This window comes from Paraburkholderia dipogonis, assembly GCF_042680985.1.
GTDB lineage: Bacteria > Pseudomonadota > Gammaproteobacteria > Burkholderiales > Burkholderiaceae > Paraburkholderia > Paraburkholderia phytofirmans.
This window is the reverse complement of sequence record NZ_JBHUFR010000006.1, coordinates 115343-171866: the sequence shown is the minus strand read 5'-3', so window position 1 is coordinate 171866 and position 56524 is coordinate 115343. Positions and strand designations below refer to the sequence as shown.

The window sequence follows — 56524 nt, the reverse complement described above, 5'->3', positions numbered from 1 at the left end:
GGTCGCGCGTCTGGAGGAGCGCCTCGGCGTGCGATTGTTCGTGCGGACCACCCGGCAGATCCGGCTGACCGATGCAGGACGACGCTACTTCGAACAATGCCGTCTGGCGCTGGCCCAACTCGCCGAAGCCGAGCGCGAAGCGACCGGACAGCAAACCGCGCCGACCGGCGTGCTGCGCATCAGCATGCCCACGCCGTACGGGCACTACCGCGTGCTGCCCCTGCTGGCCGAGTTTCGCCAACGCTATCCGGGCGTAACCGTCGAAACGCATCTCAGCAATCGCAACATCGACTTTGGCGAAGAAGGCTTCGACCTGGCCATTCGCGGCGCGGCGCCGGGAGACTCCGGGCTGATCGCGCGCACGATCGAGGACGCGGAACTGGTGGTCGTCGCTTCGCCGGCTTATCTGCGCGGCGCCGCCAAACTGAAAACGCCCGACGACCTGGTCCATCACGACTGTGTCCAGTACGCATTGCCGAGCACCGGCCGCAATCTTCCGTGGCTGTTCAAAGTCGACGGCAAGGTAGTCGAGACGATGACGAGCGGCGGTTACACGTCGTCGGGCGACGTGCTTGCCGGGGCAACGCTCGCACGTCACGGGGCGGGTATTTTTCAGACCTATCGGTTCATCGTCGAGAAAGACATCGCGGCGGGAACGCTCAAGGAATTGCTCATTCCCTACGGCGGTTGTTCGCGGCCGTTCGTGCTGCTTTACCCGCATGCGCGGCATCTCTCGTCGCGCGTGCGCAGTTTCGTCGACTTCCTGATGGAAAAGCTGGGATCGTAAGCAGGCGGACGATCGCGCGACGCTCGTCATGGCGACCCGTCACACGCGCAGCGGAAAGATGAATTTCGCCGCCAGCAGGCCGACCGCCCCGCCGAGGAGCGTCTCCCACGCGCGCGCGCCAAGAAACGAAATGGAGTGCACGCCGCCGATCGCCAGCGTCACGATCAAGGTGAAGGCAAACGCCCCGCAAGCGATGTCGTAGCGCTCGGGCAAGGCCATCGCGTAGATGATCATGGCGGCCGCGACGGCGGCCCAGGCGAGCAGCGGCACGTGCTCGACGAGCGGCAGGCAGGCCAGGCCCAGCGGCACGCCCACCAGGGTGCCGATGATCCGCCGGCGCACCCGCTCCGCCGTGCCGCTCGCCGAGCCCGCCACCACGTAGGTGCTGGCCGTGATCGCCCAGGCGGATTCCTTGAGGCCGATCGTCTCGTTCAACACGACCACGACCAGCGCGCCGCTCGCCGCCTGCAGGCCCATGATGAGTTCGGCCGAAAGTTTCCAGCGATCCGGCATGTCGACGGGCGAAAGCACCGTCACGGCCGGACGCTCCGCCGGACCGCTGAGCAGACGCGGAACAATGGACGCGAGCGTGGCGATCAATCCCGCCACCACGACGGCCGGCATGTCGACCGGCGTCAGATGAACGTTGTAGGCGAGCAATTGGCCGATGAATATCTGCGAGCCCATTCCCGCGCCCAGAATGCCGAAGCGCTTCAGGTAGCCGACAAGAAAAGCGCCCGTGACGAGCGTCAGCTCGGGGCCCGCCGCGCCCAGGGTCTGCAGGATCGGGGCGAACGCGATGAACATGGCCGCGCCGAGCACGGCGGAGGCACACAGGAATGCCAGGTCGCGGCTTGATTCGGGCCGGGAGACACGCGCCTCCGAGACGCTGGCCCACAGCGCGAAATTGCCGGCCAGCGAACCGACCAGCGTCGCGCCGGGCAAACCGTGGGTGACGTCCTGCAAGGTTCCGAGCGCGGCGGCGATCCCGTACGCGGTGACGAGCCGCAGTCCCTTGATCCGGCGATGCGTGCCGGGATCGAGTTGCTCCAGCCATGTCGCCGCCTTCTGCAAGGCGCCACGTCCGCCCTCGCCTGCCTCACCGCGAATGCCGTCGCTCGCCGTGCGACTTTGCGCGTCGGCGTCGATCTTTCTGTCGTCGTCCTCCGGGATCGTCTTTCGCTTCACGGCGTAGTGCGCGTCGGATTGAGGTAACTCGTAGTCTAGTCAATCGCAACGGCGCGGACCGGCCGGAAATCCTCGTCAGCGGCTGTCCCAGTCAGGCAAGCGCGGCCTAGGCCGGCAAACGCGTGCCGCTTCTGACGAAATAAATCGTATGCGATTTAATCTTATGCGCTTGACAAGGCCGGACTTCTTCTCCATTATTCGACGTATGCGATTACATCGCATACGATTTAAAGCAATTTCACAGCTCTGACCATCAAGGAATTCATCATGACCAAGATCGAAAAAGTCCTGCTCACCGGCAAAACCCACACGACGTTCAGCGGCCGCGGCGGTCGCGTCGACCTGAATCTGTCGGCGGGCAAAGGCGCCGGCGCGGACATCTCGTTCCCGGCCGTAGAGGCCCATCCGACCGCGGAGCAGTTGTTCGCCGGCGCCTGGTCGGCCTGTTACATCTCGGCGATCGGCCTCGTGGCTCAGGCGAAGAAAGTGACGCTCCCGTCCGATCTGTCCGTGGATATCGAGGTGGATCTGGGCATGACCGGTGAAGCCTACTTGCTCCAGGCCCGCTTCAACGTCAGCGTGCCGGGCGTGGCGCGCGAAGTCGCCGAGGCCATCGCGCATGAAGCACACCAGATCTGCCCGTATTCGAAAGCCACGCGCGGGAACATCGACGTCCTCGTCAACGTCGCCTGATTTTTCGATCACTGAACTGGCACTTGTGGGTGCGATCCGGCAAGGCTCGCGCCCCTCATCGAACATTTTTTAGCGGAGTTTCACCATGAAAACCAAATTCGTCGCTGCACTGCTCCTCGCACTGTCTGCTTCCGCCGCCGCGCCCGCGTTCGCCGGCGGCTACGGCCCCGCTCCCTTCTACCGGCCTTCGGTCGGCGCCCCGGCGTCGCAACGCGGCCAGAGCGCGCAAACCGTCGCGGCGAGCAACGACGACGCAGCGGGCGCGCAAGCGGCGTACGGCGGCGTCGTCTCCGGTCAGTCGGAATCCGCAAGCCGGGTCGCCGTCGCGCCCCGCGACAGTCTTTACGCGCGCCATTGAGGCGCGCGGCCGGCCGCGGCAAGATCCCGGCCGGCTACGCATGCCAATGGCGGCATGATGGGCTTTGCCTGCCGGTCGGCTAGCCGAGCCGATCTCTGGCATGCTTGCGGGATCGCATCCGATAGACGGCGAGCCAACCACTGACGAAAAGGATTGGATTGACATGACGACGCAAACCGAAACCGCCATCCTGGCCGGCGGCTGCTTCTGGGGCATGCAAGACCTGCTGCGGCGCTACCCCGGCGTGCTGTCCACGCGCGTGGGCTACACCGGCGGCGACGTGCCCAACGCCACTTACCGCAACCACGGCACGCACGCCGAGGCGCTCGAGATCGTGTTCGACCCGAGTCAGATCAGCTATCGCAAGATCCTCGAGTTTTTCTTCCAGATTCACGATCCAACGACGCAGAACCGCCAGGGCAACGACATCGGCATGAGCTACCGCTCGGCCATCTTCTATCTCGACGATGAGCAAAAGCGAGTGGCCGAGAACACCATCGCCGACGTCGAGGCTTCCGATCTCTGGCCCGGCAAGGTCGTCACCGAAGTTGCTCCGGCCGGCCCGTTCTGGGAGGCTGAGCCGGAACATCAGGACTATCTGGAGCGCATTCCCAACGGCTACACGTGCCATTTCGTCCGGCCGAACTGGAAGCTGCCGGAGCGCGGCTAACGGTCAAATTGAGCGCTAACGGTCGAATTACCGCGGCGCAATAAACGAAGAAGCCCGCGGACAATGTCCGCGTGCTTCTTCGTTTTGCAAGGCGCCTGACGATACGCTCATGGATCGCGTGATCCGCAACTCATTCCCCGTTCTGCACCGCTTTGACGAGATTGTTGCGCAGCGTCACGATCGCCTTTTGCACTTTCGAGAACTCATCGGGTGCGAGGCCCGTTGCTTCGACGAGGTCCATGTTCAGACCTTTTTCGCGCAAGCGCCGGCCACTTTTCGTAAGCCCCACCCGCACCTGACGCTCGTCTTCCGGGTCCCGCTGTCTTTCCACATAACCCGCCGCCTCCAGCTTCTTCAGGATTGGCGTGAGTGTGTTGGACTCGAGAAACAGCTTCTCGCCCAGACTGCTGACAGTCTGGTTGTCCTCCTCCCACAGCGCAATGATCGTGATGTATTGCGTGTAGGTCAGCCCCAGTTCTTCGAGAATCGGCTTGTAGGCCTTGCCGAATGCCAGGTTCGCTGAATAGACCGCAAAGCACAAAAAGTCGGACAGCTTCACATCCGTGGAAGCGGGTTGGTCGGTCGATTTCATCTTCGTCCTCGTTCGGTAGAGGCTGACGCCTCGCTGGCGACATTATACATCGCATGCGATTATATCGCAGTCGCTCAAATCGCCGAACATGGCGGAGGAGCACTGACGATCGGCTTCAGCGTCCGCTTTGGCGCGAGTAAGCTACCAGCGCGGGCTATCATGCCCCTGAAATCGCCGCCGCTGCGCCGGCGCTTGAAGGTCCACACAGGGTTCCCATAGGAGAACGTCTTGAAGCGGATCGTGGTGATCGGCGCCGGCTTCGCCGGACTGTGGAGCGCCGTGGGCGCGGCGCGCAAACTCGACGAACTGCGCGTGCCCGCCGATCAGGTGGAAGTGGTCGTGATCAACGGCACGCCGTATCACAGCATCCGGGTGCGGAACTACGAACAGAATCTGGACGAGACGCGCGTGCCGCTCGCCGATGTGCTCGGGCCGATCGGCGTGCGGCTCGTCGAAGGCGAAGTATCCGGCATCGATTCGGCAAACGGTTGCATCACCGTTCAGACCCAAGGGCTGACGCAGACGCTCTCCTACGACCGGCTCGTCGTCGCGGCGGGCAGCCAGCTCGTCCACCCCGACATTCCCGGCTTGACCGAGCACGCGTTCGACGTCGATACCTTCTCAGGCGCAACGAAACTCGCGGCGCACTTGCGCGGCTTGCCGTCGCTTGCGAACGCGGCGAGTCCGTTTACAGCCGTGGTGGTCGGGGCCGGCTTGACGGGCATCGAACTGGCGGCCGAACTGCCGGCGCGGTTGCGCGGCATCGCGGGCGACGCGCATCGAGACGCCGTGCATGTCGTGCTGGCCGATCGCTCGGCGAAGATCGGCCAGGCGATGGGCGGCGCGCAGCCTGTGATCGAGCGCGCCATGGACGCTCTCGGCGTCGAGATGCTCGCCGGCGTCTCCCTGCAGTCGGTGGATGCCGACGGCGTCGAACTCACGAATGGCAGGCGCATCGACGCGGCCACGGTGATCTGGTGCGGCGGCATGCGCGCGAACGCGTTGACCGCGCAAATCCCCGTGACACTCGATCCTTTTGGACGCCTTCCGATAGACGCCTACATGCGCGTGGAAAACGTCCCGCATGTATTCGCTGCCGGTGACTGCGCGCGCGTGTTGATCGACGGCGCGCGGCCATCGGTCATGTCATGTCAGCACAGCCGGCCGATGGGACGCTACGCCGGTCACAATGTCGTCTGCGATCTGCTCGGCGGCGAGATGCTGCCGCTTCATATCGACTGGTACACGACCATTCTCGATCTCGGTCCGTGGGGCGCCGTGTACACGGAGGGCTGGGACCGGCATCTCGTGTCCGAAGGCGACGCCGCCAAAGCGACCAAGCAGACCATCAACTGCATACGCATCTATCCGCCGCGCACGGGCCTTCGGGACGACATTTTGCAAGCCGCCGCGCCTGTCGTGCAGACACCGCCGCCAACCGCAGCGGCTCGGTGAACCTGCACGGCCCGCAAAACTAACGGCTCGACGTTCAAGCAGCGCCAGTGGGTTCGAGCTGCGCTTCGATGGCGGCCTTATCGATCACCGACCACACCTGCTCGATCTTTCCATTACGGAATTGATAGAACACATTCTCAGTGAAGGACACGCGCTTGCCGTTGACGGCGAGGCCGAGGAACGTGCCCACTGGCGTACAAACGAAGCCGAGCCGGCTGGCTATATAAGGTGGATCCGAAATCAACAGCTGGATGTTGAAATAAAGGTCCGGAATTTCGCGGAAGTCTCTCTCCAGCATCTCGCGGTAGCCGGATAAGCCAATGCGCTGACCGTTGTAGTGCGCGTCGTCGTCGACGTACAGCCCGAGGTTCGGCCAGTCCTGTTTGTTCAGGCAGCCAATGTAATCCCGGTAGAGTTTGTAGAGGTCAGGCGTGTCCACGGCAATTGCTCCGTCCTTGTACAAGGTCCGTGCTGCGAGGCAGGAAGAATTGAAATTCTACCGCCGTGGATAAACGGCCCGGAAATCGCAGATAGTGCGACCTCAAGCTGCCGCGTCGACTTGCGCCCGTTGCTGCGTGGCGACCGCTTCAAGCACCGCTTGCACGACCCGTTCGATGCTCGGCCAGTTCCGCGCAGGTTCGCCCACAACATATTGCTCAGGCGACACACTGCGATACGGCGGCGGATAACCCCAGATGGCGTCATGCCTATCGGGTCGGGTGATGCTTCCGCCGATCACGGCAACGGCCGGACGGCGAAACGCGGCCGCGACGTGCATCAACATCGTCGAGTTCGTCAGCACGACGTTGGCCTCTTCAGCGAGAGCGAACATCACGCGCATCGGCACCTCGCCTGCCAGCGAGCGGATCGGCACGCCCGAGCCCGCCGCGTCGATCGCCTCGGCGGCGCGCGCCTGATCCGCTTTGCTGCCGACGATCACGATATCGCACGCGTCGCCGGCTTGTTCCAACGTCTGCGCGATCCTCGCGAGCGCGGCGCCGAGCTGGCGCGCGTCCCATGCCTTGGTCGGCACGCCGGCCCCAACGCCGGCGATCAACCGCACGGTGCGGTGCCCCGGCACGTTGCCCACAGTCCAGATTTGCGTTGCGGTGGCGCGCTCGTCGCCGGTCAGGAACAGTTGCGGGCGAGCTTCCGGCAGCGCCGTCGCGCCGAGCAGTTCGCCCTGCGCGAGCGCGGCGCGGCCGCATTGCCGGGCAGCGAATTCGATAAACGCCTGACAGCCGCTCCAGCCGCCGCGATAGCCGCGCACGCCAACGCGATACCGCACGCCCGTACGCATCATCAGCAGCGCGCCCATGTAGCTGCCGAGCACGTCGATACCCACATCGAAGCCGCCGCGCGCGCGCAGTGCGGCGACCTGTGGAGACTTCCACAGAAAACGCAGCACGTTGCCGTGCGAGCGGTCCTCGACGAGCTTGTTGTTCCATGGCGCGTCGATTTCCACGATCTCGTCGACGAAGGGATTGTTCTCGAGTATCGGACGCCCCCAACTGCCTACGCCGGCAATCAGGCGCGTCGTCGGAAATCGTTTGCGCAGCGCCTCGAAGAGCGGCGTGGTGGTGAGCAGTTCGCCGAAATCGTTCGGACGCAGCACGAGAATCTCGCGCGGCGTGTCGCGATCCGGATCGAACCGTGGCGGGCAGAAGCGGCCCATCAACCAGACCGGTGTTTCGATCAGCAGACTTTTCCAGCCCATTGCTTCTCCAATGCGGCGGGCGGTGGCCGCCGTCGCCGCGCATCGGTTCGCGCCGGCAAGCGGGCCGGGCGCGCCGGCACAGGTGCGCCGCAGGCGCCGCCCGGATATCACGCCGATTGTGCATGGTTGCGGCAATACGCTCTGTGGTCGCGCGTACAGAGCCGTGGACTGGGCATGCGTGCGCCACGTCGAAAGCCAGCCGGTCGATCTTGCCGCAGCAATTGAACACTGGTCTCGAGGCACGAATGACGATTCACGCCGGCGCCCGGGCACGTCACGTGCTTCCGCATACTGAGCTATGAAGCTGACAGCTAAACAAACAACAAGGAGCAGAAAATGAAAGCAAAAACACTGATCTGCGCGACCGCTCTCGCCGCGATCTGCGCCTCGCAAGGCGCCTATGCGCAAATTGCCGGACTGCAACCGCTCGGCGGCACTGTCGAGCAAACCAATGCGCTGCTAAAGGGCTGGAGCGTGCGTCGCGCCCTCGTCGACGAGCCGGTCTACAACGATCTGAACGACAAGATCGGCAGCATCTATGACGTGATCATTTCGCCGGACCGCAAGGCGACGTATGCGGTCGTGTCGGTGGGCGGCTTCCTCGGCATGGGTAAGCACTACGTGGCGATTCCGGTCGATCACTTCGAGATCCGCGACGGCAATCTGTTCCTCGCAGGCGCGACGAAAGATGCGTTGAAATCGGTGCCTGAGTTCGAATACAACAAGCTCGAAAAAGCCACCAAGCCGCGCAAGATCAAGGCGGAATAATCGACGTGACGTGCGCTGTTGCGAACGTGCGAGCGCTCGCGTTCGCAGCAGCCTTGCGACGGCTCGGGCTTTTTTAGTGATTCGCGGCCGTGACGAGCTGCAGCGGTGTTTCGATCACGCTCGACAATTCGCTCTGCTTCCTCTGTTCGGTCACCGCCTTCAAGGCCACATCGACACCGAATACAGCTTGCCGCGCGGCGAACTGATTGATCGTGGCGAGCACGCGGCCATCGGCGATCAACGGCTTGATCGCGTCGATATCGTTGTAGCCGGTGACGTACACGCCGCCGGTTCTGCCCGCATCGCGAATCGCGTCGACCGCGCCCATTGCCATATTGTCGTTGCCGCACATGAGCCCGCGGATCTGCGGATGCTCGCTGAGCATCTTCGAAGCGGCGTCGCGGCCCTTCCCATATTCCCAGTCGCCGGTCTGAACCGCGACGATGTTGATCCCCGCGGCGTTCATTGCATCCCGGCAACCGTCCGTGCGTTGCTGTGCATTGCGATCGGCCGAACTGCCTTCGATAACGCCCACCTGATCGCCCGTCTTGAGCCGCTCCGCCAGATAGTTGCTCACCTGCTGCGCGCCCTTGCGATTGTTCGGGCCGACGAACGGCACGGAAATGCCGGCCGCGTCCTGAAACGCCTCGTCGAGCGGATTGTCGATCGAAACCACGATGATGCCCGCCTTGATCGCGCGCGCGACCACCGCCGTCAGCGCCTTCGAATCGGTCGGGGCAATGACGATCGCGTTCATCTTCGCCTTGATCATCTCCTCGACCATGCGGATCTGCCCAGTCGTGTCGCTTTCAGTGGCCGTGCCGCGCACCGTCAGATCGAATTGCGAGCCGTAATGCTGCTGGTAGTTCTGCGCGGCGTTCGCCATCGCCACCGTGAACGGGTCGCCGAGCGACTTCAGCACGAGCGCGATCTTGAGCTTTCCGCCCGGCGTAGCCGCTGCATCGGCCGCGCCGCCGATGCCGGCCGCGGCCAGCGCGCCGGCAATCAGCACCCGGCGACGCATCCTCCAGGACGACATGCTTCGGGGCGTCTTGTGCATCATCGAATCTCTCCTTCTGGGGCGCGCTGACGATTCGCCGTATTGCAGTCGAACGAAAGACGGCCATGACGCGGCCCGCCGTTCATCGATAGCCCATCAGCGCCAGCAAACGCGCGACGATCTCATCGAACAACGGCCGGCTGCCGATCGCCTCGCTCAAACAATTGTCCTTCAACTCCACCAGGAGAGCGCGAATGTTCGCCGACGCCTCCGGCCAATCGCATCGTTCAAGCAACTCTTCGAGCAGACAACCGTAGGCTCTGACTTCGAGGCGCTGAAGCGCGAGGCCGATGCCCCGATCGCCCAAAGCATAGAACGACGCCGCGCCGAAATCGCCCAACAACGCGCGCCCCTGTCCGCCGTACAGGATATTGTGCGCGTACAGATCGCCGTGCATGATGCCTTGCTCGTGCAAATGACACGCCGCCGACGCGATACCGTACGCAATGCCCAACGCCGAAGCCATATCGAAACGTGTGTCGGCGCCATAAATATCGCGCGTGCACGATTCGAGACTCGGCGGACCGGCGAGGTTGGTGAAGTGCGGATCGATCAGTTCCATCACGAGACCGTGCGTGCCGGCGGGATGATCCTTCACTTTTCCCGCCACCGGGATCAGGTTCGTATGATCGCCCGCGCGAATGCAGGCTGCCATTTCACAGTCGGGCAACCCGTCGCTGGTCACCGCGCCCTTGAACAGTTTCACCGCGACAGAACGGGACGCGCCGTGCCGACCCGCAAGCTCCGCGCGATAGATGACACCCGAGGCGCCCTCGCCCAACGGCGCTTCGAGTTTCAAGTCGTGCCACGCTATCGCGGCGCTCGACGAGTCGATCAGCGCTGCCGCTTCGAGCGCCTCGCTGAACGGATTGCCGGCGTACGCCAGCCAGGACAGCCGCGGCAGACGCAGCAACCAGTCAGGCATTCCATCGAGCTGATTCGCGGCGAGCCGCAGCAATTCGAGCTTCGAACAGGCCGCCAGTTCTTCCGGAAGCGTTCGCAGACGGTTGCCCGCCAGCATCAGCTTTTGCAATTGGGAACAGCGGCCGATTTCGGCCGGCAACACTTTGATCTCGTTGTCTGTGAGGATCAACCAGCGCAATTGCGGGGGCAAGGCTTTACCGGATACATGTTTGATGCGGTTGGCCTTGAAGCCAACCATGCTCAATTGCGAACACTGTCCCAGCACTTCGGGCAACTCGGTGAACGGGTTGTCGGAGCCGAAGAGAATGCGCAGCTTGCGCAGACGTGGCAGATCGTCGGGCAGCGAGGTGAGCGCGTTGCCCGAGAGGTCGAGAACTTCCAGCGTATCGGCGAGGTCGAAAATCTCGCGCGGAAATTCAGTCAGGCCGCAAGCCAGTTTCAGCCGGCGCGTGCCCGCGAGCTGGCCGGCCCGCAATTGATCAAGTGTTGTCGTCACAGTCGTGGAAGAGAGATCCGGTTGCCGGTGTGCTTCAAATCGAAGGTATCAATTCTACTGAGTCACGAGCCTCGCGCGAAAACGGTTGAAAAGGGTTGTACAGTGATGCATCGTCCCGTCCAGAGTCACGCGCCGCCGACCGACATCGGCCGCGAAGAATTGGACAGCAAGATTCGGAGCGCAGTCAGAGAGAGCGAGGCTCACACTGTCGGATATTCGGCGCGCACGGTGCGCGTATTCGCAGACCCGCCTTGCGCGCATCTGTGCCTCCAACCAGTCAGGAGCAAGCAAAGTGACATACGCCTACAAGTTGATGGACTCGCCCGTCGGCCAGTTGAAACTCGTTGCAAACGGCGAGCGCCTCGCCGCCATTCTGTGGGAACACGACAAGCCGAACCGGGTGCGTCTCGGTGAGCTGATCGAAGCGAATGACCGGCCTGTGCTGATCGAAACCGAACGGCAGCTGAACGAGTATTTCGCCGGTACGCGGCATGAGTTCGACCTTCCGTTGACCTTCCAAGGAACGGAGTTTCAGAAGCAGGTGTGGGCCGCACTGTTGACCATACCGTTCGGCCAGACGCGCAGCTACTCGGAAATCGCGACGCAGATCGGCAACGTCAATGCGGTGCGGGCGGTCGGCGCGGCGAACGGCAAGAATCCGATTTCCATCGTGGCGCCGTGCCACCGGGTGATCGGCGCGTCCGGTGATTTGACCGGCTTTGCGGGGGGATTGGCGAACAAGATGCTGCTGCTTTCGCTCGAAGCCGGCCAGACTTCGTTCGAAGCGGAAGCGGACGGGCAAACAGACATGTTCGCGCTCGAAGAAAGCGTGACGGTCAACACTCAGGTCAAATCCGACGCTCAGACGAAACCCGCGCGCCACGCGCCGAGCCGCGGCACGCAAGCGTCATTGTTCGGAAATTGATCGGCTGCGTGGTCCGCGATGGCAGATGACTTTCCCTGCGTCGCGTTGAACGCTTCGTGATAGATCGTATTACCGTCCGCATAAAGCACCTATCCTTAAGAAGCCCTTTGGGCGTCAACAGGAGGATGACATGCGCATGCTTCTCAACATACGAATCCCGCACGAACCGTTCAACACCATGGTGCGCGAGGGCACCGTCGGGCAAGTGATCGGGAAAATACTGGAAGAGACAAAACCGGAGGCCGTCTACTTCACCGAGCAGAGTGGAGCGCGCGGAGCGGTCGTCGTGGTGGATATCGACAACGCGTCGGCGATTCCCGCGCTCGCGGAGCCGTGGTTTCTGAAATTCAACGCCGACTGCGAATTGCGCATTGCGATGTTGCCGGAAGACCTGCAGAAAGCCGGACTGGACAATCTCGGCTCGAAATGGAAATAGCGCTTGCCATCGGCGGTCCGCGACGTGGACCGCCGGTGCTTGCACAAACGAACAAACAAACAACCGGCAGCACCGCGCTGCAATCAGCCCAGTTCGAATGAAGTCACGCCGAACACGCGCTCAATAGATATGGCGGGCTGCTCCCGCGTATACATCCGCGCGGTTTCGAACACGCTCGTCATGCCATGCCGCTCGGCCAGCGCAATCGCATCCGCGTTGATCTCGGGCACATCGAAGAAAAACACTTCGCCCGCAATGCTCGACGTCAACGCAAAGAACAGGCGAGCGGCAATCTCGTTGCTATCGGCGAAGAGCGGGCCGATCTTGTAGCCCGTCAAACAACGCCGCAACACGCCATAACCCACCACCTGCCCGTCGCTCACTGCCACTCGCGTCATCGCGCCAGGCTGCGCGAGCCAGGCAGCGAGAAAGCGCTCGCGCGCCGCGGGAAAGCATTGCCGATCGTAGTCGTTCAGCGACTCGAAGGGCAGCGCCGAAGCATGCAGCAAGTCGGCGTAGGGCTCGCCCTGAGCGATGTCTTGCGCGACGCCCTGAAAGCGAATGTTGCGGTAGGCCAGCTGAAATCCGGACTTCCTGTAGTTCGCCTGTTGAGCGACCACGCCGTCAAGACCGACATTGCGGTTTCGCAAATAGTCCATACCGTGCTGCCAGACGCGCATGCCGAAGCCTCGACCGCGAAACGCCGGCTTCACGATATAGAGGCCGATAAAGCCGAAGTCCTTGCTGTACGCGACAGCGGACAGACACGCCACCGGTTCCCCGCGCCATTCGCCGATAAAAAACCCGCGCGGGTCGGCCGCGCGAAAACACTCGGCATCGTGCAAGCCGGGATTCCATCCTTCCTGCGCGGCCCATTCGACCGCCAACGCGACGTCCCCGGCCGACATCGTGCGCACGACGAAATCGCCTGATTCGCTTACGATCGTTTCGCCCATTGCTCCTCCAGCATCGCCGCCGCGGCCGTGGCCGCGACCTGGCAACCGAGAACGATGTGCGTCTCGGCCGTATCCTCGATGAAATCGTGACTCACGCCGCCGATGCTCGGCACGAACATCATGCAAGCCGGCATGCAGCGCGCGATGACCTGCGCGTCATGCGCGGCGCCGCTCGGCATGCGGATCCATTGGCCGGGCGCCACCGCATCGGCGGCGCGGGCGAGATGGTCCGCGAGCGCCGCGTGCATGGTCACCGGTTGCATCGGTTCGTCGATGGTGGTCAGCTCGACGCTTACCGCGTTGCGCGCGTTGAAGTCCCGTACCAGCTCGGCGAGCCTGTCTTCCATCGCCTGCAAACGCGCGGCGTTCGCGTCGCGGAATTGCAGGTACATCTGCGCTGCGCCAGGCACGACGCTCAGCGAGCCGGGATCGAGGTCGATGCGGCCCACCGTCCAGACGGTGTCGGCATCCGCGAGTTGCGCGAAGGCTTCGTTCATCTGCGGAATAAAGGCGACCAAGGCCGCGCCGGCGTCGCGCCGGATCGCCATGGGCGTCGTGCCGGCATGGTTGCGCTGCCCCGTGAAGCGCAGCCGCAATTCGCGAAGCCCGACGATCGTCGTGACGACCCCGATGGACTTGCCGGCCGCTTCCAGCCGGCCGCCCTGCTCGATATGCGGTTCGAGATAGGCAACCTGCCGGCCCGGCTCGAAGCGCGCACGCGGCCTCCCGGCCAGACCTGCGGTGGCGAGCATGTCTTCGAGACGCTGGCCTTGCCGATTCGTGGCGTCGCGAATCGTCTCCTCGATATTCTCGCCCACGAAACTGCGGCTGCCGAGCAAGCCGGAAAACGTGCCTTCTTCATCGATCCACGATGCGACGTCCACGGCGAGGTGACGCGTCGCCTCGTTTTCCGCGAGCGCGCGCGCAATCTCCAGCCCGTAGATCACGCCCATCGCGCCGTCGAGCCAGCCGCCGGTCGGCTGCGTGTCGGTATGCGAGCCGATCACGAGCGCGGGTCCGCTTTTGCGTGAGCGTCCGAACACGGTCCCCACGCCGTCGATCGCGGCCTCGAGTCCCGCCTCCGTCATACGTGCGGCCAGCCATTCGCGTGACGCCAGATCCACCGGCGAAAGCGCCAGCCGAACGACGCCTGGGCCGGTGGCGCCGAAACTGCGTAGTTGCTTGAGATCGCTCAGCAACCGGTCCGGATCGATCCTCACCACGTTCTCGTCTCCTTCGAATATCGGTTCATGATGCCCTGCTGTATCGACAGATTACATGGCCTAAGCGTTTCCTAAGGTTGGCCCGTTACCATCCTTCGACATCGACGCGCCGGCGTCCATCGAAAAACACACCCTATGCAAACACTTGAAGCGTTCAACCAGGCGCTTTTCCTCATGATCGACGCGACGCCATCGACACCGGCCTGGTGCATCGACCTCGCACGTTCGATCGCAGACTACCTCATCTACCTTGTGCCGCTCTGCCTCACCGCAATGTGGCTCTCCGGCGACGAACGTCAGCGCGAAACAGCCTTGCGCGCGTGCTGCGTGACGTTCCTCGCGCTCGGCATCAATCAGCTCATCGGCCTCGCGTGGCCACAACCGCGGCCGTTCGTGCTGGGCATCGGCCACACGTTTCTCGAACACGCACCGGACCCTTCGTTCCCCAGCGATCACGGAACGATCTTCGCGAGCATCGCGCTGACCTTGCTTCTCGGCGGCGTGAAACGCTACGGCTCGCTCATCGTTCTGTCCGGGCTCGCGGTTGCCTGGGCGCGCATCTTTATCGGCGTTCACTTTCCGCTCGACATGGCGGGCGCTGTCGTCGTGGCGGGCGTGGCTTTCGTGCTGGTCGCGCCACCGTGGCGGCTCGCCGGCCCGAGCATGACGCGCGGACTCATCGCGCTGTATCGCAAGTTGCTGGCGTGGCCGATCGAACGTGGCTGGCTGTCGCTTTAGACGATGATTCGACGCGCAAGCGCGAGCTCACGCACGTCGTGGCAACGCGCCATCCTATCGCGTCAGCGCCCCGAAAATCGCTCGGCGCGATGTCGTAAGCGCGGCGAGAACGCGCGGGCGGCGCGCGCTTAAAAGTTGGCGAAGAACGCCCGCGCCGCCACCATGCAGAACGACGCGACCAGTTCACCGTGGTACGCCCGAAGCACCGCTAAAGCGCCGCCGTCGGTCGCACCGCGGGCCACGGCCTGACTCGCGACCTCTGCCTTCGCGCCCGCAAAACCCCGCTTGACGCGCGCATACGGATCGCCGGGCCCGACGGCAGGAGCGTCCACATCCAGCACGGACGTGAGCCCCGCCGGCACGTTGGCGTTCTGCCAGTACGCCTGCTCGATGCGCGCGTTGAAAAAGAACACCGTGGGATCGGATGCGCCGCCGCACATCAGAACGGGCGCACGCGGCACCCAGTTGCGCAAGTCGTTGCGCCTGAACGCCTGGCGCAACGGATGCAGCGGATTCGCTGCCGGTTTCATCGCAAGGGTCGGGTTGGGAAACGCGCCATCCTGATTGGCGGCGGCGTCTTCCAGCAGTGTCAGGCGGTAGGCGTTGCGCACGAGGTTGGCATCGCCGAAACCCGCGGCAAAGAGCGGCTTCAGGACCGGCGGTGTCAAAGGCGGTGAAGCGGGCGGCGTGATCGAGGCGTACTGCGGTGCGGGCGGCACGCTGCTGAAGAGATGCGCGGACGGCAGTTTGCCCGTTTTGAACAGCTTGTCGAGCGGCTGCAAGCTCGGCAGCAGCGTTTCGATAGCCTGAGCGTAAGCCGCTTCGTAAAAGTCGCCGGGCTGGCGATAGATATTCCCGTAGGCATGCTGATAGCCCGTCACGATCAGCGTCGAGAAGAGCGTGGCGCCCAGGTTGACCTCGCCTTCGATGAGCGCGTCGGCGGTGGCTGCAAGTGCGTACGGCCCCGAACCCGGCGCGGACGCCGTCACCTTGACGCCGGCCGCCTGCAGCGCCCGATGCGTCGCCATTGCAACGAAGCCGCCCTGCGAATAGCCGGTGACGAACAGCTTGCCGTTTTCGCGCGTGCCTGCTTCGGCTTTCATGTCGGCTAGCGCCGCGCGTGCCGCGCGCAGCGAGTCGATCACATCGGAGGATTGCTGGTCGGCATTGAGATACGGGTGGTAGGGGAGATCGGAGCCGGCATAGCCCGCATAGTTGGTCGCCACCACGATATAACCTTGCGCCGCGTACATGGCCGCCACGCTGATGCCTTCCCCGGCGCCGTCGCCGTTGCCCGGGTCCGTTCGCGTGATATCGGCGAGGTTGTAGTTGCGGTACGCGGTAGTGCCGTGCGCATAGAGCATGAGCGGCCGCGGTCCGCTGCATGTCGCCGAACTTCCCGACGGGATCATCAACGCGCCGCTCGCCTGAGTCTGCTCTGCCGCGCCGCCGATGGTCCGGTAGCGAAAGCTCACGATCTCGACGCCGCATGCGGGCGCGCCTGCTATTCGCGCGAGTTGCCGGCCGCCCGCGCTCGACGCCAGCAATTTCGCAAACTCCGCGGCGCTCAGCTTTAACGTGACGCGATGATCGAGAAGCTGGCCGCGGGCATTGCACGCTTCACCGCATTGAGAATCGGCAGGCGCACCGGCACAGGCGCCCAAAATGCAGCATGCCAGCAACCCGAGGGCCGCGTTTCGGATAGCTATCCACATGTGAGGCTCCGTCTTGTTGGTATGACGACGAGTGGCGGCCTTGCAGAGTGACAGGAGTATAGGTAAACCCGCCGGCTCAGCGCGGTTCGCCACCGGCATGCGCCATCAACTCGTCGGCCCTCGACAGAAACAGCTTCAGCACCGGCGATGTATTCGACCTGCTATAGCCGATCACGAGATCGACGGTCGGCGTCTCGCCTTCCAACGGCCGGCTGACCACCGACCACGGCAGCAGGTTGGTCGCATACTCGGGCATCAACGCGAGCCCGCGCGTGGAGGCGACCAGCGACATCGCCATGGCCAGGTTGTCGACGCCATGCCCGGGCGCGACCGTGATGCCGTTTTCGTCCAGATAGCGCTGGATCACATCGTGCAGCACGCGCGCCTTGTTCGACGCCATGATGAAGGTCTCGCCGGCGAAATCCTCCGGGCGGATCGCACTGCGCTCGGTGAGGCGATGATCGCTCGGCATGAGCACGATCAGCTTCTCGCTACTGACCACCCGATAGTCCAGATCGAAGCCCGGTTCGGCACGCAGAAATGCAAGGTCGAGCTTGCCGCGCGCGAGTGCGTCGGCGAGGTCCGGCGAATAGTGGCTCGACACGGTGACGTCGATATTCGGCAGTTCGTCGCGCAACACCTGCATGGCGCGCGGCAGCCACGTCATTTCCTGGCCGGTCAGGAATCCCAACGCGAAAACCTGCTTGGAGGGCCGCGCCGCCCGGCGCGCGGCTTCCGTGGCGGCGTCGACTTGCGAGAGCGCGAGCCGCGCGTGGTCGAGGAAGGCTTTGCCCGCCGCGGTCAACTCGACGCCGCGCGCGCTGCGGCTGAACAACTCCGCGCCGACCTCGTCTTCCAGATCGCGAATCTGGCGGCTCAGCGACGGCTGCGAAGTGTGCAGACGCCGTTCCGCCGCCACCGTCAGGCTGCCCGTTTCGGCGACGGCCACGAAGTACCGCAGATGTCGGAGTTCCATAAAACCTCGCTCAGTTCCCCGTGAATGGTATGCCTGACAGGCATGCCCGTCAGCCTACAAAGTCTTTTTCCTTTGCACAAGCCCCCACTACATTACCTCTCATGCAGCGCGACGACAGGTCACTAATCAGCTCCGCAGCCTTTCGCCACGCACCCGCACTCCATGCCTTTCAACTATATCGCCAAGGAACCGAAAATGAACACGACAGTTGCTTCGAACGACACCGCCGCGACCCGCCACGCCCACCAGACCGCGCCGACCCGCTATGTCGACGCGAACGGCATCCGCTTCGCCTATCGCCGTTTCGGCAAGACGGGCGGCGTGCCGCTCGTGTTCAACATCCATTTCACCGGGACGATGGACCACTGGGACCCGGCCGTGACCGATGGCCTCGCGCAGGATCGCGAAGTCATCCTGTTCAACAACGCCGGCATTTCGAGCACGTCCGGCGAGGTGCCGGAGTCGATCGAAGAAATGGCGGCCAACGCCGCCGCGTTCATCAAGGCACTGGACGTCGAGCAAGTCGACGTGCTGGGCTTCTCGATGGGCGGCCTGATCGCGCAGACGCTGGCAATCGCCGAACCGGCCCTGGTGCGCCGCGTGATCCTGGTCGGCACCGGCCCGCGCAGCGGCGAGGCGATGCAATCGCTGACGCCCGAGGCTCAGGAGATTTTCAGCGCGGCGTATGCGCGCCCGGATCATCTGTGGCTGCGTGTGCACTTTTCGCCTTCGGATGCGAGCCAGACTGCCGGCCGCCGCTTCCTGCAGCGCTTCCGCCAGCGTAGCGAAGGACGCGACCCCGAGGCCAACGAGAAGGTCGCGCCGGCCCAGCTCGCCGCTCTCGCCAAATGGGGCGCGCCGCGCGAGAACCCGTTCGACTATCTGAAGGCCCTCAGGCAACCGACGCTCGTCGTCAACGGCGACCACGACGTGATCATCTATTCGATCAACTCGTGGATTCTTCAGCAGAACCTGCCGAACGCGCAATTGATCATCTATCCCGACGCCAACCACGGTTCGCTGTACCAGTATCCGGAACGTTTTGTGGCCCACGTCGCGCAGTTCCTCGCCGACAGCGGGTCCGCGGTCTGAGCGTACGGCCCTGCGTTCACCACCTTGATTGCCTCGCACTCGAATCGACTCGAAGGAGTTTCACCATGAACGACCTCACAGGAAAAACCGCGCTCGTCACGGGCGCTTCACGCGGCATCGGCCGCGCCAGTGCTCTGGCGCTCGCCAAGGCCGGCGCACAAGTGCTGGTTCACTACAGCAGCGGCGAGAAAGAGGCAGACGCCGTGGTCGCGGAAATTCGCGCGGCCGGCGGCAATGCGCAGAAAGTCGCCGCGAATCTGCGCGCGGCGGACGGCCCGCATACGCTCGCCAAACAGGTGCGCGCCGTGATCGGCCATCGGCTGGATATTCTGGTGGCCAACGCCGGCATTTCGAAGGGCGTCAGCATCGAGGACACGACCGTCGAGGATTTCGACGATCTGTTCGCCGTGAACGTGCGCGCGCCTTACTTCCTCGTGCAGCAGTTGCTGCCGGTGATGTGCAAGGGCAGCAGCGTGGTGCTGCTGTCGTCGCTCGCGGCGCGCGCCGCGGTCGGCACGCTGTCGGCCTACGCCGCCACCAAGGGCGCGGTCGATACGCTCGTCAAGCATTTCGCCGCCGCGCTCGGTGAACGTGGCATTCGTGTGAATGCTATCGCGCCGGGTGTGGTCGAAACCGATATGTCGAACTTCACCAGGACCGACGCAGGGCGCGCGGCGACGCTGGGTATGCAGGCGCTCAAACGCGTGGCGCAACCGGATGATATCGGCGGCGCCGTGGCCTTTCTCGCCTCGGATGCCGCACGGTGGGTTACCGGCGAAACGTTGCATGTCGACGGCGGTTCGAAGCTTTGATTCTGTAAACCCGATTCCGTTTGCGATTGCGCCGGGAAGAGTCTGTGGCGTGCCGCCCATGTATGGCGGCACGCACTGAGTCTTCGCCGGCGCGGTTCGGTACGCGCCTCAAACGTCGAGCGAGCCGCCTACTTCCACAAAGTGCGGCCGAAAAACGTCAGCGTCCGATCCCAGGCCAATTGCGACCAAACCGGATCGAACTGCGTCCTCGGAATACGGCCCGGGCCGACGGCCGTTTCGTTCGCGAACGCATGGTGTGCGAGATAGCGATGAAACTCGACATCGACGTTCGCTTCCTTCAGTTTGCTTTCCAGCGCGTCGACCGTTTCAGACACGAAGAAATCGTCTTGCGTCGCCCAGTGACCGATCAGCGGCGCCTTGATTTTCGATGCGTCGATATATTCCAGCGGCGGGAAGCCATACCAGACCACGCCGGCGGACACCTCAGGGATATTGGAGAGCGCGAGCAAGGTCAGCGCGCCGCCCATGCAAAAACCCGTCACGCCGACCTTCGTCGCGTGCTGCTTCAGATATTGGACAGCGCCGCGCACATCCTGCGTGGCGGCGTCGCCGAAATCGAGCCCGTCGAGCAGATGGTGGGCTTCTTCCTCTTCCACCGTCGTTTTGCCTCGGAAGAGATCGGGCACCAGCGCCAGATAGCCGGACTGCGCGAGCCGGTCGGCCACGCCGCGAATCTGGTCGTTGACGCCCCACCACTCCTGAATCACGACAATGGCGGGCGCACCCTCCAGCTTCTGCGGCTTGGCGAGATAGCCCTGGATCTGCTGGCCGTCGGGCCGGCTAAAGGTGATCATCGAACCTGCTGTCTGAGTCATCAGTTGCTCCTCGAAGTGGACGAAAGCGCTAGCATAGTCCCGACGTGGCAGGCTCTGCTTGCCCGCTGCCGCGGCAGGCTGGCCGGTATGAACAGCGGACGCACCGAGCCGACGAGCATGGAGCCGCGCGCTTCGATGGCGCGCCGGTCCAGCTCGCGGTTCTCCGCGAATCGGAGAAGTCATGATTGAGGGCCGTGGCCTCACCCGTGTTTCAAGCGTCGTGCCGCCCGACACGCACCCCTGCAGGTCTGATGTCACTCGGCAGTGTCAGCAACTGGCCGCTCTTCGTCTTCTATCGAAGTTCCGAGTTCACGCGCCTGTCGGAACAAGGTGCAGCTTCAATTGCGACGAGATCTGTCCGGCCGGTTCTTGCGACGGTTCGTGGTCGCGCGTACAGACTGTTGATTGACTCCTGTGGTCTGGTTGAGCGCGTCGATTCACCTGCATTCAATAGATACAGCCGTCAAGTCAAGCCGCGCGTGGAGGAAGCCGCAATGATGAGCACATGGTTGCACAATCTGCCCATATGGCTGATGACACTCGTCGCCTTCGGCGCGACATTTCTCGCGGGCGCAGCGCTTCATGTCATCACTGCCATGCTCGCTGGCGGCCAGCATGGCCGGTCATACGGGGCGATTTCCCCCGCCTTGCTTTCTCCAATCGGCATTATCTTCGGTCTCTTCATCGCATTTACTGCCGCGCAAGTCTGGAACGACACGGCTCGCGCCACTGCCGCGGTCAACACGGAAGCCGGTGCGCTACGCTCGATCGTTGTCATGTCTGCCGTTCTGCCGCAAGAATCACAGGTCGAGTTGCGAAAGCTCGTACGAGACTATATCCAATACACGGCGACGACCGAATGGCCGCTGATGGCGAGGGGAGTCGTTACGCTCAACATCAGTCCTCCGTCGTTGAACAAGGCAATTCAGTCCGCGCTTTCTCTAGCCGTGGATACGCCCGGACAGCAGACAGCGCAGCGGGAGGTGGTGGCATCCTTGCGACAGGCACTCGAAGCCCGTCGCGAGCGGATTCTGATTAGCCGAACTCAAGTAAACGGCGTCAAATGGGCATGCCTGATATTTTTGGGCGTCTGCCTGCTGTTCGCGATCGCGTTGGTTCATTGTGAAAACCGGCTGGCATCTGCCGTAGCGATCGGTCTGTTTTCCGCTGTATTCGCAACGACCATCTTGCTCATCCTTGCTCACGATCGGCCCTTTACCGGGGAGATCGCCCTGACGCCCGAACCGCTTCTACAAGTGATCCCCGCAGAGCGCTGAGCTCGGGGTTTAATGAGGATAGGTCTTGAGGCCCGGAAACCCTGCAAAACCTGTCGGCGCATTCCCTTGAGAGATGAAGTAATGACGTTCCAGGGGTCGACGCACTGACAGGTTGAGCGCTTCCGATTTCAGGCAAGCATCTTGCTGCACTCACCGAAGATAAGTCGTGCATCTTCAACGTCCGGAGCGCGGGATGCGTCAATTGAACCGCTTTGCCTTATTCATGCTGCTGCCGCTCGCCGCGTGCGCGGCAGGTCCGTCGAGCCCCGCCGATACCGGCTTTGGCCCGTCACCGGTATTGCCGGCGCCGGAATCGTCGTTGATGACCACGGTCAATATCGCGCCCGTCCAGCTGGCGGGCGCCGGCTTTCTCCCAATCGCGCCAAACGGATTTGCCGTGACGCAATTCGCCCGCGGGCTGACTCATCCGCGCTGGCTCTACACACTGCCGAACGGCGACGTGCTCGTGGCGGAAAGCAATGCCCCCGAGCAGCACGACGAAGGTAGCGGCATATTCGGCTGGGTTAGAAAACAGGTCATGAAACGCGCGGGAGCGGGCACGCCGAGTCCCGACCGTATCGTGATGTTGCGCGATACCACCGGCAGCGGCGTCGCCGATCAGCAGACCGTGTTCCTCAGTGGCCTGCACTCGCCGTTCGGCATGGCGCTAATCGGCAATCAGCTCTATGTCGCCGATACCGACGCCATTCTGCGCTTCGACTACACGCCCGGCGCGACCCGCATCGACACGCCTGGCGTGAAGGTGGCCGATCTGCCGGCTGGGCCGATCAATCATCACTGGACCAAAAACATCCTGGCTGATCGTTCGGGCAAGCATCTCTACGTGACGGTGGGATCGAACAGCAACGCGGGAGAAAACGGCGCCGACGCCGAAGCGGACCGCGCACGGATTCTCGAATTCGATGTGGCGTCGGGCCAGATGCGCCCCTTCGCGACAGGCTTGCGCAACCCCAACGGACTATCCTGGCAGCCCGACAGCGGCGCCCTGTGGACAGCCGTCAATGAGCGCGACGACCTAGGCAACAACCTCGTGCCCGACTACATGACGGCCGTGAAAGACGGCGCGTTTTACGGCTTTCCCTACAGCTATTACGGCCAGCATATCGACACGCGCGTCAAACCTCAGCGCCCCGACCTGGTCGCCACGGCCATCGCACCGGACTATGCGCTCGGCAATCACACGGCATCGCTCGGGCTGGTTTTTTACGATCGGACGCTGTTCCCGGCGCATTACCGAGGCGGCGCTTTTGTCGGTCAGCATGGGTCGTGGAATCGCAAGCCGTATAGCGGCTACAAGGTGGTGTTCGTGCCATTCGTCAAAGGCGAACCCCAAGGCGTTCCGGAAGATTTCCTGAGCGGTTTCCTGACCGCCGACGGTCACGCGGTCGGTCGGCCGGTCGGTGTGGCGGTGGATAAACGCGGGGCGCTGCTGGTGGCGGACGACGTCGGCAATGCGGTCTGGCGTGTGGCGCCGCGTACCGATGCCGGCGCGGCAGTCGGCACGCCGCCGGCGCAATGACAGCGGATCAGCCAAACGCTTATCGGCGGCGCAACGGCGATCACTCTACTCCCGCAAATTAGAACCGCTCCAGCACGCCAAGCTGCACGCCCTTGACCGGCGCGCCGGGATACGCGACCGGCAGCCCGGTCACGTTGACGCCGCGCAGGGTGAAGCTGGCATCGTCGTGATTGGCGAGATAGGCCCCGCTGAAATAGAACAGCAAACTTCGCGAAAAGTTATATTCGAACGCCACGCTGAACTGGTCGGCGCTCGCACCGGCGCCGGTGTAGTCGCGCACGTGCGCATAGCCTAGCGACGCACGAGCACTCGGAGAAAAACTGTACTGAGCGGAAAGCGATCCGCCAGCGCCGTGATAGAGCGGCGTGCCGCCGTCGCCGTTGAAGAACGCGAGCCATACGCGCACCTTGTCGATCGCGTAGGTCGCGCCACCGAGATTCGCCCGCAGCGCGCCCGCGCCGTGCGTCTGCTGTCGCGCGTAGAGCAGCCTGAGGTTGTCGAGCTGATAGGCGGCGGTCACATAGTATCCGTCGATGCCGTTGCCGTCGTTCTCCGAAGGATCGCGCGTGGCCGTCATCACCGTCGCGCTGAAGCCGCCGACGACCGGCGAGAAATACGCGATCGCGTTGCTGGCGTACGGCGTGATCTTCGACAGGTTGTTCAGCCCGGACGCGATCGTGCCGGCGCCGAACGCATCGAGGTCGCCCTTGAACGGGATATAGATGGGCGAATATTGCCGGCCGAAACGCACTTCGCCCCAGGCGTTGCGCGCGCCAATCCACGCCTGTCGGTTAAATAGAACACCGGGGGTTTGAAGCGTGCCGTCGGTCGAGCTGAAGCCGTTTTCCAGCGTGAAGATGATATCGGTGCCGTTGCCGAGCGGCTCGCTACCGCGCAAGCCGACCCGCGAACCGCGATAGGCGCCCGAGTCCAGACGTGGAGTCCAGCCGGACCCCGGGTCGGTTATTTCGAGGCTGGTGTCCAGCACGCCGTACAGCGTGACGGTGCCCGCGCCGCCATCGGAGGCCGCCACGCTCTGCAAGCAAAATAGCAGCGCCGCGCCTGCCACGCCCGCGCGCCCGCCTACGCGACGGCTCCAGGCGGCGACCCGCGCCACCGGATCCGAGGTTCGTCGCGGCTTGTCGAGTTGAGTTTTCGCGGCACCGACCAGATGCAATCCTCCATGGGCATGTCGAACGTATGCTGCGGAATGAGGACGCCCATCGCCGCATCACGAGTGGAATGTGAAAGGGCGTTGAACGGCCCAGCAGCGAACATAACAGACCTGAGCCGGTTTGCAATTTTCAGCGCTGTGAATTCAGAACGTTCAGGCGCGCGTGGCACCGCATAACGTTCAAACGACGGCTCAAACGACGGCTGCAAATCCGCGCGCTTCTTCCGCTGCCGGCCTGTGGACGCGCAACGGCCCGGACGCTTGGTCAGCGCCATGCTGCTGCAAGTTGAACTGGCTGATCGACACCTGCAGCAGCCTCGCCTGTTCGGTGAGCGTCTGCGCCACTGCCGCGGCCTGCTCGACCAGCGCCGCGTTTTGCTGCGTCACGCTATCCATCTGCGCGACGGCGTCGCCGACCTGATCGATGCCGGCGCTCTGCTCGGCGGCCGCCGCCGCGATATCGCGCATGACGCCCGAGACTTTCGCAATCGCCTCGCGCGCGGAGTGAATCGTCGCGCCGGTTTGCCCGACGAACTCGGCGCCGGTCCCGACCTTGTCCACCGCGTGGCTGATCAGCGCGCGGATTTCCTTCGCTGCCGCCGCGCTACGCTGCGCGAGCGTGCGAACCTCGCCGGCGACGACCGCGAAACCACGCCCCGCATCGCCGGCCCGGGCCGCTTCGACCGCCGCGTTCAGCGCGAGAATATTGGTCTGAAACGCGATGCCTTCGATGACCGAGATGATCTCCACCATCTTGTGCGATTCCGTCGATATCTCCTGCATCGTCGATACCGCTTGCGCCGCCATCTCGCCGCCGCGATTGACGATCTGCTCCGCGCCCGCGGTCAGTTGGCTCGCTGTCTGCGCGTTCTCCGCCGTTTGCCGGACCATCGCCGTCATTTGCTCCATGCTCGCCGCGGTTTCTTCGAGCGATGCCGCCTGATTCTCCGTGCGCGCCGACAGATCCGTGTTGCCGCCGGCAATCTCGCGCGCGCCCGTCGCCACTTTGTCGGCCGCGCCTTTGATCTGTTCGATCGTGTGGGCGAGCGCGTCGCGCATAAGGTGCATGGTGTGCAGCAGGCTCGACTCGTCGCCGTCACGGAGGTTGATGGGAATGGCGAGGTTGCCACGGGTGATTTCGCCGGCCACTTGCGCGACGTAGACCGGATCGCCGCCGATCGTGCGCCGGATGCTGCGATTGGTCAGCGAGACAAGTGCCGACAGCAGCAGCGCCACGACCGCGAAGATTCCGCCGACGAAATACAGCGACTCCTTGAACGCGGCGTCGATGTCATCCACGTAAGCGCCCGTGGCGATGATCCAGTCCCACGGCGCGTAACGCACCACGTAGCCGATCTTGCCGACCGCGGCCGAAGGCGGATCCTGCGGATGCGGGAACACATAATCGACGAAGCCGCCGTTCGGCTTCTGCGCGACCGTGGCGAAGCTCACGTAGTGGTGACGGCCGTCGGCATCCGCGGTTCCGGCGAGATCCTTGCCGTTCAGCGCAGGCTTCATCGCATGCATGACCATGCGCGGCGTCGAATCGATGACGAGAAAATAGCCGTCCTCGCCGTAACGGATGCCGCGCAGCCGTTCGAGCGCCTGCCGGCGGGCGTCCGCTTCGCTAAGCGCGCCGCTTTGCGCCAGCGCCGCGTATTCGGTCACGATGCTGAGTCCGACATGCGCCACGTTCACGAGATCGTTTTTGCGCTCCTCGATGCGCGTCTGCCGCGACAGCCACGCCGCCGACACCGAAACGGCGAGAAGTGCCACGAGACTGACGACCAGCGGCAGCCAGAGCTTCTGTGTGAAACTGAATCGGACCATGCACGCGCCCCACGTCGGTATCGAATGATCGAGCCAGGCCGCGCCATGGCAACAGCTGCCGATATGGCATCGGCGCGCTGTTGCGTGAGTGCGACCACCCGATTCATTTATCGGCAAGCGCGTGCATCTTTTGTGTAGAGACAAACCCTTTGCGGGAAACGAATGAGCCTGAGCGAACGCCCCGCGTTCGCCCCGCCGCTGGCTCAGTGCTTCTCGTATTCGTCATGCCGGCGCCACCACACGCCCGTTTCGTTGCGTCCTTTGGGCGCGCGATCGAGCCATTGATACATGCCCCAGAGCGCGTCCACACCGCGTCCGTAAGTGGAATACGTGTGGTAGACGGCGCCGTCTTCGAGCACGAACGCGCTCATGCCGGGCCTGTCGAGTGAATACGTGGGCGCGTCGGTTCCGCAGGCGGTCGCGAACTCGACCACGGGCGCCGGCGCCGGTGTCGCATCCATTGCATGGCCGCCGCGCTGGTAGTTGTATTCGACGCTTCCATCGCGCTGCTGCTGCTCGGTGAACGAGACGTTGATGTCGAAGTTGAAGTCGCTGCCCGCCGACGACGCCCACGGGAACGTCCATCCCATGCGCCGCTTGTAAGCCTGCAGCTTCGCGAGCGGCGCGCGCGATACCGCCGTCATGGCGACGTCGTGATTTGCCAGGTGGACCACGGAACCATTGAACCCATCGGCGACCGCTGAACACGAGGGACAGCCCGCGGCGTAGTCGGGGCCGAACATGAAGTGATAGACGAGCAACTGCGAGCGTCCGCGGAAGAGATCGGTGAGCGAGGCGCTGCCTTCATCGGTCTCGAAACGGTATGCCTTGTCGATTCGAACCCAAGGCAGCGCTTGCCGCTGGCGGGCCAGTTCGTCGCTCTGCCGCGTGAGCGTCTTTTCCGCTTCGAGCAGTTCGAGTCGCGCGGCCAGCCATTCTTCCCGTGTGCCGATGCTGTGTCTCGTCGTCATGCTTGCCTCCTTGCTTCGCTATGCGAAGTGCTGTGGGTGGGTCGTGCTAGATTAGCCCCGGGCTGCGAACGACGGGAGTGACAAGTGTGGCGTGATTCAACTCGACGATGGACTCGCTAGTCACGGCGGCGGCGCGCGCGCTCGCCGCGGGCGATCCGCTCGGCGCGCTGAATCGCGTCGCCTTGCGCGACGACGCGCCCGCGCTCGCGCTGCGCGGCATCGCCATGGCGCAGCTCGGCGATCTGGTGCGGGCCAAGGCGCTCTTGCGAAGCGCCGCGCGTGCCTTCGGTGCGCGAGAACCGCTGGCCCGTGCGCGATGTGTCGTCGCCGAGGCCGAGATCGCACTCGCCTCGCGCGATCTCAACTGGCCCACGAAGGCACTGGAAGCTGCACGCGCGACACTAGAAGCGCATGGCGACCGTCTCAACGCCGCGCATGCGCGCTATCTGGCGGTGCGGCGCCTGCTGCTGATCGGGCATCTCGACGAGGCCGAACGCGCGCTCGCCGGGCTCGACCCTGCGCCGTTTCCGCCGGCTTTGAGAACCGCGCACGAACTGGTGGTGGCCGGTGTCGCGCTGCGCCGCCTTCAGACCAAAGCGGCACGCGCCGCACTGGAGCGAGCCCGGCGAGCGGCGAGTCTCGCGAGCATCCCTGCTCTGACGGCGGAGGTCGACAATGCCGCGCTCGTTCTGAACGCACCGGCGGCGCGACTGCTCGCGCGCGGCGAAGAACGTCCATTGCTGCTCGACGAGGTGGAAGCGCTGCTGGTATCGAAAGCATTGATCGTGGATGCTTGCCGTCACGTGGTGCGCGACGCGGGGACGGTGATCTCGCTCGCCAGCCGGCCGGTCTTGTTCGTGCTCGCCCGCGCGCTGGCCGAAGCATGGCCTGACGACGTATCGCGCGACGTGCTGGTCGCGCGAGCCTTCAGGGCCAAGGCCGCCGACGAATCGCATCGCGCGCGCCTGCGGGTCGAACTCGGGCGGCTGCGTTCGGTGCTGCGCACCGTGGCCGGCGTGAGCGCGACGCGGCGCGGGTTCGCGCTGGTGCCGCGGCATGGGCAAGAGGTGGTCGTGCTGGCGCGGCCTGTCGAGGACAAATATGCGCCCGTGCTTGCCTTGCTTGCGGACGGCGAGTCGTGGTCGAGTTCGGCCCTCGCGCTCGCGCTCGGCGCGAGCCAGCGCACCGTGCAGCGAACCCTCGATACGCTCGCGGCGCAGGACAAGGTGCAGTCGCTGGGCCGAGGTCGGGCGCGTCGCTGGATGACGCCGCCCATGCCAGGATTCACGACGACCTTGTTACTCCCCGCTCCATTGCCGATTGATTAGGATGGCAACACGAAAACCACGAGGGACAAGTCATGAAACGATCAGCCGCCGAAATCATCAACGAGTACGGACCGTTCGAGGGCATGGAACGCGTGCATGGCGTGACGTACGACGGCCAGCACGTCTGGTTCGCAACGGGCGACGCGTTGAACGCGTTCGACCCGGCAAGCGGCAAGCAGGTCCGCTCGATCGATGTCGCCGCGCACGCCGGTACGGCCTTCGACGGCGAGCATCTGTTCCAGATCGCCGAGGACCGTATCCAGAAGATCGATCCGAAAACCGGCCGCGTGCTCGCCACCATTCCCGCGCCGGGCGGCGGTGCGGACTCGGGGCTCGCGTGGGCCGAAGGGACGCTGTGGGTCGGACAGTATCGGGAGCGCAAGATCCATCAGGTCGATCCGCAGACGGGGGCGATTCTGCGCACCATCGAGTCCAATCGCTTCGTGACCGGCGTCACGTGGGTCGACGGTGAACTGTGGCATGGCACGTGGGAAGGCGACGAAAGCGAATTGCGGCGCATCGATCCGCGCACCGGCGAAGTTCAGGAGCGTCTGGAGATGCCCTCTGGGGTCAGCGTGTCGGGACTTGAGTCCGATGGCGGCGACCGGTTCTTTTGCGGCGGCGGAAGCAGCGGCAAGGTACGGGCGGTGCGACGGCCCAGGTGAGATTGCGAGGTGGGCGCCGGTTGCAAAAGCAAGCCGCAATCGGCACCTGCATCGGCCTATTGGCACTCGCGTCCCGGCAAGTCCTGCAGCAGATCCATGAACGCCCGCACCTTCGCGCTCAGCAAGCGCCGCGAGTTGTATAGCGCCCAGATTTCGACCGGCGGTCCATCCGCCACACCCCAACAAGCGAGCCGTCCCGCCGCCACATCCTGCTCGACCAGCAATTTAGGCAACATCGCCGCGCCCACTCCATCGAGCACCGCGTCGCGCACCATCAGCAGCGACGAGAGCCGCAGCACCGGCATCGGCGCGAGCGATCTCAGACCACTTTCCGTGCGCACGCGCCACATCGCATTCGCCGATGCCGCCACCAACACGACCGCGGACACCGCCAACGCGGCAGCATCGCCCGCGGCCCATGGAGGTATCGACATCGTGGGTGCAGCGACCAGAAGCAGTTCGTCGCCGAGAATGCGCCGGCCCACCAGTTGCTGGTCAGGCGCAGGATTGATGCGGATGACCATGTCGTAGCCGTCTTCCACCGGATCGACAATGCGGTCCTCCGCGACCACTTCGAGCTCGACCTGCGGATAGGCCAACGCAAAACGTGTCGCGATCCGCACCAGCACCACGTGCGCGAACACGACCGGCGCGCTGATCCGCAATCGTCCGCGCGGCACCGGCGCGCGCGACGCTACCGCCTCGCCGGCCTCCTGAATCTCCGCCATTAATCCCCGCGTGCGCTCGTGCAGCACGAGACCTTCCTCGGTCAGCCGCAGCGTGCGCGAGCCACGCTCGATCAGCCGCACGCCAAGCGTTTCTTCCAGTTCCGCCACACGCCGCGACAGCGTGGCCTTGGGACGGTCGAGCGCCCGGCTGGCCGGGCCGAAGCCGCCGTGCAGCGCAACCGCATTGAAATCGGCCAGCGACGTCAAATCCATAATCGTTCCAAATATGAGACGAGGTGTCTGAATTTTTGCACTTTCGCTACTTAAATGGAACATCTATTGTGTGTCTACGGGCTGACACGCAGCCCATTCAACCCAAGGAGAAAATCATGGCAATCCTCGTAACCGGCAGTACAGGCGTAGTCGGCAAGCAGGTTCTCGAACATCTTCTGGCAGGCGGCGGCGCGCAAGTTCGCGCGCTGACTCGTTCGCCGGAAAAAGCGCAATTCCCGAACGGCGTCACCGCAGTCCAAGGCGACCTGTCCGACGTGGACGGCTTGCGCCGTGCGATGGACGGCGTCAGCACGCTGTTCCTGCTCGCGCCGAACGCCCCGGACGAACTGACCCAAGCGCTGCAGACCCTGAGCGTGGCGCGCGAAGCCGGCGTGAAAGGCGTGGTGTATCTGTCGGTGTTCAAGGGCGCCGAGTATGTCGACGTGCCGCATTTCACCGGCAAGCACACGGTCGAACGCATGATCGAACACTGCGATCTGCCGGCCACCGTGTTGCGTCCTGCGTACTTCATCCAGAACGACGTGCGCCAGAAAGAGCCTTTGCTGACGCATGGCGTGTACGGTATGCCGATCGGCGCCAAAGGTATTTCGATGGTCGACGTGCGCGATATCGGCGAGGCCGCCGGGCGTGAACTGCTGCGCCGCGAGCGGTCCGCAACCCGCTTGCCGCGCGAGACGTATGAACTGGTCGGCCCCGATGCGATCACCTCGGAGACCGTGGTGTCGATCTGGGCTGAAGCGTTGGGACGCAGCGTGCGCTACGGCGGCGATGACCTCGACGTGCTCGAACAGCGCTTGAAAGCAGCCGCGCCAGGCTGGCTCGTCTACGACATGCGTCTGATGATGAACCGCTATCAGCAGGACGGCGCGGTCGCATCGCAAGCGCAAATCGATCATCTCGCGACGCTGCTCGGCCGGCAGCCGCGCTCCTATCGAGACTTCGCGGCGGAGATGGCGGCTGCCTGGAAGAACGGTTGAGCGATTGAATCGGGCGACGAGGCAATGAGTCGCCCGATTCAACGCACCACCGCCTTTGAATAAGCGAATTGATTGTGGAGTTTCTAAAGCCATCGATTAAACACACGCTAAAGTTTTTCTCTCGCGCCGCCGTTTACACGGCATGCGCCGTGTGCTGAATCATTCACGCCGCATAAACCACTCTAATTCTGGCCCAAGCACAAACCACACTCCTTTCAATTCGTAATGAAAAAGTACATCGCACTCTTTGCCATTGCCGGCACGTTATTGACATCAGGCTGCGCGACTGTTTCCACCATGTCGCCGACCACCTCGACAAGTTCGGTCGACACCACGAAAAACTCGTACGCGTTAATGACGGTGACGCTCAAGAACGCTTATCACACGAGCTATCAGCCGAGTCCTATCGTCGTGAATATGGAGCGCGGTGCAGCCGACTCGCGCGAAGACCGTTTGAATTTCAAATTCGACGATCAGGCCACCACGACGAGCAACACGGGTAATCATTATTTCATTCGCCTTCCGCTGGCGCCGGGCAAATATGTGATGCGCGGCATTACCGGTCAAAGCGGCATATTCCCGATCCGCGGCATGTTCTTTACGCCGCTTCACGAAGTGGTCGACATCAAACCGAATTCCATTGTGTATCTCGGCCATATCGACGCCACGATCGTCGAACGTAAAGACGGTGAATTGCGCGCGGGACCGGTCATTCCGCTGGTCGACCAGGCGGTTGCGGGTTTCAGCGGCGGGACGTGGGATATCAGCGTGAGCGACCAGTTCGACGACGATGTGACGGCATTCAAAAAAGACTTCCCGGCACTGACCAACGCCTCGATCGAACGTGAAGTGCTGCCCGCCTGGGATAAAAAGAAAGCCACCGAATGGTGGAATAACCACTGATTTCAGGCTGCAAATCCGAACGGTGCCCGCAGTGCAACCCGCTTGCCTGCGTCCGTTTCCAAACAAGCCGATAATCGCATGACCGACAGGAAGGAGACGCCACGGTCATGCGCAATCTCGACGAAAACACGATCACCGAAGCGGTTCTGGCGCGTCACGCGCACTCAGGCAACGAGCGGCTGAAAGCCATCGTCACGAGCCTCGTGCGGCACCTGCATGACTTCGCGCGCGAGGTGAATCTGACCGAGAGCGAATGGGAACAGGGCATTCGTTTTCTCACCGACGTCGGCCATATCACCGACGACAAGCGCCAGGAATTCATCCTGCTCTCGGACACGCTCGGCTTGTCGATGCTCGTCACGGCGATGGCGAACCTCAAGCCGCCGGGCTGCACGGAAGCGACGGTCTTCGGGCCTTTCTTCGTCGAAGGCGCGCCCGCCTATCGAAACGGCGACGACGTGTCCAACGGCGCACGCGGCGAACCCTGCTTCGTGTCGGGAAGCGTCAAGGGAGCGGACGGCGAAGCGGTGCCCAACGCGCGCATCGAAGTTTGGCAAGCCGACGCGGACGGCTTCTACGACGTGCAACACGCCGGTGACGACACGCATCGCGCGAGAGGCGTGCTCCATAGTCTCGCCGACGGGCGCTATCACTTCCGTTCCATCGTCGCCGAGCCTTATCCGATCCCACACGATGGACCGGTCGGACGTATGCTCGCGGCGCTCGGCCGGCATCCGTGGCGTCCGGCGCATCTGCATTTCATGATCACGGCGCCAGGCTATGAGCGCCTCGTGACCCACGTGTTCCGCGAAGGCGATCAGTACCTCGATTCGGACGCGGTGTTCGGCGTTCGCTCATCGCTCGTTGCGCAATGGAAGCACCATGAGACAGGCACGGCGCCGGACGGTACGTCCATGAGTACGCCGTTCAGCACGCTTGAATTCGATTTTGTGCTGAACAGGTCCGTGTGACGCGGGTCACTCGCTTATTCAGGATCGATGCCGTACCGTTCGACGGCGAAACATGTCCGCCGGAACGCCGCATGCAGGACACCGGTAACAATAGGTCCAGGCGACCGGACGCCCGCCTGAACGACCGGTGGTCATCCTCGCGCGGCGATACGCTCGACTACAGAAAGCCGCCCTCCTCACCATCAGGCGATGTTTCACATCACGCGGGCGGCGCCTTCTGGCATTCCGCCGCGAACCAACTGCCCACCTGACGCTGTGCTGCTTGCAGGTCCTCCGGGTAGTACGGGTCGAACCACCTGGATGGGTCGTAGCCCGCGCTCCTTAGGGCTGCGAGCTCGCTACGGTTTCGCTGCGGCGTCGGTGGGGCGTTGTTCTTGAGCGCGGCCAGGTCCTGGCATTGCAATGCGCTCAAGTGCGACGCGCTTTGCTGGCTGCCGCCTGCCGCGCAGCCGCCGAGCAATAAAACGAGCGCGCAAAGCATCGGCCACATTTTCGGCGGGTTCTTCATCTCACTTCTCCTTCCATTCAATCGACACAGGACAGCGGCGTCAAACCGCGATAAGCGGGCCGCTGTCCCGCACGGAACAGAACTCCATTGCCGCGCCGTCGGGAGCCGACCACGCCGCAGCAGTCCCTGAATTTCCCGCTATACCGGCAGTGCAGAGAACTCCGTACTGTCGAGTCTAGCTAACCTCGCACGAATCCAGCGAACTCCCATTACCCACCGCGCGTCACAGCGCGGCATTTTGCTCGCAAATTGACACGAACGGCCCGGATGAGGGAAAACCCGTATAATCCCTTCCCAAGAGGTCAGACAACTAGAGGACATCAGTCGTCAAGACCCCGACCTGCGCCGGCCGCACAGCGTCCCCTTTGCAAGCCTTCTCCTCAGATCCGTGAACCCGACCGCCACCGCCCTGCCGTTCCGCAACGCCCTGTTCGCCATGCTCGGCATCGGCCTCGTCAACATGCTGGTCGCACTCGATCAGACGGTTGTCAGCACTGCGCTGCCTTCCATCGTCGCCGAGTTGCATGGCTTCGAGTACTACGCGTGGATCGCCAGCGCGTATCTGCTGGCGTCGGTGGTCACGGTGCCGGTGTTCGGGCGGCTCGGCGACTACTTCGGCCGCAAGCGCTTCGTGATCGCCGCGGTCATCACGTTCACGGTGGCGTCGGTGCTCTGCGGCGTCGCGAACGACATGCTGTTTCTCGTCATCGCGCGCGGCTTGCAAGGCGTCGGCGGCGGGATGATGGTGGGCACCGCGTTCGCCTCGATTCCCGATCTGTTTCCCGATCCGCGCGCGCGCGTGCGCTGGCAAGTGGTGATGGCCGCCGCATACGGCATCGGCACGGCGGCGGGACCGTCGCTCGGCGGCTGGATGAGCGAGCACTGGGGCTGGCGTTCGACCTTCCTGATCAATCTGCCGGTCGGCGCGGCGGCGCTGTATTTCATCTGGGCGCATCTGCCAGCCTTCCGGCGTCCGCATGAAGGCGAAGTCAAAATCGACTGGCTCGGCGCGGCGCTGGTCGCGGCCGTGCTCGGCGGCTTGCAGGCTTTTATCGAAGCCGTGCCAAAAAACGGCCTGACCGCCGGCAATCTCACGCTGGCCGCTTGCGTGATCGTGGGCGCGATCGCACTGTTGATCTGCGAGAAGCGCGCGACCCACCCGATTATTCCGCTCGATCTGTTCAGGGACCCGCAACTCGTCACGCTGTTCACGCTCGGCATGCTGTCCGGCTTCGTGATGTTCTCGCTGATCTTCTTCGCGCCGCTGTTGCTTCAAGGCGGCTTTGGGTTGTCGCCGCAACAGGCCGGCCTGCTCGCCACGCCCATCGCCGCCTGTATCGCGCTCGGCAGTCTGCTGAATACGCGCATCGTGATTCACATGAAGAAGCCGACGCAAATTTTGTCGATCGGCTTCGCGCTGCTGCTGTTCGCTGCCATCGCGCTGGCGTTCGCGAATCCGGACACGCCACACGTCTGGATCGAATTGCCGATGGCCGCGGTCGGTATCGGTCTCGGCTTCATCCTGAACAATCTGAATGTGTTCGGCCAGGAGATTGCCGGACGCGAGCGCTTCGGCATCACCACGGCGCTGCTGCAATCCACGCGCATGGTGGGCGGGATGCTGGGCACGAGCATTGTCGCGACCGTGGTGCAGCATCATTACCGCGATGTGGTCACGCGCACGATGAGCGTGCTCGGCGAGCCGGCCGCATCGCAATGGGGGCCTCGCTTCGTCGATCTGCGCATTCTGATCGACGAAGCGTCGCGTCTGAAGCTGATCGCGGATATGAAGCCGTCAGGGCTCGATACGCTCGCGTTGATCGACACGGCGCGCGATGCGCTGGTGCAGTCGATACATATCGGCGTGTGGCTGACAGCGGTCGCGGCGCTGGCGGCCGCGTTGCTGGTGCAGCGGATTTCGCACGTGGTGTTTCGCAAGAGCTGAAGGCGGCGACGAGTCTCGGCGCATGCTGCGAGACGCTATCAACCGCCGTCATTGTGTTGAATCAAAGCGGTCGGTCCACCAACCGTCAAGACGAACGCCGCACGATGATCGCGGCGTTGTATTGGAGGAAATCCAGCGGCCGCTTACTGCGCGCCGAGCTTCCTGATCAGCGCGTCGAGTTGCGCCAACTCTTCATCGGTCAAATCGGTCAGCGGTGCGCGGACCGGACCGGCGTCGTGGCCCACCAGTTTCGCGCCCGCCTTCACGATGCTCACCGCGTAACCCGCGCGACGATTCCGGAGCGCCAGATACGGCAGGAAGAATTCGTCGAGCAGCCTGCCTTGGGTTGCATGATCATTGGCGGCGACCGCGCGATAAAACTCCATCGCCGTCTTCGGAATGAAGTTGAACACCGCCGATGAATACACCGGCACACCCAGCGCCTTATACGCTGCCGCATAGACTTCGGCGGTAGGCAGGCCGCCGAGATACGAGAAACGCTCGCCGAGCCGACGGCGAATCGTCACCATCGCTTCGATTTCACCCACGCCATCCTTGAAGCCGATCAGGTTCGGGCAGCGGTCCGCGAGACGTTCGAGCATGTCCGCATTCAGCTTCGAATTGGCGCGGTTGTAGACGATCACGCCCATGTTCGGCACGGACTTGCACACCTGCTCCACGTGCGCCGCGATGCCTTCCTGCGACGCCTCGGTCAAATAATGCGGCATCAGCAACACGCCGCTTGCGCCCAAACGTTCGGCTTCCTGAGCGTATTCGATCGCCACCCGCGTGGGACCGCCCGCGCCCGCGAGAATCGGCACCTTGCCCCGGCACGTGTCGGTCGCCGTGCGGATCACATTCGTGTAGTCAGTTTTCGTCAGCGAGAAGAATTCGCCCGTGCCGCCCGCGGCGAACAGCGCGGTCGCGCCGTAAGGTGCGAGCCATTCGAGGCGCGCAGCATAGGTGTCCGCACGAAACTCGCCGTGCGCGTCGAAGTCGGTCACGGGAAAGGACAGCAGCCCTTCGGAAACGATGGCTTTGAGTTCTTGAGGTGAAGTCATGGCGTGAATGGCGTGTGTGGCGTTTGAGGCTTCAAGTGTGGTGGGCGCGCGCGGTTATTCGCGCCGCCACCCGGATCATCGATGGGTTCAGCGCACCAGACACGGGCGCTTGTTGTCGAACTTCCAGTTCGGAATCAGATATTGCATGGCCACGCCGTCGTCGCGCGCGCCGAGGCCGTGTTGCTGATAAAGCGCGTGCGCCTTCTCGATCTCGTCCATGTCGAGTTCGATACCGAGCCCCGCAGCCTGCGGCACCTTGACCTTGCCGCCGACGATCCGCAGCGGATCGCGCGTCAGACGCTGGCCGTCCTGCCAGATCCAGTGCGTGTCGATCGCGGTGATCTTGCCGGGCGCGGCGGCCGCCACGTGCGTGAACATCGCAAGCGAAATGTCGAAGTGATTGTTCGAGTGCGAACCCCACGTGAGGCCCCAGTCGTTGCACATCTGCGCGACGCGCACCGAGCCCTGCATGGTCCAGAAATGCGGATCGGCCAGCGGAATATCCACGGACTGCAACTGGATCGCGTGACCCATCTGACGCCAGTCGGTAGCGATCATGTTGGTCGCTGTCGGCAAGCCGGTCGCGCGGCGGAATTCGGCCATCACCTCGCGGCCCGAATAACCGTTTTCGGCGCCGCACGGATCTTCCGCGTAGGCGAGCACGTCGTGCTGGTCGCGGCACAGGCGCACCGCTTCCGCCAGCGACCAGGCGCCGTTCGGGTCCAGCGTGACGCGTGCCTTCGGGAAACGCTCGGCGAGCGCGGTGACGGCTTCGATCTCGGCGTCGCCGGGCAGCACGCCGCCTTTGAGCTTGAAGTCGTTGAAGCCGTAGCGCGCCTGCGCGGCTTCGGCCAGACGCACGACCGCCTCGGGCGTCATGGCTTCTTCGGTGCGCACGCGCTCCCAGTCGTCGCGGCCATCGGCGCCGCTGACATATTCCAGATCGGTCTTCTTGCGGTCGCCGATATAGAACAGATAGCCGAGCATTTCCACTTCGTCGCGTTGCTGGCCTTCGCCGAGCAATGCGGCGACCGGCACGCCCAGATGCTGGCCGAGCAGATCGAGCAGCGCGGCTTCGAGCGCGGTCACCGCGTGAATCGTGGTGCGCAGATCGAAGGTCTGCAAGCCGCGGCCGCCCGCGTCGCGGTCGGCGAATTGCGTGCGCGCCTTGTTCAGAACCGCTTGCAGATTGCCGATCGATTGGCCGACGACGAGCGGACGCGCGTCGTCGATAGTCTTGCGAATGCTCTCGCCGCCCGGCACTTCACCAACACCGGTGTGTCCCGCGCTGTCGCGCAGAATGACGATATTGCGCGTGAAGAACGGACCATGCGCGCCGCTGAGATTAAGCAACATGCTGTCGCGGCCGGCGACAGGCACGACACGCAGTTCAGTGACGACCGGAGTGGCGTTCAGTTCGGAAGATTTCGTGGACATGATGTTGGATCCGATAAGTTAGTGAGCCGGGCGGCGCAAATCGAGGCGCTGTGCGATTGCTCTCGACACGGGCAGCGGACGGAAACTGGAAATGAATTGGCGCATGCTGAGCGGCTCTGTCAGTCAGTGTAGTCAGTGGACTTTATGCTGGAGCGATTCCGGCAGCGCGTCGTAATTCACGCGCCGGTTGCGGGTCAGGAAACCGGCCGCCGCCGCAATCAACGAAGCCACGGCGAGCCCGTACAGGCCGCCGGTAATCGAACCAGTGTGCTGCTGCAGATAACCGAACGCGGCCGGCGCGAAGAATCCGCCGAGATTGCCCACCGAGTTGATCAGCGCGATCACCGCTGCGGCCACCCGTGCGTCCAGATAACCCTGCGGAATCGGCCAGAACAGCGAAGCCGCCGCCTTGAAGCCGATCGCCGAGAAACAGATCGCCACGAACGACAGCACCGGATTACCCGAAGTCGAAGCGAACAGTCCGCACGCGGCAATCACGAGCGCCACGGCCAGCCACGCCTGCTGGAAACGCCATTTCGCCGACAACAGCGCAAAACAGTACATCGCGAACATGGCGATGAGCCACGGAATCGCGTTGAGCATGCCGACCTGGAAATCGGACAGGCCGCCCATTTTGCGGATGATCGTGGGCAGCCAGAAGGTGGCTGCGTAGATGGTCAGTTGAATCGCGAAGTACAGGAAGCAGAACAGCAGAATCTGCGGATCCTTCAGCAGTTTCACGGCCGGCAAATGCGCGCCGCCGTGCGCCTCGCGTGCGGCCTGTTCCGCCGCGATCGACGTTTCGAGCACGTGCTGCTCTTCAGCGGTGAGCCACGAGGCATCACGAATACGCGACTTCAGCAGCATCCAGCTCACTGCGCACAACACGATCGAAAAACCGCCTTCGACGAGAAACATCCATTGCCAGCCGTGCAAACCGAAACCGCGAATCGACAGCAAGCTGCCGGTGATCGGACCGGACAACACCGACGCAAGCGCGGAGCCGCCGAGAAAAACCGCCACCGCCTTGCCGCGTTCCTTCTGCGGCAGCCACTGCGTGAAGTAAAAGACCACGCCGGGAAAGAAGCCGGCCTCGGCGATGCCGAGCAGAAAGCGCAACACATAGAACGAGGTGTCGTTCCAGACGAACGCCATCGCCGCGGCGACCAGCCCCCACGTGCCCATGATGCGGGTGAGCCATGCGCGCGCGCCGTACTTCTGCATCAACACGTTCGACGGCACCTCGAACAGCGCATAGCCGATAAAAAACAAACCGCTTCCGAGGCCGTAAGCCGCAGCACCGATACCGAGGTCGGTCTGCATGTGGGAATTGACGAAGCCGATGTTCACGCGGTCGATGTAGTTCGCGATGAACATGATCAGAAACAGCGGCAGCACGTGCCGCTTGACCTTGGAGACCGCTGATTCGAGCGGATCGGCGGCGGTGGTGAGAGCAGACGTCAAGATTGTCTCCAGTTTCGGCCGCACAGGCGGCCTGATCGAGCGCAACGCGGCACGTTTGCCTTAGCCGATTGGCGGTGCGAGGTTTGTGATACGTTGTCTGACGACAGTCTACTGTGTGTTGGTGGATGATTCCAATGCGGTGTTTACCCTGAAAATTTCTCCACATTGCTTGTATAACCGGATCGTTCAGCCTTGGGAGCATGAAAACTAACGGTTGAACTAGGATGTCTGATGACAATGGAATCACCACATCTCTCCTTCAACAAGTCGAGCCCGAACCGCGCCTGCGCAAACCATCGCAAACGCGCGAATCAAAACGTTCTCTTCCGGACAAACGCTATGATGGCTATACCGAGGCGTCACGCGCCGCAGTTCGCACGCGCAGCGTGTGCATTCCCAGCCGAACAATCAACCAGCCACAGAAATGAGCAGCCTAACTGAGAAGGTGGTGGCCACCCTTTCCGATGAAATTCGCCGCGGCACCCTGAGGCCGGGCGACCGCATTCCCACCGAAGTCGCGATGATGAAGCAGCTCTCGGTGAGCCGCTCCGTGGTGCGCGAGGCGATTTCGCGCCTGCAGGCGGCCAAGGTGGTCGAGACGCGTCACGGCATCGGCACCTTCGTGCTGGAGCCGGCCACTGAAAACTCCATGCAGCTGCCCGCAGCCGATCTCTCCAGCATGCTGGACGTGATGGCGATCATCGAATTCCGTATCGACGTCGAGGCCGCCTCCGCCGCGCTCGCTGCGGCGCGGCGCACCGACCAGCACCTCAAGCAGATCCGCGGTGCGCTGGAGCGTTTCGAGTCCGAACTCGAGCGCGGCAGCACCGATACGCTCGCGCACGACATCGAGTTTCATTTGCAGATCGCGCGCGCGAGCGGCAATCGCTATTTCTTCGACGTGCTCAGCCAGCTTGGCCGCGCGGTGAGTCCTCGCACGCGGCTCGGCTCCGCGGAGATCGCGGAACTCGACCATATCGAGCATTTGCGCAACGTGCTCAGCGAGCATCAGATGATCTATCGAGCAATCGAACGGCAAGACCCGGACGACGCGCGCGCCGCCATGCGCATGCACCTGAGCAACAGCCGCGAACGGCTGCGCCGCGCTCACGAGTTGAGTAAAGCGGGCGATTGATTCGCCACCAGGCTGACGGCGGTCAGCGCCGAGGTGAGCTTCACGGACCGCTTCGTCGATCTCGTCGACGAGGGAATCGACGTCGCCATCCGCGTCGGCGAACCGAAAGTGGACTCGCGGGTCATCGCGCGCACGGTGGCCACGCAAAGCTGATTATGTGTGCGTCGCCGGCTTATCTCGCGAAGCGTGGTGCCGCCTGTCTCGCCGCTCGATCTCGCGCACCACGAGCGCCCGCAATTCGTCAGCGGGGGACATCCGCAACGTTGACATTTCGCGGGCGTCGGGCAACAGGGGGTGGAAGCCGGCGGCAGATTGAAATCCGACCCGCCGGCATCTCACGCGGAAGGCGCGTCTGTTTATCGATGCATTGATCGAAGCGTGGCAGCCGGTGCCGCCCCGGGAAGAAGCGGACGCCTGAAGGCGGCCGCAAACCTATAAGCGCACTACGAAGCCGGCGCCTCGACATCGAGATCCATCAACGCGGAGCTCAACGACTTGCCGTGTGCATCGAGTGCGAGCGAACGCGTGACACCGCCGCCGAGCGCATTGCCGAGCACGAAGTTGAATGCGGCAATCGCGGGCAGTTCATGGCGCACCACGTCGCCCCGCACGACATCATGCAGATGCGCCTTCACGCGTTCCGGCGTCAGCACCGTGCGTAGATGGTCGTAATGCTGCGCGTCGTAACAGATCACCGAGATGTTCAGCGTATTGCCTTTGTCACCGGTACGCGAATGAGCCAGCTCACGTAATTTCATCTCACGCCTCCACCATCGAAAACGCCGGCGTCACATGCTCGCGCGGCAGCAAAACCGATTGCACCGCGACGACTTCGCGCGCCGACTTCGTGACGCCGCCTCCGCCTGCCGGACCGTTGGTGTAGAGCGTCTCCACCTCGTTGCCGATCTGCATAGCCTGAGCGAGCGAGGTAGTGCGCCCCGCCACTCGCGCGCGCACTTCATACGGCTCGGAGTAACCCACTGCCGCGGTTTCGCCGTGCAAAGCGTTCACACCGATCAGATCGAAGCGCAATTCACGCGTCTCCACGCCGGTCAACACGAGCCGCTCCCGCACGATATCGAGTGCAAGCCGCGCGCGCGCCAACGCGCCTGGACCGCCGTAGGAAATTTGCCCTTCGCCGATATAGCCGTCGAAATAAGCCACCGACACTTTCAACGTATCCGTACGCGGCGTGCCTCGGCCGCCGCTCACGCGCACGCGATCCGGCGCTTCCTGCGCGATATGGACGTGCGAGAAATCCGCGACCACATCCGGTTGCAGATAGCGCCGCGGGTCGTGAATCTCGTACAGCAGTTGCTCCTTGCAGGTCGCCTCGGTGACGCGCCCGCCGGCTTGCGCGAGCTTGGTGATGACCACGGCGCCGTCCTGTCCGACTTCGGCGATGGGAAAACCGAGCCTCGCCAGCTCAGGCACATCCTTGAAACCGGGATCCGCGAAATAACCGCCGGTGATTTGCCCCGCGCATTCGAGCAGATGGCCGATCACCGTCGCCTGGCCGAGCGTCTGCCAGTCGTCCATGCGCCAGCCGAATTCGTGAATCAGCGGCGCAACGAACAGCGACGGATCGGCCACGCGTCCGGTCAACACGATCTGCGCACCGGCCGCGAGCGCATCGACGATCGCGCTCGCACCGAGATACGCGTTCGCGGACACGAGCCGATCCTTGTAGCCCGAGACACGCTCTCCCGATTCCACGAAGCAGAAATCGCCTTGGCGCACCACGTCGAGCACATCGTCGCCGGTGACCGCGGCGATCTTCACGTCGCCGAGACCGAGCGAGCGCGCGATCTCCGCGGTCTTACGCGCCGCCGCGAGCGGATTCGCGGCGCCCATATTCGAAATGATCCGCACGCCGTTGCGCAACGCGGCCGGCAATACCGCCTTCATGCGTGTTTCGAGCAGCGGGTCGTAGCCGAGTTCAGGGTTCTTGCTGCGCGCCTGCTGCGCGATCGCAATGGTGCGTTCCGCGAGGCACTCGAACACGAGGTAATCGAGCGCGCCGTGTTGCGCCAGTTCGACCGCCGGTTCAATACGGTCGCCTGAATAACCCGCGCCCGCCCCGATGCGTACCCTGCGTTGAGGTTGAGTAGCTGTCATGCTGGTCACATCCGTTGGTTCAGTGATGCTCACAGTGAGAATATCCCCAGCACGACGCAAGCAATCGTCATGACGACCGATGCGCCGAACAGCAAGGGGAAGGTAAATTTCTGGTGATCGGCGAGGTCGATGCCGCACAGGCCGACCACGAGAAACGTGGCCGGTGTCAGCGGGCTCACCGGAAAGCCGGTAGTCATCTGGCCGAGCAAGGCGGCCTGGCCGACATGCACCGCGGGCACGCCGAGTTGGCCGGCCACTTCGGCGATCACGGGCAGCACGCCGAAGTAAAACGAGTCGGGGTCGAACAACATGCTGAGCGGCATCGACAGCAAGCCGAGCGCGACGGGAATATGCCCGGCCATCGCGGGCGGCACGAAACCGACCGCCGCTTGCGCCATCGCCTTCAGCATGCCGCTGCCTTGCATCACGCCGGTGAACACGCCGGCCGCCAGCAGAATGCCGGCCATCATCAAGGCAGCGCGAGCATGCGCGTCGATCCGTTTGCGTTGCATGTCGACGTTCGGATAGTTCACCATCAACGCGATGCAGAGGCCGACCATGAACATGATCGCCGGCGGAACCTTCTCGCCCATCACGACCATCGTGCCGAGCACCACCAGCGTCAACACGATGTTGAACCAGAAGTTCCTGGGCCGTCGCAGCGCCTGTTCTTCGGGCGAGAGTTCGCGGTTGGGCATGGGCACCGAACCGCTCGCGGCCGTGAGACCAAGGCGTTTTTCCTCGCGCCGGCCCAGCCAGAACGCCATGCCGAACACGAACACGAGGCCGATCGCCTGTACCGGAATCAGCGGATTGAACAGCGCCGAGATCGGCAGATGCAGCGAGGCGGAGGCGCGAATCATCGGCCCCGTCCACGGCAGAAAGTTGATGCCGGCCGCCATCGAAACCGCCGCGGCCAGCACGCGCCGGTCCATCTTCAGGCGATCGTAGAGCGGCAGCATGGCGGGAATCGTGACCAGAAAGCAGACGGCGCCGGAGCCGTCCAGATGGATCAGCAGCGCGAGCAGCGTGGTGCCCATCACGATGCGCGTGGGTCGCGTGCCGACCGCGCGCAGAATGCGGTCGATGATCGGATCGAGCGTGCCCGCGTCGGTGATGGTGCCGAAGTAAAGAATCGCGAACACGAACATGCCGACGACCGGCGCGAGATTCTTGAGTCCGTCGATCACGAACTTGCTGGTCTGAAAGCCGAAGCCGCCGATGAGCGACGCCGCAATCGGCACGATGATGAGCGCCACCAGCGGCGACATGCGTTTCGACAGAATCGCGCCGAGCAGCACGACGATGGTTGCGAGCCCCAGTAATGGCAGCATGTGCTTGTCTCCGAGATTGTTTTTTACTGCGATCCAGCGTAAGTTCGAAGCGGCTATAAATCAATTGAAATGATTTGATCGCAGCAATTACAAACCATCATGGATCTGAATCTTCGGGACATCCGCGCGTTTATCGCCGTCGCGCAAACGGGCAGCTTCACGCGCGCGGCGACGCGGCTGCATCTGTCGCAACCGGCGCTGACGGTGCAGATTCGCCGCCTCGAAGAGACGGTCGGCATGCGCCTGTTCGACCGCAACAGCCGCAACGTCGCGCTCACGCCGACCGGCCGCGAATTGCTGCCGCTGCTGCAGAAGTCGCTGCATGACATGGAGCATGTGCTGATCGACGCGCGCGCGCTCGGCGTTGGCGCAAGCGGCACGGTACGGATCGCCTGTTTGCCGACGTTCGCGGCCAGCGTGTTGCCCGAACTCGTGCAGGACATCAAGAAGGCCGTGCCACGCGTGAGCTTTCATGTGCGCGACGTGGTCGCCAGCATGGTCAACACGTTGGTGCGCAATGAAGAGGTCGACATCGGGCTGACCGGCGGTCAGTTGGACGAGGCCGCTTTCGAGGTGCTGCATGCGGGCATCGACCGGCTGGTTGCCGTGTTTCCGAAGCGGCATGCGCTTGCCCGGCGGCGGCGCATTACGTTGGCCGATCTCGCTGCCGCGCCGCTCGTGTTGACGGCGCAAGGCACGAGCGTGCGGGCGGTGGTCGATAGCGCATTCGCGAACGCCCGCTGCGCGCCGGAGATCGCGTGCGAGCCGACCTACATGATGACCGCGGTCGCGATGGTGCGCGCCGGACTCGGCGTGACGATCCTGCCGGCGTCGGCCCGCGAAGTCAGGGCGGAGCCGGAGCTGATCGTGCGCGCGGTCGACGACCCTGCGTTCACTCGCCCTATCGCCCTCATCAAGAAGCGCGGCAGAACACTGCCGCCGGTGACGGAAACCTTTGTGACGATGCTGATCGAGAAGCTCGGCGCGGATTGAATAACGGAGGCCAGTTACCTTTCATTTTCAAACAGAGCCCGATTATCGCCATTAATCGTCTGATTTAATCGGCTTCGCTCGCGCTAGTATCGGCTGCGTGCGAGCTCGAGGGTAAAACCGCTCGCACGTATTCTCCAAAACTTCGAATACGAAAAAATGATAATGAGTCAATTTCGCATGCTCGGGGTGGCCGCAGCGTCGTTCGCTCTCGTCGCCATGGCCGCGCCGGCGTATGCCGCATTGGGCGCCGCGCCGACTTATCCGGTCACGGTCAGCAGCACGAGCGCGGGGGCGGCCAGCCAGAATAGCGCGGCGGTGGCGCGCTTCGCCGCCAGCGGCAGCGCGGCCTCGACAGCTTATACCGTGAGTCAGACGACGCTGCCTTCGGGCACCGTGGTAAGCGAGTACATCGGCGCGGGCAATACGGTTTTCGCGTTGAGCTGGCAAGGCCCGACCATGCCGCCGCTCAAAACGCTGCTAGCCACTTACTTCCCGTCGTATGTCCAGGCGCTCACCGACGCCCACGCCACGCAAGGCGGCGGCTACGGACCTGCCGCCGTGCATCAGTCGGCGCTGGTCGTGGAAACCGGCGGCCATATGGGCGCTTTCGTGGGTCGCGCCTATTTACCGCAAGCGCTGCCGCAAGGCGTGAGCGCTGACGATATCAAGTAACTCATTAAAATCATTAGAGAGAGAACAACAGTGCGCAAAATCGCAAGGATTATTGCCGCGGCGCTCGGACTCGGGTTGGTGTTGGGTCTTGCCGGCTGCGGCGGGGGTGGCGGCGGTTCCAGCAGCAGCTCGACGGCTAACGCACCGGCTGCCGCCAGTGCGCCGGCGGCCCCCGGCGGCACGACGTCCAACCCTTCGACCGGCGACTCGAGCTCCAACGCGCTCGCCGTCGATGCGTCCGCCGTGCCCACGCCGGTCGGTCCCGGCAATACGATGTCGGTGACGGTAAGCGGAACCGGCATTCACAATCAGCCGATGGTCAGCGTCAAGCTCTGCGCCCCCGGCTCCAACGCGGGCACGAGTTGCACGACGATTCCCAATGTGATCGTCGATACGGCTTCGTTCGGGCTGCGTCTGGTGCGCTCCGCGATCCCGACTTCCACCTTCAACGCGCTCACCGCCGAGACGGATCAGTCGAGCGGTCTGCCGCTTGCTGAATGCGCATTGTTCGGCAGCGGCTATGCATGGGGTTCGGTACATCTCGCGGACATCGGACTGTCGAGCGAGGTCGCCGCTTCGGTGCCGATCCAGGTGATCGGCGATTCGGCGCTGACGATTGCCGCGCCGAGCGAATGCCAGGTGGGCCGGCCGCTCGCCGCCGCGTCCGATCTCGGCGCGAACGGCATTCTCGGCATTGGCGTGAGCCCGGTGGACTGCGGCTCGCAGTGTGCGCTGACGGTGCTCTCGCAGTTCTATTACACCAATGCCGGTAACGCGGTATCGGTGCCGATCTCCAAGCAGATCAGCAATCCGGTCGCGCGATTCGCGCAAGACAACAACGGTGTGATTCTGGAAATGGCGCAGGTGTCCGATAGCGGCAGCGCGACCGCTCAAGGCACGCTCGTGTTCGGCATCGATACGCAGGCCAATAACGTGCTGAACGGCACGGGCGCGCCGATTTTCCGAACGGATCTGAATGGCGACTTCACGTCGTCATATGGCGGCACCACGTTCACGCAGACGTTCTTCGATTCGGGCTCGACGGTGATGTTCTTTCCGGACACGACGATCGCTCGCGACACGTCGTCCGGCTACTATATTCCGACCGCAACCGTGGGCCGTACCTCGACGCTGATAGGGACCAATCCGGCGAGCGTTTCGCTAGGCTTCAATATCGCCAACGGCGCGACGTTGACTTCATCGGGGAATAACGCGTTCAATAATCTCGGGATCTACATGACCCGGCAGTTCGACTTCGGTTTGCCGTTCTTTTACGGCCGTCATGTGTATTACGGGATTTCGGGGCGTGCTTCGTCGGGGGGCGGGACGGGGCCGTATGTGGCTTATGTTTCGAGTTGAGTGACGGTCGCAGCGCCTGTGAATGACGCTCGATCCGCCATGCCGTGACAGAGCGCGGCGATAAACGAAACCCGGCCTGCGTGCCGGGTTTCGTCCTTTTCAGTAGATTCCCATCGCCCCTTCCACACTGCGCACCATCGAAACGAGCCGCGGCCCGATATCGCCTTCCAGTTGATTCTCCTTCAGCAGATAAGAAGGCACGCCGCAATTGAAAACGAGAATCTCGCCGTCGGCTGACGGCTTCATCGGCACGGCGACGGCATGGATCTCGCGACGCAGGTCGCCGTAGGACACGCAAAAGCCGCGCTCGTAGAAATAGTCGATTGCGCTCAGTACGCGCTCGCGGAAGGTGCTCCATTCATGCGGCGACTTCACCGCGATTTCATTGCACAGCGCCTCGCGCCGCTCAGCGGGCAGCGCCGCAAGCAGCGCGCGGCCCATCGCCGTTCGCACGATCGGATAGCTCAGCCCGATATCCGCCGGCATTCCAAGCGGCGTACTGCTGCGGCTGCTTTCCAGATACACGACGTTGAGCCGGTCACGCATGCCGAGCGAAACTGAACCGCGAATCTGGTCCGCCAGTTCCTTCATCGACGGCCGCGCGATCTGGCGCACGCTCATGCTCGCAAGCAACGGATAACTCAGCGACAACACGGCCGAGCCGAGCTGAAACTTGTTATTCATCCGATTGACGCGCAAATAGCCGAGCCGCGTGAGCGTGTAGGTAAAGCGTGAAATCGTCGCCTTGGTCATGCCGGTGCGCGCCGCCAATTCGGCATTGCCGAGTTGCGATTCGCGCGGCGTGAAGCAATGCAGGATGTCGAGGCCGCGCGCCAGCGTGGTGGCGAACTGGCGGTCGCCGTCGAATTCGTCCGGCACGTAGCGCGCTTTCGAATCCAGGTAATCGCCGGCGAGCGCCGCCGCGTCGGACTGCTTGCTGTTGGCTGCCATCGCTGTTGCTCTCCTTCTCCGTGATGGCCTATTCTGCGCCCCGCGTTCTGCATATCCAAACTCTGTTCTGCATAGTCGAACAAATCGCTCCGACTGCCGGTAAATCTTCGATAGTGAAGTCACAAATCAGCGACTCACATGACGGAGACAAGCATGACCAGCCATTCCTCACACTTCGACGCGATGCTCGCGGGCGTCGCAAAGTTCGTCCGCGACGAAGCAATCCCGCGTGAAAACGAGATCGAACAGGCGGACGCCGTACCGGCCGACCTCGTTCAACGCATGCGCGAGCTCGGCTATTTCGGCTGGAGCATTCCGCGCGATTTCGGCGGCGCCGGGCTGTCGACCGAGCAGTTGGTGCGCGGCGCGTTCGAGCTTTCGCAGGCGTCGGTGGCATTTCGCGCTCGGGTGGGCACCAACACCGGCATCGGTTCAGAAGCGCTGGTCGCCGACGGCACGGACACGCAGAAACAGCGCTATCTGCCGCGGCTCGCGTCCGGCGAATTCACCGGCGCTTTCGCACTGACCGAGGCCGATGCAGGCTCGGACGCCACGGCATTGCGCACCGCGGCGCGGCGCGACGGAGATCATTACATTCTTGACGGCAGCAAGTGCTTCATCACCAATGCGCCGATTGCCGATCTCTTCACCGTGATGGCGCGAACCGAGCCGGCCACGCCAGGCGCGGGCGGCATTTCCGCGTTTCTCGTCGAGCGTGGCACGCCGGGTCTTTCCACCAGTGCGCCTTACGACAAGATGGGCCAGGCGGGCTCGCCGGTCGGCGACGTAGTGTTCGAAGGATGCCGCGTGCCGGCAGCCAATCTGATCGGTGGCAAGGAAGGCATGGGTTTCCGCACCGCGATGAAGGTGCTGAACAAACAGCGCATCCACCTCGCCGCACTATGCACAGGACCGGCCATGCGCATGCTCGAAGAAGCGGTCGCCTACACCTCGCGGCGCGAGCAGTTCGGCAAGCCCGTGGCCGAATTCCAGCTCGTGCAGGCGCTGATCGCCGAATGTCAGACTGAAATTTACGCCGCGCGCTCGATGATCCTCGAAACCGCGCGCAAGCGCGATGCCGGCGAGGATGTCGCGCTGGAGGCGTCGATGTGCAAGATGTTCGCCTCGGAAATGTGCGGCCGCGTCGCGGATCGCGCGGTGCAGATGCTCGGGGGACGCGGCTATCTGGCGGGCAACGCGGTCGAAAGGTTTTACCGCGACGTCCGCGCCTTCCGCATCTATGAAGGCACCACGCAGATTCATCAATTGAACATCGCGAAGATCACGCTGCGGCGCGCCGCCGAGCGAGATCAGGCGAAAGTTCGCGCCGACGCCGCGTGTGCAGCATGAGGACCGCCATGAACCCAGCAACCCATGACGCCGGCCCGCTCGATATCGGCCGACTTGTCGAGCCGCGCTCCATTGCGATCATTGGCGCGTCGAACGATCCGAAGTCGATCAGCGGCCAGCCGATGCGCTTTCTCATACAGCACGGTTACCAGGGCACGCTCTATCCGGTGAATCCAAAATATGCGCAGATCGACGGCGTCGCGTGCCATGACAGCATCGCCGCTTTGCCGTCCACGCCCGATCTCGCGCTGATCCTCGTCGCCGCGCGGCGCGTTCCGGACATGCTGCGTCAGTGCGGCGAAAAAGGTGTGGGCTTTGCCATCGTCTATAGCTCGGGTTTCGCCGAAGCCGGCGAAGCGGGTGCCGCGCTGCAGCGTGAATGCGCGGACATCGCGAAGGCTCACGACATTCGCGTGATCGGACCGAACTGCCAGGGTTTCGTCAGTACGGGCGCAAATGTCTACGCCGGATTCGGCGCGCCCTTCAGCGTCGCTTATCGGCGCGGCGGCCTGTCGCTGATTTCGCAAAGCGGCGGCTTCGGTTGCGCGCTGCTTCTCATGGCCGACGAACTGGGCATCGGCTTGCGGCACTTCATCACGACTGGCAACGAGGCCGACGTCAGCCTGCTCGATCTCGTCGACGCGTGCATCGCCGATCCGCACACCTCGCTGATCGCGACGTACATCGAAGGTCTGAAAGACGCGGGACGGCTGGTCGACGTGGCGAACCGCGCGCTCGACGCGGGCAAACCACTGCTCGCCTGGAAGGTCGGCAACACCGCCGACGGCGCCAAGGCCGCCGCGTCGCATACGGCGAATCTGGGCGGCGCCTCGGCGCTGTATCGCACGGCCTTCCGTCAGACGGGGGTGATCGAAGTGAGCGACGTCGCCGACCTCGGCGACTACGCCCGCGCGTTCGAAGCCGGACGCCTGCCGCGCGGCAAGCGGATCGCGGTCGTCACACTCTCGGGCGGCGCCGGCATTCTCATCACCGATGCCTGCGCTGAGCGCGGCATGTCGGTGCCCGCGTTGTCGGCAGCGACGCTCGAGCGCCTGAAGCCGATCGTGCCCGCTTTCGCCTCGCTGAACAATCCAATCGACCTGACCGCGGGCATCCTCGCGGAACCGAAAATTTTCGCGGACGCCTTGCAGATCATCGCCGACGATCCGAATATCGACGCCATCGCGATCATGGCTGCGGCAGCGAGCGGCGAAGTCGCGCAGGCGATGGCCACGGCGATCGTGCGCGTCTACGGCAGCATCGACAAGCCGCTGATGCTTGCCTGGAATGCGCGCCGCGACATGGCCCGCGAAGCGTACGAGACGATCGAGGCGCACGGTGTGCCTCTGTACGCGACGCCGGTGCGTTGCGGACGCGCTTTCGCCGCGTTGTCCGATTATGCGCAGGCGCGTCGCGCGCGGGCAGAGGCGCGCGATCCGATGCCGCGAGCTTTGCGTCGCTACGACGTCGGGCACGCCCGTGCGTTGCTGGTCGATAGTCAGGGCAAGCATGGCGAGCTGAACCTGACCGAACATGCTTCGCAAGCACTGCTGCGCGACTATGGCATCGATGCCCCGAAAAGCGGGCTCGCGCAGAATCGTGACGAAGCATGCGCGCTGGCGCGGGCAATCGGTTTTCCACTGGTCATCAAGGTGCAGTCGCCGGACATCGCGCATAAGACCGAAGCCGGCGCCGTGCGGGTAAGTATCCGCGATGAAGCGACGCTAGCCGCCGCCTTCGACGAAATCGTCGGGAACGCGCGCCGTCATGTGCCGCACGCGAGGATCGAGGGCGTGCTGGTGCAGGAGGAAATCCGCGATGCGATCGAGATGATCGTCGGCATCGAAAACGACGCGTCGTTTGGACCGGCCATCATGTGCGGGCTCGGCGGTATCTATGCCGAAGTGCTGAAGGACGTGAGCTTCCGGCTCGCACCGGTCACCCATGCGGACGCTCACGCGATGATTCGCGAGTTGCGCTCGTTCGCGATGCTCGACGGTGCGCGCGGCAAGCCGCCCGGCGATATCGAGGCGCTCGTGGAGACCATCGTCGCGCTATCCACGATGGCGCTCGATCAGCAGGCGAGCCTGCGTGAACTGGATATCAACCCGCTCTTCGTGCTGCCCGCGGGCAAAGGCGTGCGCGCCGGCGACGCTTTGGCGCGCCTGCTGCCGCGCGCCGCTGACTCGAACGACGCTGTGGACCGCACCGGCGCCATGCACGAAAGCGAGCATTGCGCGCCGGCCGTGGTGGACGGATAGTGCAGCGGCGCCGGGCCGCTTTGAGATCGGGCGCCGCCGGGCCGCCGCATGACGCGCAACGCTATTGCGCGACATGTGGCAGCACGTAACGACAGACACGGCGACGCTCACCGCAGTTGGCATTTTTCGCGCGAGACCATCATGCACGGCTATTCGCATTCAGACGCATCGACATCCGGCGACAACACGTCCGTCGACGTCGAACGCACTTATCGCAAGATCTTTTTCCGGCTGATTCCGTTGCTGTTTCTCTGCTACGTGATCAGCTATATCGACCGCGTCAACATCAGCTTTGCCAAGCTTCAGTTCATGCACGACCTCGATTTTTCGGAGTCGACATATGGTCTGGGCGCGGGGCTTTTCTTCATCGGCTACGTGCTCTTTGAAGTGCCGAGCAATCTGTGGATGCAGCGTATCGGCGCACGCCGCACGCTTCTACGCATCATGTTCGCGTGGGGGCTGGTGTCGAGTCTGATGATGTTCGTGCGCACGCCGACGCAGTTCTACGCCATGCGCTTCCTGCTCGGCGTGACTGAAGCGGGCTTCTTCCCCGGCATCATCTTTTATCTGAGCTGCTGGTTTCCGGGCGCGCGGCGCGCTCGCGTCACCGCCTTCCTGATGATGGCGACGGCGGTGGCCGGGATTGTCGGCGGCCCGATGTCCGGGTTCATCATGACGCGGCTGGCCGGCGTGGGCGGCTTGCCCGGCTGGCAGTGGCTGTTCCTGCTCGAAGGCGTGCCGGCGGTGACGCTCGGCATCGTCGCCTTCCTCCTGCTCGGCGACAAGCCGGACGATGTGAGCTGGCTCGACGAGCATGAGAAAGCGCTGGTCTCACGTGAACTCGCCGCCGACGAAAAGGCGAAACAGACCGGCCATCTCGACGGACTGCGCGGCGCGCTCGCCAACCCGCGCGTTTATCTCGCGGCGCTCGTCTACTTCGCGGTGATGATGCCGTTCAATGCGATCGGTTTCTGGGCGCCCACCATCATCCGCGATCTGGGCGTCGCCAACGTGCTGGACGTGGGCCTGTTGTCGGCGCTGGTGTTCATCGCGGCGGCGCTTGGGACCTATGTGGTGGGCGCCAGCTCGGACCGGACCATGGAGCGGCGCTGGCACGTCGCGGTGAGCGCCTGCGTGACCGCGCTGGCGTTTGCCTTGTTGCCCGCCGCCGGCCATAACGTCACGCTCGGCGTCGGGCTGCTGGCGCTTGCCGCAGCGGCGTCGTATGGGTCGTTCGTGGTGTTCTGGACGATTCCGCAGACCTTCCTGCCGCGCTCGTCGGCGGCGGGCGGTATTGCGATGATCACGAGTCTCGGCGGCACCGGCGGGTTCGTAAGTCCGGCGTTCGTCGGCTGGGTCAAGACGCAGACCGGCAGCGCGCAATATGGATTGATCGGACTGGCTGTTGTTTTGCTCGCGGGCGTCGTGTTGATGCTGGTCGTGTTCCCCGCGCCGCGCAGAAAGCTCGCAGTGGGCGCGACGGGCGGCAGTCCGGCGGCACAGACCGGGCTCGGACAGCCGCGTCACTAAAAAGAGCCGTGTGGGGACGAAGGAAGACGTGCCCACACCGCCCGAATGCAAAATGTCGTAGGTCTGTTGATCTTCTGGTGGCAACGCTGGCAACCTAGCGAATTCCCAACGCAGCCATGTTGCATGGGACCGGAGTAGCGCGCTAAAAGCGCCACCTCTGGTCGACACAGCGGAGACAACGGCAATGGAACCCTCCACCCATTCGCAGGACGACGACCTCGAACGCTTCGAAGCCCACGGCACTGCGCCGCTGCCGGTCCCGGCGGACGAAGGCTACGTCGAGCACGAAGGCGCGCGCATCTGGTACGCCTCGTATGGCGTCGGCGCGCCGGTAGTTCTGCTGCACGGCGGTCTCGGACACAGCGGCAATTGGGGCTACCAGGTTCCGGCGCTGCTCGATGCGGGGCGTCGCGTGGTGGTCGTCGACAGCCGCGGCCACGGCCGCAGCACCCGCGACGCGCGGCCCTACCGCTACGAGCTGATGGCCTCCGACGTGCTGGCCGTCATGAACACACTGCAACTCGAACGCGCCGCGCTGGTGGGCTGGAGCGACGGCGCCTGCGTCGCGATGGTATTGGGCGCGACCGCCCCTGAGCGCGTAGCGGGCGTGTTCTTCTTCGGCTGCAATATGGACCCGAGCGGCACCAAGCCATTTGTGCCGACGCCCGCGATCGAGCGCTGCTTCAGCCGCCACGCCAAAGACTACGCGCAGCTATCGGCGACACCGGACGACTTCGAGGCATTCGTCGGCGCGGTCAGCGCGATGATGAAAACCGAGCCCAACTACTCTGCCGACGATCTGGCCAAGGTTCGCGTGCCGGTCGCGATCGTACAAAGCGAGCACGACGAGTTCATCAAGCCGGAACACGCGGACTATCTCGCCCGCAGCATTCCCAGCGCCGAATTGATCCTGCTGCCCGGCGTAAGCCATTTCGCGCCGCTGCAACGGCCGGCGCAATTCAATCGCGTGGTGCTGGATTTCTTGCGGCGGATTGCGGATTGATCGAAGCGGCGGCGCTCGCTGCGCCACCTGGCCGCCTCGCTGCAGCACAACGGTCGCACAAAACCCTCAATATTTCACGATGCGGAACGACCGCGCGCCTCGTAAAAAATCGTGGTGCGTGGCACAAATTCGGCATTTCGCAATGTCGCCCCACGTTGCACATCGCGAAACAAACAAGATAAGCCTTTATTTATAAACGATAATTTTTGACGCAACAAGGCATCCAACAGCCACTTGCGCCGCTGCCTGCTGACGTAGACTCTTTTACAAGAGCCGGCGCTTCAGCAGTCGAGCGGAGTGGGAAGAGACAAAACAATGTCTGAAGAATCCCAACCTCTGAAACGAAGCGCCACGGCGCCGCGGTTTTTAAATGGTATTGGGAGACTAAAAATGAAAGGCTTTCGCTTCGGTTCGAATCAGGGTGCTTTCTATATTTTGCCGGGCCAGGACGGCTGGGAAGCAACCTACGGCAACGAAACGCTCGGTGAATTCGCCAGCCCGCAGCAGGCGGCGGACGACCTCGCGCGCGGCTTGATCTGCCCGCATCTCTCGGAAGGCGACGACACGTCGACACTCGAGATTCCAGAAAAACTCAGCGATTGGGAAATCGTTCACGTGTGATGGCCGGTTTGGCCGTTGTCCACGTTGGCGCAGAAACGACGATGGCGCTCGAAAGCGCCATCGTCATGTTTACCGCCTGCTTCTGTGCAGCTTACGGCGTCAGCGCCTTAAGCAATCGCGTCCACGATCTTGTTCAGCGTGGCGCTCGGGCGCATGGCCTTGCTCGTCAGTTCGACATTCGGACGATAGTAACCGCCAATATCCACCGGCTTGCCTTGTGCCGCAGCCAGTTCTTCGACGATCTTCGCTTCGTTCTCAGCCAGTGCCTTCGCCACGCCGGCGAATTGCGCCTGCAACGCCGCGTCTTCGGTTTGCGCGGCCAGTGCTTCCGCCCAGTACAGCGCGAGGTAGAAGTGGCTGCCGCGATTGTCGATGCCGCCAACCTTGCGCGCCGGCGACTTGTCGTTGTCGAGGAACTTTCCGGTTGCCTGATCCAGCGTCTTGGCCAGAACCTGTGCCTTCGGGTTGTGATACGCACTGCTCAAATGTTCGAGCGACGCGGCCAACGCCAGGAATTCACCGAGCGAATCCCAACGCAGGAAACCTTCTTCGACCAGTTGCTGAACGTGCTTGGGCGCCGAACCGCCCGCGCCGGTTTCGAACATGCCGCCACCGGCCATCAGCGGGACGATCGACAGCATCTTCGCGCTCGTGCCCAGTTCCATGATCGGGAACAGGTCGGTCAGGTAGTCGCGCAGCACGTTGCCGGTCACCGAAATCGTGTCCTTGCCGGCGCGAATACGCTCGATCGAGAATCTGGTCGCTTCGACCGGCGTCATGACGCGAATGTCCAGACCGGTGGTGTCGTGGTTTTTCAAGTACTGCTCGACCTTCTTGATGATCTGCGCGTCGTGTGCGCGCGCCGCGTCCAGCCAGAACACGGCCGGCGTGTTGGTGGCGCGGGCGCGGTTGACCGCGAGCTTGACCCAGTCCTGAACCGGCGCGTCCTTGGTCTGGCACATGCGCCAGATGTCGCCCGCTTCCACTTGCTGTTCGATCAGCACCGCGCCGGCTGCGTCCGTCACGCGAACCACCCCGTTCGCCGGAATCTGGAACGTCTTGTCGTGTGAGCCGTATTCTTCAGCCGCTTGCGCCATCAGGCCGACGTTCGGCACCGTGCCCATCGTGACCGGATCGAACGCGCCGTGCTTCTTGCAGTCTTCGATCACTGCCTGATAAACGCCTGCGTAGCAGCGGTCCGGAATCACGGCCTTGGCGTCGTGCAGCGCCCCGTCCGCGCCCCACATCTTGCCCGACTCGCGGATCATGGCCGGCATGGACGCGTCGACGATCACGTCGCTCGGCACGTGCAGGCTGGTGATGCCCTTGTCCGAATTGACCATGGCCAGTTGCGGACGCTGTTCGTATTGCGCCTTGATGTCGGCTTCGATCGCGGCGACCGTTTCAGCCGGCAGGTCTTTCAGGCGCGCGTACAGATCGCCGATACCGTTGTTCGGGTTGAAGCCGGCTTGCGCCAGCGCGTCGGCGTGCTTGGTCAGCACGTCTTTGTAGAATACCGACACCACGTGGCCGAAGATGATCGGATCCGACACCTTCATCATGGTGGCTTTCAGGTGCACCGAGAACAGCACGCCCTTGGCCTTCGCGTCGGCGATTTCCGCTTCGATGAAGCTGCGCAGCGCGTTCTTCGACAGCACCGAAGCGTCGATGATCTCGCCTGCCTGCACGGCCGTCTTTTCTTTGAGGACCGTCTTCGAACCGTCTGCGGCCGTCAGTTCGATCTTCACCGAACCGGCTGCGCCGATC

52 protein-coding genes (2 of these 52 cut by a window edge) are annotated in these 56524 nt (G+C 63.5%); 28 read left to right on the top strand and 24 right to left on the bottom strand.

Going from position 1 to position 56524, the window contains the following annotated elements; genetic code table 11:
• Positions 1-787, top strand: partial view of a LysR family transcriptional regulator gene (locus ACFSNN_RS05415; protein ID WP_134460316.1) — the 3' portion only. 125 nt of this gene lie to the left of the window's left edge; only the last 787 of its 912 coding nucleotides appear in the window; its start codon lies off the left edge, out of view; it ends in the stop codon at positions 785-787.
• A gap of 39 nt (positions 788-826) precedes the next feature.
• On the opposite strand, the gene ACFSNN_RS05410 is transcribed toward ACFSNN_RS05415, so the two are convergent.
• Complete coding sequence (locus ACFSNN_RS05410) at positions 827-1975, bottom strand: FUSC family protein (RefSeq protein WP_341868438.1); 1149 nt, start codon at positions 1973-1975, stop codon at positions 827-829.
• A 267-nt stretch (positions 1976-2242) separates the two neighbouring features.
• On the opposite strand from ACFSNN_RS05410, the gene ACFSNN_RS05405 reads away from it, so the two are divergent.
• The 3 genes from ACFSNN_RS05405 to msrA all read left to right on the top strand — a co-directional run bounded on the left by ACFSNN_RS05405 (position 2243) and on the right by msrA (position 3696).
• Positions 2243-2668 carry an Ohr family peroxiredoxin gene (locus tag ACFSNN_RS05405; protein ID WP_134460319.1) on the top strand — a complete coding sequence of 142 codons (426 nt, stop codon included), beginning with the start codon at positions 2243-2245 and terminating at the stop codon, positions 2666-2668.
• 85 nt (positions 2669-2753) lie between these two features.
• Positions 2754-3026: a hypothetical protein gene (locus ACFSNN_RS05400; protein WP_134460322.1), complete on the top strand. Its 273-nt coding sequence runs from the start codon at positions 2754-2756 to the stop codon at positions 3024-3026.
• Positions 3027-3189: 163 nt separating this feature from the next.
• Positions 3190-3696: a peptide-methionine (S)-S-oxide reductase MsrA gene (gene msrA / locus ACFSNN_RS05395; protein ID WP_134460325.1), complete on the top strand. Its 507-nt coding sequence runs from the start codon at positions 3190-3192 to the stop codon at positions 3694-3696.
• Between the two features lie 130 nt (positions 3697-3826).
• Here msrA and ACFSNN_RS05390 read toward each other — a convergent pair whose 3' ends face one another.
• Positions 3827-4288 carry a MarR family winged helix-turn-helix transcriptional regulator gene (locus ACFSNN_RS05390; protein WP_116123046.1) on the bottom strand — a complete coding sequence of 154 codons (462 nt, stop codon included), beginning with the start codon at positions 4286-4288 and terminating at the stop codon, positions 3827-3829.
• Between the two features lie 228 nt (positions 4289-4516).
• Here ACFSNN_RS05390 and ACFSNN_RS05385 point away from each other — a divergent pair, with 228 nt between their 5' ends.
• Positions 4517-5743, top strand: a complete 1227-nt coding sequence (locus ACFSNN_RS05385; RefSeq protein ID WP_134460328.1) for an NAD(P)/FAD-dependent oxidoreductase — start codon at positions 4517-4519, stop codon at positions 5741-5743.
• A gap of 34 nt (positions 5744-5777) precedes the next feature.
• Here ACFSNN_RS05385 and ACFSNN_RS05380 read toward each other — a convergent pair whose 3' ends face one another.
• Both ACFSNN_RS05380 and ACFSNN_RS05375 read right to left on the bottom strand, forming a co-directional pair.
• On the bottom strand, positions 5778-6182 hold the full coding sequence (locus tag ACFSNN_RS05380) for an ester cyclase (protein ID WP_134460330.1): 405 nt from the start codon (positions 6180-6182) through the stop codon (positions 5778-5780).
• A 102-nt stretch (positions 6183-6284) separates the two neighbouring features.
• Entirely contained in the window at positions 6285-7460 is a 1176-nt protein-coding gene (locus tag ACFSNN_RS05375) for a glycosyltransferase family 9 protein (RefSeq protein WP_134460332.1), read from the bottom strand.
• Positions 7461-7796: 336 nt separating this feature from the next.
• On the opposite strand from ACFSNN_RS05375, the gene ACFSNN_RS05370 reads away from it, so the two are divergent.
• A complete protein-coding gene (locus ACFSNN_RS05370) occupies positions 7797-8228 on the top strand; it encodes a PRC-barrel domain-containing protein (RefSeq protein ID WP_134460335.1) in 432 nt (143 codons plus the stop codon).
• Between the two features lie 73 nt (positions 8229-8301).
• Here the strand turns inward: ACFSNN_RS05370 and ACFSNN_RS05365 are convergent, their stop codons facing one another.
• Together ACFSNN_RS05365 and ACFSNN_RS05360 are read right to left on the bottom strand one after the other, a co-directional pair.
• Entirely contained in the window at positions 8302-9291 is a 990-nt protein-coding gene (locus ACFSNN_RS05365) for a substrate-binding domain-containing protein (RefSeq protein ID WP_134460338.1), read from the bottom strand.
• A 79-nt stretch (positions 9292-9370) separates the two neighbouring features.
• Entirely contained in the window at positions 9371-10708 is a 1338-nt protein-coding gene (locus ACFSNN_RS05360; RefSeq protein WP_134460341.1) for a leucine-rich repeat-containing protein kinase family protein, read from the bottom strand.
• 292 nt (positions 10709-11000) lie between these two features.
• On the opposite strand from ACFSNN_RS05360, the gene ACFSNN_RS05355 reads away from it, so the two are divergent.
• Positions 11001-11633, top strand: a complete 633-nt coding sequence (locus ACFSNN_RS05355) for a methylated-DNA--[protein]-cysteine S-methyltransferase (RefSeq protein ID WP_134460344.1) — start codon at positions 11001-11003, stop codon at positions 11631-11633.
• 130 nt (positions 11634-11763) lie between these two features.
• Positions 11764-12069, top strand: a complete 306-nt coding sequence (locus ACFSNN_RS05350; protein WP_134460347.1) for a panthothenate synthetase — start codon at positions 11764-11766, stop codon at positions 12067-12069.
• An 83-nt stretch (positions 12070-12152) separates the two neighbouring features.
• Here the strand turns inward: ACFSNN_RS05350 and ACFSNN_RS05345 are convergent, their stop codons facing one another.
• Both ACFSNN_RS05345 and ACFSNN_RS05340 read right to left on the bottom strand, forming a co-directional pair.
• Positions 12153-13025 (bottom strand): GNAT family N-acetyltransferase, encoded by an 873-nt coding sequence (locus ACFSNN_RS05345; RefSeq protein WP_134460350.1) that lies wholly within the window; start codon positions 13023-13025, stop codon positions 12153-12155.
• Positions 13007-14248: a Zn-dependent hydrolase gene (locus ACFSNN_RS05340; protein WP_134460353.1), complete on the bottom strand. Its 1242-nt coding sequence runs from the start codon at positions 14246-14248 to the stop codon at positions 13007-13009. The genes ACFSNN_RS05345 and ACFSNN_RS05340 overlap by 19 nt, the downstream gene beginning before the upstream one ends.
• 135 nt (positions 14249-14383) lie before the next feature.
• Between ACFSNN_RS05340 and ACFSNN_RS05335 the strand changes: the two genes are divergently transcribed.
• A complete protein-coding gene (locus ACFSNN_RS05335; RefSeq protein ID WP_134460357.1) occupies positions 14384-14986 on the top strand; it encodes a phosphatase PAP2 family protein in 603 nt (200 codons plus the stop codon).
• A gap of 128 nt (positions 14987-15114) precedes the next feature.
• Here ACFSNN_RS05335 and ACFSNN_RS05330 read toward each other — a convergent pair whose 3' ends face one another.
• A complete protein-coding gene (locus tag ACFSNN_RS05330; protein ID WP_134460360.1) occupies positions 15115-16701 on the bottom strand; it encodes an alpha/beta hydrolase family protein in 1587 nt (528 codons plus the stop codon).
• Between the two features lie 76 nt (positions 16702-16777).
• Positions 16778-17677, bottom strand: a complete 900-nt coding sequence (locus ACFSNN_RS05325; RefSeq protein WP_134460363.1) for a LysR substrate-binding domain-containing protein — start codon at positions 17675-17677, stop codon at positions 16778-16780.
• 195 nt (positions 17678-17872) lie between these two features.
• Between ACFSNN_RS05325 and ACFSNN_RS05320 the strand changes: the two genes are divergently transcribed.
• Both ACFSNN_RS05320 and ACFSNN_RS05315 read left to right on the top strand, forming a co-directional pair.
• Positions 17873-18769, top strand: coding sequence for an alpha/beta fold hydrolase (locus tag ACFSNN_RS05320; protein WP_134460366.1), 897 nt, complete (start codon positions 17873-17875; stop codon positions 18767-18769).
• 65 nt (positions 18770-18834) lie between these two features.
• Positions 18835-19581 (top strand): SDR family NAD(P)-dependent oxidoreductase, encoded by a 747-nt coding sequence (locus tag ACFSNN_RS05315; protein WP_134460368.1) that lies wholly within the window; start codon positions 18835-18837, stop codon positions 19579-19581.
• Between the two features lie 128 nt (positions 19582-19709).
• On the opposite strand, the gene ACFSNN_RS05310 is transcribed toward ACFSNN_RS05315, so the two are convergent.
• The gene (locus tag ACFSNN_RS05310; RefSeq protein ID WP_134460371.1) at positions 19710-20417 is read right to left on the bottom strand and encodes a dienelactone hydrolase family protein; all 708 of its coding nucleotides are present in this window, start codon (positions 20415-20417) and stop codon (positions 19710-19712) included.
• Between the two features lie 251 nt (positions 20418-20668).
• Between ACFSNN_RS05310 and ACFSNN_RS05305 the strand changes: the two genes are divergently transcribed.
• Positions 20669-21694, top strand: coding sequence for a bestrophin-like domain (locus ACFSNN_RS05305; protein WP_244322885.1), 1026 nt, complete (start codon positions 20669-20671; stop codon positions 21692-21694).
• A gap of 193 nt (positions 21695-21887) precedes the next feature.
• A complete protein-coding gene (locus ACFSNN_RS05300; RefSeq protein WP_134460374.1) occupies positions 21888-23234 on the top strand; it encodes a PQQ-dependent sugar dehydrogenase in 1347 nt (448 codons plus the stop codon).
• Between the two features lie 58 nt (positions 23235-23292).
• On the opposite strand, the gene ACFSNN_RS05295 is transcribed toward ACFSNN_RS05300, so the two are convergent.
• The 3 genes from ACFSNN_RS05295 to ACFSNN_RS05285 all read right to left on the bottom strand — a co-directional run bounded on the left by ACFSNN_RS05295 (position 23293) and on the right by ACFSNN_RS05285 (position 27209).
• Positions 23293-24351 carry a porin gene (locus tag ACFSNN_RS05295; protein ID WP_134465494.1) on the bottom strand — a complete coding sequence of 353 codons (1059 nt, stop codon included), beginning with the start codon at positions 24349-24351 and terminating at the stop codon, positions 23293-23295.
• Between the two features lie 249 nt (positions 24352-24600).
• Positions 24601-26238 carry a methyl-accepting chemotaxis protein gene (locus ACFSNN_RS05290; protein ID WP_134460377.1) on the bottom strand — a complete coding sequence of 546 codons (1638 nt, stop codon included), beginning with the start codon at positions 26236-26238 and terminating at the stop codon, positions 24601-24603.
• 203 nt (positions 26239-26441) lie between these two features.
• Complete coding sequence (locus tag ACFSNN_RS05285) at positions 26442-27209, bottom strand: DUF899 domain-containing protein (RefSeq protein ID WP_134460380.1); 768 nt, start codon at positions 27207-27209, stop codon at positions 26442-26444.
• Between the two features lie 107 nt (positions 27210-27316).
• Here ACFSNN_RS05285 and ACFSNN_RS05280 point away from each other — a divergent pair, with 107 nt between their 5' ends.
• Together ACFSNN_RS05280 and ACFSNN_RS05275 are read left to right on the top strand one after the other, a co-directional pair.
• On the top strand, positions 27317-28537 hold the full coding sequence (locus ACFSNN_RS05280; protein ID WP_134460382.1) for a helix-turn-helix domain-containing protein: 1221 nt from the start codon (positions 27317-27319) through the stop codon (positions 28535-28537).
• A 32-nt stretch (positions 28538-28569) separates the two neighbouring features.
• A complete protein-coding gene (locus ACFSNN_RS05275; protein ID WP_134460385.1) occupies positions 28570-29202 on the top strand; it encodes a Vgb family protein in 633 nt (210 codons plus the stop codon).
• A gap of 56 nt (positions 29203-29258) precedes the next feature.
• Here ACFSNN_RS05275 and ACFSNN_RS05270 read toward each other — a convergent pair whose 3' ends face one another.
• A complete protein-coding gene (locus tag ACFSNN_RS05270; protein ID WP_134460387.1) occupies positions 29259-30143 on the bottom strand; it encodes a LysR family transcriptional regulator in 885 nt (294 codons plus the stop codon).
• Positions 30144-30259: 116 nt separating this feature from the next.
• Here ACFSNN_RS05270 and ACFSNN_RS05265 point away from each other — a divergent pair, with 116 nt between their 5' ends.
• The 3 genes from ACFSNN_RS05265 (at position 30260) to ACFSNN_RS05255 (ending at position 33015) form a co-directional block, all read left to right on the top strand.
• The gene (locus ACFSNN_RS05265; protein ID WP_134460390.1) at positions 30260-31141 is read left to right on the top strand and encodes an NmrA/HSCARG family protein; all 882 of its coding nucleotides are present in this window, start codon (positions 30260-30262) and stop codon (positions 31139-31141) included.
• A 225-nt stretch (positions 31142-31366) separates the two neighbouring features.
• Positions 31367-32044: a hypothetical protein gene (locus ACFSNN_RS05260; RefSeq protein ID WP_134460393.1), complete on the top strand. Its 678-nt coding sequence runs from the start codon at positions 31367-31369 to the stop codon at positions 32042-32044.
• A gap of 107 nt (positions 32045-32151) precedes the next feature.
• Positions 32152-33015: an intradiol ring-cleavage dioxygenase gene (locus ACFSNN_RS05255; RefSeq protein ID WP_134460396.1), complete on the top strand. Its 864-nt coding sequence runs from the start codon at positions 32152-32154 to the stop codon at positions 33013-33015.
• A gap of 199 nt (positions 33016-33214) precedes the next feature.
• Here ACFSNN_RS05255 and ACFSNN_RS05250 read toward each other — a convergent pair whose 3' ends face one another.
• A complete protein-coding gene (locus ACFSNN_RS05250; RefSeq protein ID WP_134460399.1) occupies positions 33215-33523 on the bottom strand; it encodes a DUF4148 domain-containing protein in 309 nt (102 codons plus the stop codon).
• Positions 33524-33959: 436 nt separating this feature from the next.
• Here ACFSNN_RS05250 and ACFSNN_RS05245 point away from each other — a divergent pair, with 436 nt between their 5' ends.
• Positions 33960-35468 (top strand): MFS transporter, encoded by a 1509-nt coding sequence (locus tag ACFSNN_RS05245; RefSeq protein WP_134465495.1) that lies wholly within the window; start codon positions 33960-33962, stop codon positions 35466-35468.
• A 143-nt stretch (positions 35469-35611) separates the two neighbouring features.
• Here the strand turns inward: ACFSNN_RS05245 and kdgD are convergent, their stop codons facing one another.
• From kdgD to ACFSNN_RS05230, 3 genes are all read right to left on the bottom strand, one after another.
• Positions 35612-36529, bottom strand: coding sequence for a 5-dehydro-4-deoxyglucarate dehydratase (gene kdgD, locus ACFSNN_RS05240; RefSeq protein WP_134460402.1), 918 nt, complete (start codon positions 36527-36529; stop codon positions 35612-35614).
• Positions 36530-36616: 87 nt separating this feature from the next.
• The gene (gene gudD / locus ACFSNN_RS05235) at positions 36617-37966 is read right to left on the bottom strand and encodes a glucarate dehydratase (RefSeq protein ID WP_134460405.1); all 1350 of its coding nucleotides are present in this window, start codon (positions 37964-37966) and stop codon (positions 36617-36619) included.
• A gap of 132 nt (positions 37967-38098) precedes the next feature.
• Complete coding sequence (locus tag ACFSNN_RS05230; protein WP_134460408.1) at positions 38099-39430, bottom strand: MFS transporter; 1332 nt, start codon at positions 39428-39430, stop codon at positions 38099-38101.
• Between the two features lie 424 nt (positions 39431-39854).
• Between ACFSNN_RS05230 and ACFSNN_RS05225 the strand changes: the two genes are divergently transcribed.
• Positions 39855-40565, top strand: a complete 711-nt coding sequence (locus ACFSNN_RS05225) for a FadR/GntR family transcriptional regulator (RefSeq protein WP_134460411.1) — start codon at positions 39855-39857, stop codon at positions 40563-40565.
• 443 nt (positions 40566-41008) lie between these two features.
• Here ACFSNN_RS05225 and ACFSNN_RS05220 read toward each other — a convergent pair whose 3' ends face one another.
• From ACFSNN_RS05220 to ACFSNN_RS05210, 3 genes are read right to left on the bottom strand one after another with little or no spacing between them, the layout of a single operon-like run.
• Positions 41009-41323: an AtuA-related protein gene (locus tag ACFSNN_RS05220; protein WP_134460414.1), complete on the bottom strand. Its 315-nt coding sequence runs from the start codon at positions 41321-41323 to the stop codon at positions 41009-41011.
• A gap of 1 nt (position 41324) precedes the next feature.
• Positions 41325-42683: an acyclic terpene utilization AtuA family protein gene (locus ACFSNN_RS05215; protein WP_134460417.1), complete on the bottom strand. Its 1359-nt coding sequence runs from the start codon at positions 42681-42683 to the stop codon at positions 41325-41327.
• Between the two features lie 29 nt (positions 42684-42712).
• Positions 42713-44017 carry a CitMHS family transporter gene (locus tag ACFSNN_RS05210; RefSeq protein ID WP_134460420.1) on the bottom strand — a complete coding sequence of 435 codons (1305 nt, stop codon included), beginning with the start codon at positions 44015-44017 and terminating at the stop codon, positions 42713-42715.
• 99 nt (positions 44018-44116) lie between these two features.
• Here ACFSNN_RS05210 and ACFSNN_RS05205 point away from each other — a divergent pair, with 99 nt between their 5' ends.
• From ACFSNN_RS05205 to ACFSNN_RS05195, 3 genes are all read left to right on the top strand, one after another.
• Positions 44117-45010 carry a LysR family transcriptional regulator gene (locus tag ACFSNN_RS05205; RefSeq protein WP_134460423.1) on the top strand — a complete coding sequence of 298 codons (894 nt, stop codon included), beginning with the start codon at positions 44117-44119 and terminating at the stop codon, positions 45008-45010.
• Between the two features lie 156 nt (positions 45011-45166).
• Positions 45167-45682: a DUF2844 domain-containing protein gene (locus tag ACFSNN_RS05200; protein WP_244322886.1), complete on the top strand. Its 516-nt coding sequence runs from the start codon at positions 45167-45169 to the stop codon at positions 45680-45682.
• Between the two features lie 30 nt (positions 45683-45712).
• Entirely contained in the window at positions 45713-47041 is a 1329-nt protein-coding gene (locus tag ACFSNN_RS05195) for a DUF3443 domain-containing protein (protein ID WP_134460426.1), read from the top strand.
• A 99-nt stretch (positions 47042-47140) separates the two neighbouring features.
• On the opposite strand, the gene ACFSNN_RS05190 is transcribed toward ACFSNN_RS05195, so the two are convergent.
• Positions 47141-47992: an IclR family transcriptional regulator gene (locus ACFSNN_RS05190; protein ID WP_208949541.1), complete on the bottom strand. Its 852-nt coding sequence runs from the start codon at positions 47990-47992 to the stop codon at positions 47141-47143.
• Positions 47993-48145: 153 nt separating this feature from the next.
• Between ACFSNN_RS05190 and ACFSNN_RS05185 the strand changes: the two genes are divergently transcribed.
• From ACFSNN_RS05185 to ACFSNN_RS05165, 5 genes are all read left to right on the top strand, one after another.
• The gene (locus ACFSNN_RS05185) at positions 48146-49342 is read left to right on the top strand and encodes an acyl-CoA dehydrogenase family protein (RefSeq protein WP_377688948.1); all 1197 of its coding nucleotides are present in this window, start codon (positions 48146-48148) and stop codon (positions 49340-49342) included.
• A gap of 8 nt (positions 49343-49350) precedes the next feature.
• Positions 49351-51603 carry an acetate--CoA ligase family protein gene (locus ACFSNN_RS05180; RefSeq protein ID WP_134460428.1) on the top strand — a complete coding sequence of 751 codons (2253 nt, stop codon included), beginning with the start codon at positions 49351-49353 and terminating at the stop codon, positions 51601-51603.
• 141 nt (positions 51604-51744) lie between these two features.
• The gene (locus ACFSNN_RS05175; RefSeq protein ID WP_134460431.1) at positions 51745-53133 is read left to right on the top strand and encodes an MFS transporter; all 1389 of its coding nucleotides are present in this window, start codon (positions 51745-51747) and stop codon (positions 53131-53133) included.
• A gap of 184 nt (positions 53134-53317) precedes the next feature.
• Positions 53318-54136: an alpha/beta fold hydrolase gene (locus ACFSNN_RS05170; RefSeq protein WP_134460434.1), complete on the top strand. Its 819-nt coding sequence runs from the start codon at positions 53318-53320 to the stop codon at positions 54134-54136.
• Between the two features lie 390 nt (positions 54137-54526).
• Positions 54527-54757: a hypothetical protein gene (locus ACFSNN_RS05165; RefSeq protein WP_106300262.1), complete on the top strand. Its 231-nt coding sequence runs from the start codon at positions 54527-54529 to the stop codon at positions 54755-54757.
• Positions 54758-54864: 107 nt separating this feature from the next.
• On the opposite strand, the gene ACFSNN_RS05160 is transcribed toward ACFSNN_RS05165, so the two are convergent.
• A protein-coding gene (locus ACFSNN_RS05160; protein ID WP_134460437.1) for an NADP-dependent isocitrate dehydrogenase crosses the window boundary here: on the bottom strand, positions 54865-56524 show its 3' portion. Its footprint extends 569 nt past the window's final position; 1660 of the gene's 2229 nt are visible here — the last part of the coding sequence; its start codon lies off the right edge, out of view — the gene reads right to left on this strand; its stop codon occupies positions 54865-54867.

Bases quoted from the DNA above. Each gene is read 5' to 3' on its own strand.
- ACFSNN_RS05405 (WP_134460319.1), top strand. From the start codon at position 2,243: ATGACCAAGATCGAAAAAGTCCTGCTCACCGGCAAAACCCACACGACG.
- ACFSNN_RS05400 (WP_134460322.1), top strand. From the start codon at position 2,754: ATGAAAACCAAATTCGTCGCTGCACTGCTCCTCGCACTGTCTGCTTCC.
- msrA (WP_134460325.1), top strand. From the start codon at position 3,190: ATGACGACGCAAACCGAAACCGCCATCCTGGCCGGCGGCTGCTTCTGG.
- ACFSNN_RS05390 (WP_116123046.1), bottom strand. From the start codon at position 4,288: ATGAAATCGACCGACCAACCCGCTTCCACGGATGTGAAGCTGTCCGAC.
- ACFSNN_RS05375 (WP_134460332.1), bottom strand. From the start codon at position 7,460: ATGGGCTGGAAAAGTCTGCTGATCGAAACACCGGTCTGGTTGATGGGC.
- ACFSNN_RS05370 (WP_134460335.1), top strand. From the start codon at position 7,797: ATGAAAGCAAAAACACTGATCTGCGCGACCGCTCTCGCCGCGATCTGC.
- ACFSNN_RS05365 (WP_134460338.1), bottom strand. From the start codon at position 9,291: ATGATGCACAAGACGCCCCGAAGCATGTCGTCCTGGAGGATGCGTCGC.
- ACFSNN_RS05350 (WP_134460347.1), top strand. From the start codon at position 11,764: ATGCGCATGCTTCTCAACATACGAATCCCGCACGAACCGTTCAACACC.
- ACFSNN_RS05345 (WP_134460350.1), bottom strand. From the start codon at position 13,025: ATGGGCGAAACGATCGTAAGCGAATCAGGCGATTTCGTCGTGCGCACG.
- ACFSNN_RS05335 (WP_134460357.1), top strand. From the start codon at position 14,384: ATGCAAACACTTGAAGCGTTCAACCAGGCGCTTTTCCTCATGATCGAC.
- ACFSNN_RS05330 (WP_134460360.1), bottom strand. From the start codon at position 16,701: ATGTGGATAGCTATCCGAAACGCGGCCCTCGGGTTGCTGGCATGCTGC.
- ACFSNN_RS05325 (WP_134460363.1), bottom strand. From the start codon at position 17,677: ATGGAACTCCGACATCTGCGGTACTTCGTGGCCGTCGCCGAAACGGGC.
- ACFSNN_RS05320 (WP_134460366.1), top strand. From the start codon at position 17,873: ATGAACACGACAGTTGCTTCGAACGACACCGCCGCGACCCGCCACGCC.
- ACFSNN_RS05315 (WP_134460368.1), top strand. From the start codon at position 18,835: ATGAACGACCTCACAGGAAAAACCGCGCTCGTCACGGGCGCTTCACGC.
- ACFSNN_RS05310 (WP_134460371.1), bottom strand. From the start codon at position 20,417: ATGACTCAGACAGCAGGTTCGATGATCACCTTTAGCCGGCCCGACGGC.
- ACFSNN_RS05305 (WP_244322885.1), top strand. From the start codon at position 20,669: ATGTCACTCGGCAGTGTCAGCAACTGGCCGCTCTTCGTCTTCTATCGA.
- ACFSNN_RS05300 (WP_134460374.1), top strand. From the start codon at position 21,888: ATGCGTCAATTGAACCGCTTTGCCTTATTCATGCTGCTGCCGCTCGCC.
- ACFSNN_RS05290 (WP_134460377.1), bottom strand. From the start codon at position 26,238: ATGGTCCGATTCAGTTTCACACAGAAGCTCTGGCTGCCGCTGGTCGTC.
- ACFSNN_RS05285 (WP_134460380.1), bottom strand. From the start codon at position 27,209: ATGACGACGAGACACAGCATCGGCACACGGGAAGAATGGCTGGCCGCG.
- ACFSNN_RS05280 (WP_134460382.1), top strand. From the start codon at position 27,317: ATGGACTCGCTAGTCACGGCGGCGGCGCGCGCGCTCGCCGCGGGCGAT.
- ACFSNN_RS05275 (WP_134460385.1), top strand. From the start codon at position 28,570: ATGAAACGATCAGCCGCCGAAATCATCAACGAGTACGGACCGTTCGAG.
- ACFSNN_RS05270 (WP_134460387.1), bottom strand. From the start codon at position 30,143: ATGGATTTGACGTCGCTGGCCGATTTCAATGCGGTTGCGCTGCACGGC.
- ACFSNN_RS05265 (WP_134460390.1), top strand. From the start codon at position 30,260: ATGGCAATCCTCGTAACCGGCAGTACAGGCGTAGTCGGCAAGCAGGTT.
- ACFSNN_RS05260 (WP_134460393.1), top strand. From the start codon at position 31,367: ATGAAAAAGTACATCGCACTCTTTGCCATTGCCGGCACGTTATTGACA.
- ACFSNN_RS05255 (WP_134460396.1), top strand. From the start codon at position 32,152: ATGCGCAATCTCGACGAAAACACGATCACCGAAGCGGTTCTGGCGCGT.
- ACFSNN_RS05250 (WP_134460399.1), bottom strand. From the start codon at position 33,523: ATGAAGAACCCGCCGAAAATGTGGCCGATGCTTTGCGCGCTCGTTTTA.
- ACFSNN_RS05245 (WP_134465495.1), top strand. From the start codon at position 33,960: ATGCTCGGCATCGGCCTCGTCAACATGCTGGTCGCACTCGATCAGACG.
- kdgD (WP_134460402.1), bottom strand. From the start codon at position 36,529: ATGACTTCACCTCAAGAACTCAAAGCCATCGTTTCCGAAGGGCTGCTG.
- gudD (WP_134460405.1), bottom strand. From the start codon at position 37,966: ATGTCCACGAAATCTTCCGAACTGAACGCCACTCCGGTCGTCACTGAA.
- ACFSNN_RS05225 (WP_134460411.1), top strand. From the start codon at position 39,855: ATGAGCAGCCTAACTGAGAAGGTGGTGGCCACCCTTTCCGATGAAATT.
- ACFSNN_RS05220 (WP_134460414.1), bottom strand. From the start codon at position 41,323: ATGAAATTACGTGAGCTGGCTCATTCGCGTACCGGTGACAAAGGCAAT.
- ACFSNN_RS05215 (WP_134460417.1), bottom strand. From the start codon at position 42,683: ATGACAGCTACTCAACCTCAACGCAGGGTACGCATCGGGGCGGGCGCG.
- ACFSNN_RS05210 (WP_134460420.1), bottom strand. From the start codon at position 44,017: ATGCTGCCATTACTGGGGCTCGCAACCATCGTCGTGCTGCTCGGCGCG.
- ACFSNN_RS05205 (WP_134460423.1), top strand. From the start codon at position 44,117: ATGGATCTGAATCTTCGGGACATCCGCGCGTTTATCGCCGTCGCGCAA.
- ACFSNN_RS05200 (WP_244322886.1), top strand. From the start codon at position 45,167: ATGATAATGAGTCAATTTCGCATGCTCGGGGTGGCCGCAGCGTCGTTC.
- ACFSNN_RS05190 (WP_208949541.1), bottom strand. From the start codon at position 47,992: ATGGCAGCCAACAGCAAGCAGTCCGACGCGGCGGCGCTCGCCGGCGAT.
- ACFSNN_RS05185 (WP_377688948.1), top strand. From the start codon at position 48,146: ATGACCAGCCATTCCTCACACTTCGACGCGATGCTCGCGGGCGTCGCA.
- ACFSNN_RS05180 (WP_134460428.1), top strand. From the start codon at position 49,351: ATGAACCCAGCAACCCATGACGCCGGCCCGCTCGATATCGGCCGACTT.
- ACFSNN_RS05175 (WP_134460431.1), top strand. From the start codon at position 51,745: ATGCACGGCTATTCGCATTCAGACGCATCGACATCCGGCGACAACACG.
- ACFSNN_RS05170 (WP_134460434.1), top strand. From the start codon at position 53,318: ATGGAACCCTCCACCCATTCGCAGGACGACGACCTCGAACGCTTCGAA.
- ACFSNN_RS05165 (WP_106300262.1), top strand. From the start codon at position 54,527: ATGAAAGGCTTTCGCTTCGGTTCGAATCAGGGTGCTTTCTATATTTTG.